This window comes from Peptoniphilus sp. GNH, from assembly GCA_021307325.1.
Classification (GTDB): Bacteria; Bacillota; Clostridia; order Tissierellales; family Peptoniphilaceae; genus KA00134.
The window spans coordinates 1,384,119-1,441,789 of sequence record CP089931.1 but is presented as its reverse complement, the minus strand read 5'-3'; the positions used below and the strand labels follow the sequence as shown (position 1 = coordinate 1,441,789).

The window sequence follows — 57,671 nt, the reverse complement described above, 5'->3', positions numbered from 1 at the left end:
TCTGAAAACAATTTTTGGACTTAAATTTTTCTTCTTTTCCATAAATTCCCCCTCTAGTCTTTATTATGATTATATCAAATTCAAAGTCTTCTTGCATTTAATTGAACTTGGCCCCCAAGTAAATTATAATCAATCTTGGTGATAGTTTTGGAAAATGTAAAAACACTTCCTACAAAAGTTTATATAAATCCTTCTGACGAACTGCAAATCACAAGGGCTGACCTTCTAGTGTCCAACCCCCTTTCGCTTTCTGTCGATGTGCTTAATATATCTGAGAAGAACTTTATAGATTTAGAGATTATATGTAAGTTTAAAAATGAAAAGGGCGATTATATATTAGGTGGCAATCCTATCGAATATAAGATAAATGATAGACTTATCACAGCCTCATCTATGACTTATTTGGATCCTTTTTCTTTGGATTTTCGTTTTCAGGATGCAAGAGAGGTTGAAATAAGAATCTCTAAGGCGATTGCAGAAGATGGCAAAACTCTTATCTTTAACAAGGAAAACCAATTTATATATTCTCTTCCCCTGATAGATTTAGATAAAAGAAGACAGATGGATGAATTTTTTAAAGATGATATCTATACTTTCGCCGACAACTTTTTGGACTCATGGCGCTGTGTATGTGGTTGCATAAATGACAAGGATTCTGAAACTTGTAAGTTTTGTTCGAGAAATAAGTATCTGGCTTTAAATAATCTCACCCAAGGGCTTATAGACTATAAGCTAGCAATGGCAAATGAAAATCCCGAAGACTTCAAGACTAAAAATATTCAAATTTTAAATACCATCAAGGCGCCAAAGCTAGAAGATAGAAAAGTTGTTGTAAGAAAAAACTCAAAAAAAAATCGTCTCAAAACTTTCTTTACAGTGGTAATAGCTATCTTAGCCCTTGTTTTTATCTTTTTGCTTCTAAAAAATCCCATAGAAAATTTCTATGTGACAAGTAGGATAACTAGAGCTGATCGACTTCTAGATAAGGGCGAGTTGGAGAAGGCATCTGATATCTTTAAACATCTAAAGACCAAGGACCCCAAAAAACAAGAAGATATTAAAAGGTTAAAGAGGCTCAAGGAGTCCAAGAGCAACTATTTAAAGGCCGAGGAACTTTTCGAAGAAAATAGTCTCAAGGGAGCCTTGATTCACTATAAAAAGGTAATAAAAGAAGACCCCGACCTTTATGAAAAGGCTCAAAGCCAAATCCAAGAGATTCAAAAAAAGTTTTTTGATAAGATAAAGGCGACTTATAATGCTGGACACAAAGCTGAAGCCATAAAAGAAGCTAAAGACCTTATAAAGTTTTCTCCAGAATATGCAGACATGATAATTTTGCTTGAGGACATGAAAAGAAATTCTCCCGAGGTCAAGGGGCCTCCTGTGAATTTTTCTGAGGACAAAAATAAATTAAATGAATTTAGCAATATAAGATACACCTTCCAGGTTTTGACAAAGGAAAATTCAAAGCTCTATGAAAGCCCTAGCTCTACTAGTCGGATATTAAAAGATTTGCCAAGTGGCACAGAGGTCTATATATACGAGACCATCATCAAGAATAAAAATATGTACTGGTTGAGAGTTGAGGCCAAAGAGCCAGAAAGCAAAGATGTCTTTACGGGATGGATTGGTGCCGATTCCTTGACTTCAAATGAATAATTATTATTTCAAACAAAAAGCCCGACTTTTTTATTTCAAAAGCGGGCTTTTAATTTTTTTATAATTTTTATTTTCTTTTTACTTCAATTTTTTCCTTGCCGCCCATGTAAGGTCTTAGAGCTTTTGGGATATTTATGCTGCCATCTTCTTGCAAATGGTTTTCCAAAAATGCAATCAACATCCTCGGCGGTGCCACAACAGTGTTATTTAAAGTATGGGCGAAGTAGTTTTCCTTTTCTCCTCTGATTCTTATATTAAGTCTTCTTGCCTGAGCATCTCCTAAATTTGAACATGAACCAACTTCAAAATACTTCTTTTGTCTAGGCGACCAAGCTTCCACATCTAGAGATTTTACTTTCAAATCTGCAAGATCTCCAGAGCAACATTCCAAAGTCCTCACTGGTATTTCAAGACTTCTAAAAAAGTCTACTGAATTTTTCCAGAGTTCATCATAATATTTTTCAGAATCTTCTGGCTCACATACTATTACCATCTCTTGTTTTTCAAATTGGTGGATTCTATAAACCCCTCTTTCTTCTATGCCATGGGCTCCTACTTCTTTTCTAAAGCAAGGGGAATATGAGGTCATCTTTTGAGGAAGGCTTTCTTTTTCGTTTATGCTGCCTATAAATTTGCCTATCATCGAGTGTTCAGATGTACCAATCAAGTAGAGGTCTTCTCCTTCGATTTTATACATCATATTTTCCATTTCTTCAAAACTCATGACTCCAGTTACCACATCAGAGCGGACCATAAAAGGTGGTATATAGTAGGTGTAACCTCTATCTATCATAAAATCTCTGGCATAAGAAAGGATAGATGAGTGTAGTCTTGCCACATCGCCTTTTAAATAATAAAATCCGTTGCCCGATGTTCTTCTAGCAGAGTCTAAGTCTATGCCATCAAGAGCTTCCATAATATCCACATGGTAGGGCACTTCAAAATCTGGCACCACCGGTTCTCCAAATCTTTCCAGCTCTACATTTTCAGAGTCATCCTTGCCTATTGGCACATCACTTGCAATTATTTGTGGAAGTCCCAGCATTATTTCTCTTATTCTCTTTGCTTTTTCTTCTTCTATTTTGTCAATTTCTTCAATTCTATCGTTGATTCTCTTTACTTCGAGCTTTACTTCTTCAGCTTCTGCTAGTTTTTTTTGCCCCATTAATTTGCCGATTTCCTTGGATGTGGCATTTCTCTTTCCACGCAGCTCGTCTCCTTCAGTTCTAAGACTTCTGTACTCTTCATCAAGTTTTATTACTTCATCTACCATGGGGATTTTAGAGTCTTGAAACTTTTTTTTCAGATTTTCCTTTACCAAATCGGGATTTGATCTCACAAATTTAATATCTAACATATTTCCTCCTAAATAAAAAAAGAAGCTCCACCCCAAGGGACGAAGTCTTCCGCGTTGCCACCCTAATTAATGCAAATTGCATTCACTTTAAAGTCTGGACTCAAAAACGGATTCAAAAGCTACCACCTAAGACTCTCACCAACCGTCTTCTCTCTGAAGGTTTTCACTTTTTACTACTTTTTATCATAGTCCTATCAAATTATCTGTATTATACCAAGTAGCCTTTAGTTTTTCAACTAGAGCAAGTGGTTTTTGACCCAAGGTATCTTTTTGAGAATCCAAACCGCAAGAGCCGATAGCAAAAATATTAAAGACGATGCAAGAAAAATTCTAATAAGAGGATGAGTTCCAGCAAAAAGTCTTATACTCCTTCCAAGAAAAAGATCGTGAATTAGAAAAATGCCCAAACTCAAATCAGCGAGTTTTTCTATTATTCTTTTTACAAAGTCTCTTTCTATTTTTAGGTTCTTTATAAATAAGAAGATAGCTGTTGAATATAGATATGCAAATATCCCCATCACATCATAAAAGCCATAAATTAGTCCTTTTCTATTTACATTCATTTTGTATTGGCCGTATATTGATACCAAGATTGCTATAAGACCCACAATGTAGATGGCATTTTTGTGTTTTATTTCTCTGCGACCCAAATAGGAGCCTAGGCTATAATAGATTGTAAATCCATAAGATAATCCAAAATAAAAATAAGAAAAATAAGATGCAATTAGGTTTGTCAGACTTCCATTTTTAAAAATTATGAAAAGGCTGGGGGTAATTATAGAAAATATTAGGCCCAAGATTAAAAAGTATTCTAAATTTTCAATTTTTTCAAAAGCTGCATCCAAAATTGGCGTGGCTAGATAAAGACCTATTGTCATATATAAAAACCACATATGGTAATGGCCTAGGACTAGCTCTTGTAAAATCTGGATAAGGGGCATGGAGCCTCCAGCAAGTAAATTTTTCAAAAGATAAACGATGGCCCAAAAAACAATTATTATATAAAGGCGCAAGGATTTGTCGATGGCTTTTTTTATAGTCATCTTCCTATTCAAGTTGAAATAACCACTTATCATTATAAAAATTGGCACTGCAAATCTAGACAACTGAGAATAAATGTTGTAGTAAAAAAATTCTGGATTTTGAGGATTTGAAACGCCACCAGATGATACATGTAAAATTATTACAAAAAATGCTGAGATTACTCTAAGTAAATCGAAATTTACTTTTCTTTTTTCCATTAATAATTACTCCTCAAGGCCCTTCTAATTCTCATGTCCGAATCTTTTTTTGCTAAGGCATCTCTTTTGTCGTAGAGTTTTTTACCTCTAGCAAGTCCAAGCTGCATCTTGACCCTGCCCCTTACTAGATAGAGCTTCAAAGGCACTAGAGTGTATCCCTTTTGTGTTATTTCTCTTTCTAGCTTTCTGATTTCTTTTTTGTGCAAAAGCAACTTCCTCTTTCTCAAGGGGTCCACATTGTATATGTTTCCCTGTTCAAAAGGAGATATGTGCATATTTTCTACAAAGACTTCTCCCTTTTGAATTGATGCATAAGAATCTTTTAAGTTGGCAGATCCCTTTCTTATGGATTTCACTTCCGTACCCTTTAAAGCTATGCCCACTTCTAAGGAGGACTCTATAAAATAATCGTGGTTGGCCTTTCTATTTGTCGCTAGAGCATCATTTTTATTTTTAGCCATTTTATCCCTCCTCTTTGGAGCTAAGCAGTTCAAAATCTATTTGAGCCTTGTCCAAATTTACATTGACAAGTCTTACTCTTATCTCATCTCCAAGTTTATAAATGATTCCACTATCTCTTGAAATGGCAGTGTATGTGCTATCATCATATTCTAAGTACTCATCAATTGATTGATAAGAAATTAGTCCTTCAACTGTATTTTCTAAGGCGGCGAAAATTCCAAAATTTGTTATTCCTGTAATCTTCGCATCATACACTTCTCCTATCTTGTCTTTCATATACTGAGCAATTTTTGCATCTTTTACAGCTCTTTCAGCCTCATCCTGAACAAGCTCCATCTCTGAAACTTTTTTGCAGATTCCTGGCAGGACTTTTTCATAATAGGCAAATCTCTTTTTAGAAAATTTGTTGTGGATATTTTCTTTTATTATCCTGTGTATTATAAGATCTGAATATCTCCTTATTGGAGATGTAAAGTGTGAATAGTATCTCGCTCCGAGACCAAAGTGTCCCCTCTCTTCTGTATCGTATCCAGCTTTTTGCATAGATCTTAGGATGATTGTAGATACAAACTCCTCATCATCTTGTCCCTTTATAGAATCTATGACCTCTTGAAAACTCCTGGGACTTATCTCTTTTAAATTCTTTATTTTTAGATTAAGAGGTCTTAGCATTTGGTTTAAACTCGCTATTTTTTCCAAACTTGGCTCATCATGGACTCTATAAACAAAAGGAATTTCTCTCCAAAAGTATTCTTCTGCCACTACTTCATTTGTAAGAATCATAAACTCTTCTATTATCCTATTGGCTATTCTTCTTTCATAGGGGTAGATTTTCACAGGCCTGTCTTTGGAGTCGAGATCTATCTTGGTCTCTTTGAAATTAAAATCTATCGAGCCTCTCAATAATCTTTTTTTATACAAGACTTTTTGTAAGTCTCCCATGATTTTAAGATCCTCATAGAGTCCTTCTAAGGAAGCATCCTCTTTGCCGTCTTCTAAAAAATCACTGACAGTATCATAGACTAGCCTTTTGCAAGACCTGATATAGCCCTCGCAAATTTCACTCTCGACCACTTTCCCCTTGGTGTCAATTTTCATAAGTACAGATAGGGTTAATCTATTTTGACCTTCATTTAAAGAGCAAATTCCGTTTGAAAGTTCTTCAGGTAGCATAGGGATGACCCTTGTCAAAAGATAGTAGGAGTTTCCTCTTTTTAAGGCTTCTTGGTCTAAGGCAGAGCCTGCTTCTACATAAAAAGCAACATCTGCTATATGGACTTTCAATTCATAGTACTTGCCATCAAAATTTATAGATACAGCATCGTCAAAATCCTTTGAATCTTTTCCATCTATTGTAAACACTCTGTCTTTTGTGAAGTCTCTCCTGTTTTTTAAGTCCCTTTCAAGCACTTTATCTGGAATTTTCTTAATCTCATCTAGGACTTCTTTGGGGAAATTCTGTGGCAAATTAAAATTTCTTGCTATGGTTAGGATATCTACTCCCCTGTCCTCTGGGTAGCCGAAAACTTCTAATATGTGACCCTCTGCAGAAGCTTTGCCGCTCTGCCATTTGTCTATTTTTACAAGTACCCTTTGGCCAGTCTTAGCTCCCAGATTTTTACCTCCTGGTATAAAGATATCAGTATCTATTCTGTCATTTAGTGGTACTACAAATCCAAACTTGCCCGAATCTTGGTAGGTGCCTACCAAGTCCTTGTTGGCTCTTTTTAAAATTTTGACTACCTTGCCTTCAAAGGATTGTTTCTCTTTACAAGCCTTGGTGATTTTTACAAGTACGCTATCTCCATCCATTGCACCGAGCTTATCTTCCCTAGCTATAAAGATATCCTTGCCCTCATCTCTTAAAAGAAAGGCAAAGCCCTTGCTGTTACCCTGGATTTGCCCTTTTATCAAGTTTTCTCCTTCTAGCTGATACTTGTCGTCTACGAAAAAAATCTCTCCATTTTTTTCCATTTCTCTCAAAAGTTCAGCAAAATCTTTTTTGTCTTTGTTGGAGATTTGCATATACTTTGCAAGTGTTTTAAATTTTACAGGACCTAAGTCTGATAAGATTTCCTTTAAGGCTTCTCTAATCATTATAACTTTCCACCATAAGATGTTTTTTCAAAGAGGTTGGAGTTTATTGAGTAGGAATTTTCAGACTTGTTTTTATAAACTGCCTTGGCTATATCTATGAGTTTAGTTATAAGCTCCTTGAAGCTGTATTTATGTTCCCAGAGATAAAAAGCACATGAACCTGGCAGAGTATTGATTTCATTTACATAGACCTTGTCTTTTTCAAGCATGAAGTCAATTCTTGAAACTCCGGCACAATCCACAGCCTTAAAAGCTTTCACTGCAAGTCTTCTTATTTCTTCTTCTACATCAGGAGAAATTTTTGCAGGTATATTTCTTGAAGCGGACGCCTTGCCCGATGACTTTGACCCAGACTTCGAATTCTTTTGCTTGTATTTTTCGTCATAAGTTAAAAAGTCTGACCAAGAAACAGGCTCTTCTGTCCTTGAGGTTTCAAGATAGCTTTCATAGCCCAAAACGCTCATATTAATCTCTCTTAAATTTTCTACGCAGCGTTCCAAAATGATTTTTTTGTCAAAATGCTTGGCTACTTCTATGGCAGCTTCTAGCTCTTGTCTGTTTTTTGCTTTCGAAATGCCGACACTTGAGCCTAGATTGGCTGGCTTTACAATTATAGGATATCCAAGCTCATCACCATAACCTAAAATCTCATCCTTTTTGTCTTCGTACTCAGATCTGTAAAAATACTTGTATTCCACAAGTGGTAGGCCATCTGCTTGGAAAACTTTCTTCATCAAAACCTTGTCCATGGAAGCGGCACTAGCAGCAACACCCCCACTTACATATGGGATTTGCATAAGCTCAAAGAGGCCTTGGATGCATCCATCTTCTCCAAAAGTCCCATGTAAAGCCGGGAATATAAGGTCAATCTTAGCATAGACTTTTTCGCTTTTTTGCTTGTTAAATAGGCCTGATTTATCTTCAAGTGTATAGAGATTGAAATTTTTGTATTCAGGCTTAAAGAAAACTTCTATACCTTCTTTTTTATAGGAGCCTTGCTTAAAACTTTTAAAAGATTTAAGACTTTCTCCAGTGTAAAATTTTCCATCCTTGTCCAAAAATATGGGTATTGGATTAAATTTTTCCTTATCCATGTTTTCAATTACTTGAAGCCCTGTAATAACCGAAACCTCATGTTCTACACTTCTTCCACCAAATAATACTGCTATATTTTCCATCTCATTCCTCCGAATAGCTGTCTGGCAAGTCATTTTCAAAAAGGACTACATCTCCCGGTCTTGTCAGATGACCGAGGATTTGTGTCGCCTCATTTAGACTTCCTGCTACAAATAAATTCTCTTCTTTAAAATTTTCTTCCCTTATACCTTCTTGAATAGGTAGAGTCCTCTTTTTGCCAACAAGTATTATAAAATCGCAAACCCTAGCTAGCTCTTTTCCGAAAATCTTATTTTCTTCTTCTTCCATATCTCCGAGTTCTACCATACCGGGAGTTATGACTATTTTTCTACCTTCCTTGAAATTTGAAAGTACATCTAGAGCAGCCCTCGCTCCAACCGGATTAGAATTAAAGGCATCATCTATTATAACTATCTGTGATTCATTTTCCACTAGGCTCAATCTGTGTTCTACTGGTTCTATCTTTTCGATTCCATTTTTTATTTCTTCAAGGCTCAAGCCCAAGTTCAAGGCACAGGATGCAGCCGCCAAAATGTTTGAAATATTGTGCTTACCCAAGACTTTGGTACTACAAGCCATCTCTTTATCCTTCCAAACTAACTTAAACTTTGAACCTCTTTCAAATACTTCTATATCTTTTGCGAAAAGAGCCAATTTCTCGTTATTTTCCAAGCCGTATCTGAAAACTCTGACATCTTCTCTGTCCGCTAAAGGCTTTACGTATTCGTTGTCATAGTTGAAAATTCCAAGTCCATTTTTAGGAAGAGCTTCTATTAACTCATACTTTGTCTTTTGTATATTCTCGATTGTCTTAAACATATGCATGTGAGTAGGTCCTATTGCAGTCAAAATACCTATTTCTGGTTGCACAAGATCTGCCACTTCTTTTATTTCTCCAATTTTTTTGGCTCCAAGTTCAGCTACAAACACCTCTATGTCGTCTGTCAAATCATTGTTTATCACCTTGGATAAGCCCATCGGCGTATTAAAAGACGATGGAGTTGTCATTGTCTTTAATTTCTCGCTTAAAATGGTTTGCAACATAAATTTTGTAGATGTCTTGCCATAAGAACCTGTGATGCCCACCACAACAAGACCTGATTTTTTTCTGGATTTTATTTTTTCAAGAGCCATATTATAAAAACCCATGTTGATTTTTTCTTCTCTAGGCTTGTTGATTTTATTTGCCAAGACCATGATGTAGGCCCTTAAATTGTAGGCTATAAAAAGTCCTATGAGGTAGGCTGCTGTTGCTATTTCATAGCCTATAATTTTAGAAAAAATTAAACTTGATATAGATAAAATTAAACCTATTACAAGTAGAATTGATGAGTGTACCCCAAAGAGTCTCTTCGCCCTATCAGTCCATACTAGGGGCGTCTTTTCTTGACTTAGCTTTTTGCCTAAAAGCGACCTGTTTTCCTTTAGCCATTTTAAGTAATCGGCGCTTTCATAGCCTTCTAGCTGTAGAATGTGCAAGCAGGGTTCTGAAGCCTTTTTGGTCACAAAATAAAACCCTGCCAAGGCCATGTAATCTATAAATTGAAATAAAATTATATAAATGTTTTCCATAATTCACCCTAAAAATGATTTGATGACAGCTCTAAAAGTGGCATAGTCATCGGCATAGGAATAGTGGCCCCCTCTCAAGACCACAAGACCTGAATTTTTAATTTCCCTTTCAAAAATTTTGCCCATATAAAGAGGCGTATCTTTATCTTCATCGCCCCATATCAATAAGGTTTCAGCCTCGATTTTTTTGAGAGCTCCTTGCATATCTTCGTTTACAACCTTTACAAAGACCTTTCTCATTATACCATCAGAATTCTTATAGTCGTCCGAGCCGAATTTTTTATAGAAAGATTTGAGACTTTCTTCCTTGTTCTTCCAAAATAAAATATTGGTGTAGAGATTTTTTAAAATTTTAAAAGAATATACTTTCAGATAGTAGGATAATTTCCTCTTTGGAATGATTCCACTGGCATCTATCATCACAAGTTTGCCTACAAGCTCGGGATATTTGCTAGCTAAAGCTATGAGAGTCTTGCCTCCAAATGAATGACCTATGAGATCCGGCTTTTCAAGAGACATTTTTTCTATGAACTCTTTCACGGCCTCAGCATAGTCATAAGTCCCATAGACATAATCAGGTGCATCGCTCATGCCAAAGCCCGCTCCGTCAATTGCATAGACCTTTCTTGTGTCTTTTAAAATGTTAACTATACTCATTACAGCTTCTATACTGGCTCCCCAGCCATGCAAGATTATAAGTGGCTTGCCCCTGCCTTCTTCTATATAGGAGGTTTTGACGTTTTTTAGTTCTATTGTCTTTCGCATCACTAACTCCCACAATAGGGGCATCTCTTCTCGTCGGCAGAATATATTTTCCCACAATTTGGACAAAAAACTTCGTCCGACTTGTCCTTGATGCTTTTAGGACTTGCATCCAGATTTTTATATTTGCCAAGGATTATTTCCAAATCTTTTTTCTTTTGATAGAGAAAATCTATCCTTTCCATGACAGTCTGTGCCGATATATCTGGAATCATATTCTTATTGTACTTGTAATATCTTATGCCAAGTTCCTTGTATAAATTGGAAATTTCCTTGTCCGTCTCGTATATTTTATATCTCAAATTTGCGACCCTCTTTAGCTCCATGGCATTTTCTTTTAAAATTTTGCCAGTCCTATTAAGAGTGTCTATAATAGAGCTGATATTCTTATTAAAATTATCCATATTCCACCTCTTTGTTTATTATATCAAAAATAGGGGAATAATAAATGTAGTAGATCAAGTGAATTACAAAGAAAGGACTAAGTTATGGAAAATTTAAAACTATTTGTGGGCACAGTTTGCCCTTTTTGCAAAAAGGTAGAAAGATTTATAGATGAAAATAAGATTTATGGTATTGAATTGAAAAATATAAATACTGATAAAGAGGCTCTCGACTACCTTGTTGAAAAGGGTGGCAAGAGACAAGTGCCTTGCTTATTCATAGATGAAAAACCCATGTATGAATCCGAAGATATAATAAAATATTTAAAAGAAAAGTTTTTATAAAAAACACCTGGAAGAGACCTCTTTAAAAGTTTCTCCAGGTGTATTTTTTAATATTCTTTTACGAAATTATAAATTGATTTTACGGGTATACCCGTAGCTCCTTTGCCAGTAAAAGAGTAGGCTGAATCTGAAAAAGCAGGGCCGGCTATGTCCAAGTGAACCCAAGGTTTGCCTTCTACAAAATTCTTTAAGAAAATGCCTGCTGTAATAGTGCCGGCACCACCCGTTGTAGAGTTTTTAAGATCGGCTATGTCACTTTTTACTTTTTCTTCCGAGTCCTCGAATATCGGAAGTTGCCAAACTTGTTCGCCCGATTTTTCAAAGGCCTTAGCCACTTCTTCATAGAGTTTTTCATCATTTGTGACTGATCCTGTTGTCCTCATGCCAAGAGCCATGATGCAGGCTCCAGTAAGAGTTGCCATATCTATTATGGCTTTTGAATCCACCTTGGTCGCTGCATAGTAAAGAGCATCGGCTAGGGTCAATCTTCCTTCTGCATCAGTATTTATTACTTCTATGTGAAGACCCTTCATCGAAGAAATTATATCTCCATTCTTGTAGGCCTCTCCTGAAATCATATTTTCACAAGTGGCAACAAGACCCACCACATTTTTCTTCACCTTATTTTTAGCAAGGGCATAGATGCTTCCTATAACGCTGGCAGAACCTGCCATGTCACTTTTCATATCTACCATGTTTGTAGCAGGAATCTTAAGAGCATATCCACCAGAGTCATAGGTCAGGCCTTTGCCTACAAGGGCTAGAGGCTTTTCTCCTTTTACCGGAAGATATTTCATAATTATAAATCTGGGCTCTCTAGCAGAGCCTTTTGAAACTGCCAAGAAGGCTTGCATGCCAAGTTTTTCTATGGCCTTTTTATCTAAAATTTCGACTTCCACTCCAAGATCTTGCAAATGTTCCTTGGCTTTTTGAGCCAAGACCTCTGGATACATATCGATAGAAGGTGTGTTTACCAAATCTTTAGTTAGAAAAACTCCCTCCATCAAATTTTCGATTTCTTTCAAAGCTTCTTCAAGCTCTTCTTTAGATAGATCAACCTCAAAATCAACACTCAAATCAAATTTTTCGGTCTTTTCTTTCTTATAAACATCAAAAGTATAGTCAGCTTGTAAAAGTCCTTCTGCAAAAGCTTGAACTCCAGTTTTGCAAAGTCCTCCACAAATTTTGAGTGAGGATATTTTATTTTCTTTTATAATATTAAAAATTCTATATGCTACTTCCCTTAGCTTGTTGAAATTAAAATCTTCTCTCTTGCCAAGACCTAACAAAATAATATTTTCGCTCTTGGGTCCCAAGTTTTGAAAAATTTGCTTATATTCCGCTTTGAAAATATCCTTTTTGCTTATATAATCATATAGTTCTTTAGAAACTCCATAATCTTCTTCTTGAAAACAAATGTTGACCCTTGTAAGGTCTTTTTCTAATCTGCCAAATTTTATCATTAAATCACCTCATGCATTCTATTATACCAAAATTTGATTTTACCACCTAATATTTAAAATAATAGTTTCCCAACCTTAAATTATTAAGTTCTCGTTTTGAGTAAAATTTTATCATACTGTCTATGTTTCTTTCTATTTTTCCATAAAAAAGGAAGTTTTTAAAATTCATTTTTTTCTTTCCTGTGATAGAATAATTTAAAATTATATAGTTGGAGGAATGAAAATATGCGAGCACCTCGAAGAAATAACGTCTATGATTTCCTTAAAGACAAAATTTTACATGATGAGTATAAGCCTAATGACAAGTTAATAGAATTACAAATTGCAAATGAACTTGGCGTAAGCAGAACTCCAGTTAGAGAAGCTTTAAAAAAGCTAGAAATAGAAGGCTTGGTTAAGGCAAACCCTAGAAGAAGCTATCAAGTTGCCAAAATATCTATTGATTTTTGTAAAGACCTCTACTTTGTGAAAAAAATTTTAGAACCAATGCTGGTCGAGCAAACTGCATATGCAGGTATAACAGAAGATTGTATAATTTTAAAAAGTTTAGCTCAAGAGATGAAAGAGGCAATGCTAAACGAAGATTTCTATCGTTTGAAAAACTTGCTTGTAGAGTGGAATTTGTCATTAATAAATTCTACTTCAAATCAATTTCTGAAAGATTTGCTCATGATTATAGACGCTAGATTGTATAGGATATCTAATTTTATATTAAATGACAACGAAAATTTACTTTTAATTTATGATAAGATTCAAAAGATTCAATCCGCTATTGAAAGTCGTGATTGTAAAAAAGCAAAAAATCTCTCAGCTGAATACATACAAGCCCTCTTTCCAATAATTGAAATGAAAAATGATTCCAGGATGTTTCAGGAATAAAATTATAATTTTAAGAGCCTTTAGGCTCTTATTTTTTTGACATAAATGACTTTATTTTATATACTTGCAGAATGTGATAAAGGAGAAGATATGACTAAGCTAATAAATTTTGATGATATCGGCGGACTTGTAAAAGACGAGGCCCGAGTAGCTGTATCAGGTTTTTTTGCTTCTGCAAGTCCCGAAGAAGTCTTGGAAGCTATTCGAGATTCTTTTTTAAAAAAAGGGTATCCAAAAAATCTAAAAATCATGCATGGGCCAGGCTCTGGCAACGCAGACGGCACAGGCATAGATAGGCTTGCCCTTCCAGGTCTTATTGATGAAATTATAATATCTCATCTTGCAACTTTAAAAGAGACATCGAAACTCATTGCAGACAATAAAATCAAATGCTATGACCTTCCTTATGGAACGATTTTACGTCTGTATGACTCGGCTATAAGGAGCGAAAATTTTATGCTCACAAAGCTTGGGCTTTCTACTTTCGTAGACCCTAGACTTGATGGCGGCAGGTTTAATACTCTTACAAAAGATGTCTTGGGAGAAATTGTAACCGTCTTGAAAGAAGAATTCATAGCCTATAAGACGCCAAAAATAGATTTGGGACTTATTAGAGGAACTAGAGCGGATATTTTTGGAAACATATCAATAGAAGATGAAATTGGACCTCTTGATCTCTTGCAAATTGCCATGGCTAGCAAAAATTCTGGTGGCAAAGTTATCTGCCAAGTAAAAGAAGTTGTAGATGAAAAATTGTCTCCTGATAAAATTTCTATCCCAGGAAATTTAGTCGACTATGTTTTCGTCACAAGCAAGGCTGAAAAATACCATAGGCAAACTTGGGACTACTTAAACGAAGACAGCTTGAGTGGCAAGATAAATATTGAGCTAAGCTCCAAAAATCCCCTGCCTTTAAATATGAAAAAAGTTATAGCCAGACGGGCTGCCCTTGAGATAAAGAAAGATAGCATAGTAAACATGGGTGTTGGGGTGCCCGAACTTGTAGCCGATATATGCGATGAAGAAGGTATAAAAGATAAAATCACCTTGACTCAAGATTCAGGAGTTCTAGGAGAACTTCCCTTGAAGGGAGGCTCTTTTGGCGCTGCTTTAAATTCAAAGGGTGCCATGCCTTCAAAAGATTTTCTTGATTTTACAGCGGGCGGAGGAATTGAAACTAGCTTTTTAGGTCTTGCCGAAGTAGATGGCTTTGGCAATCTAAATGTTTCTCGCTTTGAAAACTCCATGCCCGGATGCGGCGGCTTTATAGACATAGCTCAAGGCACAAAAAATTTGGTGTTTTGCGGAAGCCTTACGGCTGGTGGTCTGAAAGTGGAAATAAAAGACGGTGAACTTCAAATAGTTCAGGAAGGTAAAATCAAAAAATTTGTAAAATCAATTTTTCAAAGGACTTTTTCAGCTAAATCAGCTCTTGAAAATGGACAAAATGTCATCTATGTGACTGAAAGATGCGTATTTAGGCTAAGTCCTAAAGGTCTTATTTTGGAAGAAATTGCCCCCGGAGTTGATCTTGAAAGAGATATTTTAAAAAATATAGAATTCGAACCTCTAATCTCCGACCAATTAAAAATTATGGATAGTAGAATTTTTAGTCCAGAAAAAATGCATCTTTAATAAAGCTTTTAAAGTGTGCATAAAATTTTTATAAAAATTAACCACTGCTTAGTCAGTGGTTTTTTTAAGAAAAAAATCGGCTCGCATAGCATAATAATCATGCTTGAACCGATTTTTACTTTGTATACGGATTTTAATTTTTAAATTACAAGTCCCCCATTTGGGCTTATTATTTGTCCTTGTATATAATCGCACTTGCCTGAAATCATAAAAATTGCAAGATTTGCAATTTCATCTGGTCTTGCCAGTCTTCCGGCTGGGATTTCCTCGCACAAGTCCTTTAAAACTTCTGCTCCTAAATCTTCACACATCTGAGTCATGGTTGCCCCAGGTGCGATTGCATTTACTATTATCCCCGAGTATCCAACTTCCTTTGCCAAGGCCTTTGTAAGAGAATTTACTGCTCCTTTAGATGCCGAATAGGCGACTTCCATAGATGCTCCTACCAGCCCCCACATGGAGGATATATTTAAAATATAGCCCTCTTTTTTAGAAATCATGGCAGGAAGGACTGCCTTTATAGTGTTAAAGACCCCCGTCACATTCACATCCATGATTCTTTTAAAGCTTTCCAGCTCCATATCCTGAAACAAGGTCTTGTCGGCTATACCTGCATTGTTTATAAGCACATCGACTGGCCCCCAAGTATTTAAAATCTCATCGTAAACACGATCAACCTCTTCACAAAAGGCCACATCGCACTTTAACACCATGGCCCTGCGGCCATTTTTTTCAATTTGACTTTTCACTTCGAGTGCCGCTTCTTTATTTTCATTATAAGTTATGGCTATGTCATAGGCTTGTGCTTGCTCGCTTAGTTTTAAGGCGATAGCCCTTCCTATTCCCCTTGAGCCTCCTGTAATTAAAACTGTTTTTCTCATAATTTACCTCTATCTCATTATATGAAATTTTAAAAGACTTTAAAAGTCATCTGGTCTTTTTAAATTGAACTTGCTTTTTTTAGCCACATTGTATATAATCAAAGAAATTTATAAAAAGACTTTGAAGAGATGAGTAGCTTTGTCAGGCTTTTACAGAGAATCCCTTGTAGCTGAGATGGGATAAGAACCAACATCGTGAATAAAGACTCCAAGTCGCAGGTGGAAGGCTTTTGCTAGATGACCTGACGTAAACCCACGTTATAGGGTCGGGCTATTATTGTAGCCTCTAAGGCAAGGGATGCAAGTCTCTTGTAAATTTGGGTGGTACCACGAGATTTTCGTCCCTTTTGGATGAAGATCTCTTTTTTATTATTTTTTTGGAGGAAAGATATGAAAAAAACATTAAAAAATCTATTAGTTCTTGTCAGTTTATTGTCCGCCTTTAGTCTGGTCGGATGTGGCAAATCGAAAAGCGAAAATGTCCTAAGAGTCGGCATGGAATGTGGCTATGCCCCCTACAATTGGACTCAATCAGATGATTCAAATGGCGCTGTGCCAATCGAGGGCAGCAAAGAGTTTGCAAATGGCTACGATATAATGTTTGCAAAAAAAGTAGCTGAAGGACTTGGAAAGGAACTCTCGATTGTCAAGATAGACTGGGATGGACTAGCTCCAGCTGTCCAATCTGGAACAATTGATCTTGTCATGGCTGGCATGAGTCCGACCAAAGAAAGACAGGAAGTCATAGACTTCACATCTGCCTACTGGAAAAGTGACCTCATTATGGTAGTAAAAAAAGACTCTGCCTATGCAAATGCCACTTCCCTTTCAGATTTTAAAGGAGCTAAGGTGACTGGTCAATTAAACACAGTTCATTATAGCGTGATAGACCAAATACCCGGCGCTCAAAAAGTAGAAGCTATGCAAGACTTCAACTCTGAAAGAGTAGCTCTAAAATCTGGCATAATAGATGCCTATGTTGCAGAGCTGCCAGAAGGTCTATCTGTTGAAAAAGCTATACCCGAATTTACCTATATAAAATTCGAAGACGGCAAGGGATTTGTAGCTTCTGATGAAGATCTTGCTGTTGCAGCTGGTCTTTCTAAAGGATCCAAGCTAAAAGAAGACTTAAATAAAATAATAGACTCTGTAAGTGATGAAAAAAGACAAGAGATGATGAAGACAGCTCTTGAAACACAACCTATAAGCGAGGAATGAAATGCTAGAAAAAATGTTGGAAATATGGCAAAATAATTACCCTTTATTTATAAATGGTACCATTTTGACCCTGCAAATTTCTCTTATAGGAACTATCCTCGGTCTCTTGATAGGCTTGGGAATAGGCATAATAAGAACCCTTCCTAAAAAATCGGGTATGAGTGGACTTGTGCAAAAGCTAATAAACGCCATCCTCTCCTTCTACATCTTATTTTTTAGAGGCACTCCCATGATGGTTCAATCCATGGTAATTTATTTTGGAATTCCTCTATTTTTTGATGTGAGACTCCCCTTGGTGCCTGCGGCTTTCTTTATTGTTTCAATAAATACAGGTGCCTATATGTCTGAAGTTGTAAGAGGGGGCATCCTCTCGATAGATAAGGGCCAATTCGAAGCTGCTTACGCATCTGGCATGACCCATTTTCAAACAATGCTTTATGTCATCCTACCCCAAACTCTTAGAAACATCTTGCCCGCAACGGGAAATGAGTTTGTAATAAATGTAAAGGATACATCTGTTTTAAATGTCATAGGTGTCTCAGAGCTATTTTTTCAGAGTAGATCGATAGCCGGAGCGAACTTCAACTATTTTGGCACATTTTTTGTCACTTGTATAATCTATCTAATCTTAACTACCATAATCACAAATGTCCTTCGCTTTGCGGAAAAAAAGATGGATGGTCCAAAAGATTTCGAGCTCAAGTCTGGCAATCAAATGCAGGTTTAGGAGGCATTTATGGAAATACTAAAAATAGAAAATTTAGAAAAGTCCTTTGGCAGCAACAAGGTGCTTATAGATATAAATTTTACAGTAGACAAGGGTCAGGTCATATCTATTATAGGCTCATCCGGCTCGGGCAAATCTACCCTTCTTCGTTGCATAAATCAACTTGAAAAGCCAACTGGTGGCAAGATATTTTTTGAAGGAAAAAATCTTCTCGATTCTTCAACAGACCTAAGACTTCTTAGAACAAAAATGGCAATGGTTTTTCAAAACTTTAATCTCTACAACAATCTAAATGTCATAGACAACCTCACCCTAGGACCAATAAAGGTTTTAAAAAAATCCAAAATCGACGCTAAAAACATGGCTTTAAAGTATTTGGGACAAGTTGGCATGGCATCCTATGTAGATGCCAAACCATCTCAACTCTCTGGCGGGCAAAAGCAAAGGGTCGCCATAGCAAGATCTCTTTGCATGGAGCCAGAAATAATGCTTTTTGATGAACCCACATCTGCCCTAGACCCAGAGATGGTCGCAGATGTTTTGGAAGTCATGAAAGAATTGGCAAAAGAAGGTATGACAATGCTTGTAGTGACTCACGAAATGGATTTTGCCAGAGATGTTTCCAACAGAGTCTTGTTTATGGAAAAGGGCATCATCTTGGAGGATTCAAGTCCAGAAGAAATATTTTCAAATCCCAAGCAAGAAAGAACTAAGCAATTCCTGCAAAGATTCAAGCTTGTTTGAGAAAACAAAAAACACTCGAGAAAATTTCTCGAGTGTTTTTTAATTTTACATTACTATGGCTATTTCTAAGATTTCAATCATTTATTTTTGCTGAAATTGTAGATTATTTGTGCCAATTCGGCTCTTTTGAAGTTGCCCTTTGGATTGAATGTATTGTCATTGTTTCCATTTATGATGCCAAGATTTACAAGATCTTTTACTGCATCTTTTGCCCAATTTGGAATTGCATCGGCATCTTTAAAGTCTATATTCATGTTTTTTGTAGACTTATCTAGTTTTAGGACTTTTGCCATTCTGTGGATAATTGTTGCCATTTCAGCCCTACTTATTGTGGCATCTGGAGCAAATTTTCCATTTCCTCTTCCCAAGATAATTTTGTTTTCTTTTGCCCACGAAATAAATGGAGAATAATACTTGTCTGAACTTACGTCTTCGAATCCTGCTTTGTTAGTTTTATTATTTATTCCTGCATATCTTGCAAGAACTGTTATAAACTCTGCTCTCGTTGCTGCCTTTTCTGGATTGAAGTTTGACTTATCTACTATGTCTTTAAAGTATCCTTTTTCTAGGCACAAGTCTATGGCTTCTTTTGCCCAGTGATTTTCATAGTCCTTTTGTGGTTCTTCTTTCTTTTCTATTTCTTTTTTATTTTCGCTTTGTGAGCTTGATGAGCTTGATGAGCTTGAAATAATTCCAAAATAAACAGGAATGTTATCGTGTTTTTCTTCACCAGGCTTTACTTCTCCAGGGTTGATATCCTCATTAGGCACTTCCGGTTTTTTATATTTAGAAAGGGCGTTTTGAATAGCTTTGTGGATTATGCGTGAGCTTACTGTCGCTCCAGAAATGGAGTCTATGCCAAGTTTTTTGCCCAATTGATGGCCTAATACTTCTTCCACGCTCTTGCCTATATAAGATCTCATAATTGGTAGGGCTTGTTTAAAATATCCACCATTGTGCTCTTCATCTTCACTTGGATCATCATGCACAGTTTTATTATCTATTACATGAATTATTTTACCTTCTTTTACCCAAACCTTTACCTTTATAGTGTAGGGTTCTATATAATGAGTCCTTTTGACCTCCGCTTCTCCTTCAAGCTCTATGGCTCCCTCTAGAGGGTTTTCAACTCCGCTTAGATTCTTTAATGCCAAGTCTAGGTCGCTTATTAGTTGCTCAACTGCTTGATCGGAAATATTTATAACCATCAGTTTTTCTTTTGCTCTATTGTAGGATATTTCGACTTGTTGCCATTTTTCTTTGTCAAATTTTTGTGCCTTAGAGTCTAAAAGTTCCTTTTCGAACATCAAGGTATTTATTTCTGATCTCTTGTTTGCAAATTTCATTTCCTTAGTCGCACCAGCCACACTTGCTTTTGATGCTTTAGAATCTTCACTTATGCTTTTTGCTTCCTTTAACGCATTTTCAAAATATCCCTTAAATTCTTTTGTCAGCTTATTCTTGTCTACTTTTTCTGCCAAATCAATTTGATTTTTAAGCTCAGCCTTGTCAGCTTCTGTTGCTAAAACTTTAGGATTTACTATAAATGTCTTTCCTTCGTCATCATGAATGTTATTGTTGTCAATATTTATGACAACAGCCTTTGGATTTGCTTCGCTTGGATTGTTAGCAAATGCTTGGAAGCCTAAAACTTTAAGCGTAGAAGGCATATTAAGCTCTGTAAATTTGTTGTTTCCAAAAGCTTGATTTCCAATTACTTCAAGTCCTTCAGGCAATTTAATATCTTTCAAATTATTATCTGCAAATCCAAGATATTTTATTTCCTTTAATTTAGATCCTTCTTTAAATTTAACTTCATTCAAATTACTTTTTCTAAACGCTGCATCCATTATAGTATTTACACTTGCTGGAAGTTCTATGGAGCCTAGGTCAGTTTCATAGAAGCAGGCCTGATCAATGTATTCTAGCTTATCGTTAAATTCCACTTTCAAGTCAAAATTGCTCATGAAAACGCCCATTCCCAATGTCTTTAAATCTCTCGGGAGTTTCACCTTGCTTATTTCATTGAATTGCAAAGCATAGTCCTCAATTTTGACAACAGTATCTGGAATTTCAACAGATTTTATATCAAACCCTTGGTTTAGATTTCTAAAGGCATCTATGCCTATTACTTTTAAGTCTTGTCCATCAGGTGTTTTGGCAGGTATAACTAGATTTTTATTCTTTCTAATTTTTAATAGACCTTGATCCGAAAAGCCTTCAAGCTTGTCTTTCTTGTAGGTAAAGTCTTCTTGAGTCCATTTAGTGTAATCAAGAGATGGTCCTTGTCCCGGATTTTTAGGATCTATTATATAATTTTCTTTATTTTTTAAATTGTTAGGATTCTTGCCAGATTTTGTCCTTATAACTAATTTTCCTTTGTAGGCATCAGAACCTGTATTCGTTTCAAAGGCTTGCTTGCCTATTGTTTTTAAGCTATCAGGTACTATAATTTCTTCAAGATTATTTTCAGCAAAAGCTAAATCTGATATAGCTTCTATATCGCCCTTAAATTCAACCTTGTTGAGTTTATTGCCCCTCATAAGGACTGCTGGTATCTCAGTTATCCCCTTAGGCACAATCAAGCTTGTAATTTCATTTCTAAAAAATACAGATTCACCAAGACCCAATAAACTATCAGGTAGCTTTACCTCTCCGCTTATATTATTAAAAGCAAAGGCCATTTGACCGATATATTTGTAGCCTTCAGGTATTGACAGATCACCAGTGATTCCCTTTTTGCCATATGCACCCATGAAAGCTAAATCAGTTATAGCTTCAACTTTTTTGCCCTTGGTATCCTCACTTGGAAGCACAAGTTTTTTTAGAGTCTTGGATTTTTTTAATCCCGCTTCAGAAAATCCCGCAACTGCATTCAAGTTTACTGTGGTCTCTACATTGTTTTCTTCATATTTAATGGGCATTTCTTTATATTTGAAATCTTCGGCTGTCCATTCTGATTCGTGCTTATCCGGTTTTGAAGGTTCAGAGCTTGTATTCCTTACAATAACTTCCCAGAAATTACCACTATCTCCAATTGTTTCTTTGATTTTATCAGAGGAAACATAGCATTTTACTGTTATTTGTTCATAATTTAAAAACGCATTTCCCTCTATATAAAGCATAGAGTCTGGTAATTCGATTTCTGTTAAGCCAGAACTTGAAAATGCTTGTTCTCCTATAGTTTCATAGCCATTTGGTATTACAATTTTCTTTATTTGAGGATCTATATCACTAAAAGCATAATCAGCTACTCCTGTGACTTTCTTTCCCTTAGTGTCTACTTCCGGCAATTTTAAAGTAACATCTTCTCCCAGCTTCTTGTATTTCTTTAAGCCTTCTTTTGAAAAATCTGAAACCTTATCTTTTTCATAAGAAAAATCACTTGCTACAAACTCAACTGTTTGCTTCTCAGCTTGTTTAGGATCTACTATATAGTTGTTTCCTGCTTTTATATTGTTTGGATTATTCTTTTGAGGTGTCCAAAGGATTACCTTATTTTCGCCTTTTTTAAGTGGATTTTCCTTGCCAATGTTTCCATCGAAAGCATCTCTTTCTATACAGCCCTTCTTTAAGCTTAAAGGTATATTTACTTCCTTTATTTTGTTGTTTTTAAATGCCTCTGCCCAAATACGATCCGTTTTGTTTCCTAGCGTAAGGCTTGCTATTTGGTTGTCCATAAAAGAGCTTGGTCCTATGGATGTACAAGAATTAGGAAGTACAAGACTTGTCAGTTTATTTCCCTTAAAAGCTGATTTGGATGGATATTTGAATGTTTCTGGCAATGTTAAATTTGTCAGTTCATTATTTTCAAAGGCACTGTCTTGAACATAAAGAAGTCCATCGTGTAATTTAAGATTTTTTATGCCACAATTTTTAAAGGCCCTGCTTTGGATATGGGTGTAATTTCCAGGTATTTCTACACTTTCAATATTTTTGTCCTTGAAGGCATCTTCTTCTACCCATACCGGCTTATATCCATTTGGATCTTTCTCAGGTAAAACAAGGTTTTTGTTGTTTTCAAGTTTTTTTATCCCTTTTTCGGATAGACCTTTCAAACAATAATATGCTTGAGCATCCTCATTGTCTGGGTCTGGATCATAAGTGTAGTAGATGAAATCCTCTGCACACCATTTATCAAGTGAATATTTGTCCTTTAATTTTATCTCAATAGTCACATCTGCCGACGGCATAATAAAGCTGTTATCTTTGATAGGCAAGTTGAAATATTGTCCTTTTTTTACACTTACTTTCAATATTTCTTTTGTATCATCAGTAATCTTATAGGACAGGCTTACTTTTTCTCCTTCTTTTGCTTCATTAGCTGGGCTTGTAGATAGTGTGACTCCTTTGTCTAAATTGAAATTTATTTTGTATTTATCTACATTTTTCTTTGCATCTCTCAAATAGATAAATTTGACTAGTCCACCGCCCTCTTGGTCGTCAAAAGCCATGCTGTCTATGCTAACTTTGCCCTTTGTGTTATCTATTTCAACATTTTTAAGTTTATTATAAGCAAAAGAATGTAACCCTACTTTCTCTACTGAGTTTGGAATCCTAAGACTTTCTAACTTATTGAAGCAGAAAGAATTTTGTTCAATTACTTTAAGACTATCTGGAAAATCAATTTTAGATATTGAGTTTCCAGCAAAGGCGCCATCTTCTATCTTTTCTAGATATGATGGCAAAATAACTTCTTCAAAGGAAATTGAAGCATCATCTGTTGACCTATTGAAAAACGCTGACTTGCCGATGATTTTTACCTTTTTGCCATCTATGACTGATGGAATATTTAAAACGTGGCTAGTCTTTCTCTTTTCTTGGCCTTGGCTGCTAAGTCCAGTTATCACAAGACCTTCCTCTTCCCTAGCTCTTTCTCTTACAGTAAAATCTTCTTCTGTATATTTAGCAGATTTATCAGATGCCTTAGCTGTTATAGTGAAATCTTCTTTTTTACAATTTTGAAATTCTATCTTGTCTACTTGTGAAATATGTAAATTTGTGCTTTTGTCAAAGGCATCTTTAAAAATTTTTGTTACTGAATCTGGCACTACCACATCAGAAATATTGTTTTCTGCAAAAGAAGATGCGGCAATCTCTACAAGAGAGTCTGGCAAAGTCAAGCTCTTGATTTCATTCTTTTTAAATGCAGCAAATCCTATTTCTTTAATAGTGTTAGGTAAATTAAGCTCTTCTATATTGTTTCCATAAAAAGCTTGACCGCCTATTTCTGTTATTTGATCAGAAAAACCAACAGACTTTATTCCCAGATTTGTAAATCCGGATTGTTTAATCCCGCAAATAGGATTGCCATGGCTCGTCTTTAGGCTAGGAAAATACAAAACTCCATTGTTTGCCTTTAATTTAGCCTTGCCCTTTGCAGTTAGTTTTGAAAAGGATACTCCCTCAAAAAAGAAATCCTCCTCACTCCACTCTTTCGCATCAGCGCTTTCTCTTCTCGAGTCTACTTTTGTAGAAATTTCTTCTGCATTTATCATCCGTCCTGGAAAACAAGAAAATAAAATTACAAAAGCCAAAAGTAAACTAAGCGACTTTCTTACTTTCTTCATAAAATCCTCCTACTCTTTATTGATAACAGTTATCTTAAACTTCATGATACCATAGTCTTTGCCTTTGTCAATGAATTAATCGAATACAATTTAAAAAATATTAAAATTTTTGCAAATCAAATAATATTTGTATTAATTATCCTAAATTTAATCATTTTATAAAAAAAATACTTGAAATATATTTAACATTTGAGCCTGTGAATCGGTCTTTTTTGCTTGAAAAATACACTATTTCTTCAGCTATATCATTTGCTTTAGAAGGTCCATTTCTTGAACTTTTTAAAGCCCAGTAATATAATGAGGATGGATAAGGATGAGAAATCACAAATGGAGGAAAAAATGAAAACAGACAAAAGACAAGTCTTCAGGTATAATTTGAGGTCATTAAAAGACCAGGAAAAATACTATTCTATTTTTATAGAAAACTCTTATTTCGCTCCATTGTTCTACAAGGATGCAAAAAATGTTCAAGACCTTAAAAAAATACTCTTATTTGAAAATCCTAAGGACAAGAGGCAAATAAACGCATATTTTAATTCCCTTTCAAGGATTAATAAGGGTGATTTGATTTGGATTTGTGCAGGAGACAAGTATGCTCTTGGAGAAGTGAAATCAGATCCCTATCTATCACAAAAAGATTATGAAAAAACATCTTGCTATCTCCTTGTAGACGCCGATTTTAGAGAAATAAAAGATATGGATGAAATAACAGTGAAGTCATCTTTTAATGGCGGCACCGCCATATCAAAGATAAATAAAGACGAGGCACTTCTTTATTCGATTTCACTTTTGGCAAAAAAAGATTCTTTGAATAAAGAAGCATTAGATTCTAAAAAAGATGAGCTAGAAAACATTGAGACTTCCAAAAGGTCAGATGAACTTATGCTTTCTTCATATCAAGACTTGTATTCTGACTTCTTCAACTTCTATATAGAGCAAATTAAACTATTAGAAGTGATACAAAGACGAGTGCTTGAAAATTTGCTTGCGCAAAACTTAATGTTGAGCCAGCACTTCTTGGGACTTTGATTTATAGATTTAATTTTAAAGTTATTATGTAAACTTATTTATAATAAAAAAGGATCGACTTTTTGGTCGGTCCTTTTTATTTGCTCACCTCTTTTGAAGCTAATATCAGTTTATTTATTTTTGCTGAAATTGTAGATTATTTGTGCCAATTCAGCTCTTTTGAAGTTGCCCTTTGGATTGAATGTATTGTCATTGTTTCCATTTATGATGCCAAGATTTACAAGATCTTTTACCTGATCTATTGCCCAATCCGGAATTGCATCGGCATCTTTAAAGTCTATATTCATGTTTTTTGTAGACTTATCTAGTTTTAGGACTTTTGCCATTCTGTGGATAATTGTTGCCATTTCAGCCCTACTTATTGTGGCATCCGGAGCAAATTTTCCATTTCCTCTTCCTAAGATAATTTTGTTTTCTTTTGCCCACGAAATAAATGGAGAATAATACTTGTCTGAACTTACGTCTTCGAATCCTGCTTTGTTAGTTTTATTATTTATTCCTGCATATCTTGCAAGAACTGTTATAAACTCTGCTCTCGTTGCTGCCTTTTCCGGATTGAAGTTTGACTTATCTGCTATGTCTTTAAAGTATCCTTTTTCTAGACACAAGTCTATGGCTTCTTTTGCCCAGTGATTTTCATAGTCCTTTTGTTCTTCTTTCTTTTCTATTTCTTTTTTATTTTCGCTTTGTGAGCTTGATGAGCTTGAAATCATTCCAAAATAAATTGGAACAGTCTTTTCTTCTCTTTTACTTAAATACTCTGGTACTTCTGGCTTCAACGAATGATTTGTATTTGGGTTTATAGGCTTCGCATCTTTTTCTTTCCATGCTGCCAAAATTTCCATATCCCTTGATGGATATATTATATCTCCAGGTTGATATTCCTTTCCTTCAATTGTCCAACCAGCAAAAACTTTTCCTATTTCAGGTTCAAAATCAAGTTCTGGCAATTTGTATGCTGCCAAATCTTCGATTTCCTCTACTTTTTCCTGCCTATTTATATTGTTGGATTTAAAATAAAGCTTATGACCATTGGCCTTTTGCGGATTTATTTCTTTTCCTATGGCTCTAATCATATACATGCCTAGGGTAGATGATGGATTCCATGCCCCCTTATAAAGAACATAGGAGTTATCAAAAGGCTTATTACTATCAAGTCCTAATCCAAAGTATCCTTCATCTTTTTTATATGCTAAATAAAAGTCCCCTCTTACCTGAATTTTTGGTATCTTTATCTTGTTCCATCCGTCTTTTTCGCACTCTTTTTCTGTTGAATATAATATCTTTCCAGGCAATCCATCATCATTATTGCCCTCAAAGATATATACCTTATATTTTTGCCCTTTTATGTTATCTTGTTCCTTTGTTCTGGTAAGATATATCTCCAACTCATCAAGTTCTAATGTTTTTTCATTTTTAATTCCAAAAGCAAAAAGTCTATTAGCATCATCTTCGCATGTCAGGTTATCTGCAAGCTCCCCTTCATAGCCCCAAGATTTGTTTTGAAGATACTCGACCTTTTTAGTTCTTACTTGAATTTTTTGATCCGACTTCAAATCAATTTCCAACTCTCGTGTTTGTATGCCATCACCACTTACAAGCAACTTATATTTACCAATATTCAAATTAGAAAATTCAATTTTTGAGCCCTCTTTCGAATAAAGCTCTTTTATATCATCTTTCTTATAAATTTGAACTCTCGCAAATGTGGGTGAATCAAAATCATCTAGTATTTCAATTTCTAACTTATTGCCTAAATCTTTTTTTAAGTAAATATCTTCCAGGTGATTTTTTGCTCCAGCTTCAATTATTACATCTTTTTCTTGTGGCAAAAACCCCTCTTTTTCTACTAATAGCTTATAGTGCCCAGCCGGGTGCTTAATAAAATATCTGCCACTTCCCTCTTGTGACTTTACTTCAACACCAGTTTCCATTACTTTAATTTTGGCACTCAAAGGAATTTTTGAACCTTTTTCGTAATTTTCAACTGAATTTATATTTTCACTAGGTTCAACAATTATACTCTCTAAAGCTTGTCCTTCCCTTGCTATACTAATGTTATCTATATACCACCCTGCCGATTTTTTTCTAAGTGCAAGGCTTCCTTCTTCAAGTTTAAACATTATTGAAATTTTTTTGCCAAGATAATCGTTTAAACTTATATCTTCATGTTGCCAACCCTTAGATGATTTCTTAAATTGTTTTATAGGTATATAGGTAAGATCTTCTTCAGATTTTTCATCTCCTACTTCTGCTATTAAAATTTCCGCCGTATCGATATAGAAGTTTGCATACTTATCTCCACCCGTCAGATCATACCAATGGTCAAGCTTCAATCTAACATCTTCTCTTTCATCGCTCAAATCTACAAGTGGCATTATAATAGATGAGTTTCTTTTTATTTTTTGATATGTCCCATCCAAAACAGTTCCCAGAACTTTATTTCCACTTTTGTTTTCTGGACCATAAGTTGGCTCGCCCCATTGCCATAGATTTACATCCTTGTCAAACTTTAACTTATATCTACTTGTTGTAGGATCAGTCATTATAGCACTATCATTTATTTGATCGCATGAGCCATACTTAAAGCCACTAAAGTCGTTTTCAAAATCCTGTTTATATCCTGTTTTCAAGGCGTTTTTTATATAAAGATTTTTTTCATCAGCTCTAGTAATATTGCCATTTACATCTTCCGCTTCTATGAAATATTTTAGCTTTTTAGATTTTATTAAATTATGAGATATCCTTGCTCTGTAAATTCCATTTATATAATTTCCCTTTATAAGCGCCATATCATATATGTGATCATCTAAGTTTAGAGATACTCTCTTTACACCTGAATTGTCCTTGACTTTGGCTTCAAAAAAACTGTCGAAAGTATTTACAATAAAATTGTTGGCAATTCCACTTATCTCAGGCTTTATATCATCACTAGCACTTGTATAAACATTGCCTTCTAAAAAACCCATCTCTTTATCATCAATAGCTGTATCCTTTTTTTGTTTTTCAGCTAGCCTTACAGCATTATAAGCGTTGACTTTGCCATAGCCATATCCGTGATTTGGTGAACTTATAAAATTATCATCCGTTAAAGGCGTTGCCGTTTTATCCAAAATATCCTCAATTTGATTAGCATTTAAATTTGGATTTGCTTGAAGCATAAGAGCCACAACGCCCGTGACATGAGGCGCTGCCATAGATGTGCCAGAGTAAACACTGTATCTTTGTCCAGGTATAGATGACAAAATATTTACTCCAGGTGCACTGATATCAGGCTTCCACTTATCTGTATAGATTGATGGTCCCCTATAGGAAAAATCTATGAGCTCATCATTTAAGTCCAAGGCTCCGACTGTATATGCCTCTGGATAAGACCCTGGTATCCCTACCGATCCGTCACCGCCTTGCTTAGCTTGTCTTGCATTTCCTGCGGCATAAATTGGAATTATTCCTGCATCTCTCCACCTTTTAAGTATTCTTTTATAAAAATTATTATGGTCTTCCTTTCCGCCACCCCATGAATTATTTATTACTTTAGGTGCTAAATCCGGTCTTTTAATCCCATCTGATCCATACGGTGCCATAATCCATTCGCATGCCCTTATTATATAGTCGGTTGTGGTTTCTCCTCTTTCATTAAATATTTTTACCGCTATCCATTTTGCATCAGGAGCAACTCCCATGTAAGAATCTGTTTTTGTGTTTTTTCCAAGGATAGTTCCGCAAACATGGGTGCCATGACTTCCTGCATCATCTGGGAAAGTCTGATCTCCAAATTTATTTTTAGTGGCATCATACCAAGAGTATGCCCTCAATGTGGGATTGTTTCCCCTATAATTATCCCTTATAGCTGGATGATTATAATCAACACCCGAATCAATTATAGCAACAACTGCTCCCTCCTTTTCTTTGACGTAATCTTGGGCTTCTATTGCATTTATAGCTTTTAAATTCCATGGTATATGTTTTTGAACACTTCTGGTAGAAAATGCCCTTAGCTCTTGTTTCTTTACCGGCTCTTCCTTTTTCTCTTTTATAGTTTTATTTTCAATAATTTCGTAGACTTCATCAAATTTTGCAACTTTTTCTATAAATTCTTTTTTTGCAACCAAATGAATGGAATTTATAATATAGTATGATTTGAAATTTTTTACTTCTCCTAGTCTTTTACCGTCTTCTATCGTTTCTAGAACATCTTCTTGGCTAGATTTTGCGTTTTGCTCAAGATTTTTTACTATCTCTTTTCTGATAATTTTAGTTTTTGTTTCATCATCACAGACGAGTTTGTTTTCTTCTTTTGTTTTTATTGCACTCGTGTCCGTCTGATCTTTTAAATTTATAATTACATCAAGATATTCACCAGTTTTGGCTTTTCTAACGTAATCCGGAAGCTTATTTATAATCGGCTCTTTTTTCAATTCTCCAGCATATGAAAAATTTGAAATAAAGAGTATGAGAGACATTACACATACAAATATTCTTTTGATTTTTTTCATTTGAACTCCTAGTTAAGTTTCTTCCATATCGCATAGACGGTCTTATTTTCCCTAATGTTTTTTAAAACATTTTCATTTACACTTCCAACATTGCTATCAGACCACCCCAAAAACTTATGGCCGTCTCTTTTAGGAATTGGAGGATTCACAGCATCTTCTCCATATTTAACTTTTATTAACTTCATCCTTATTACATCGTCATCTTCATTTTCGCTTTCATAATAGCCTCCGTTTGCATTAAATATTACATTTTTGAAGACTTCTTTTTGGGGATTCTTTATTTCTTCCCATACTGCGTATACGGTCTTGCTTGTTTGTATGTTTTTTAAGATGTCCTTGTCTACTTTGCTTCCTACCATTGAAGAACTCCAACCCATGAATTTGTATCCTTCTTTTTTCGGTGCTTCTATGTTATCCATGTTTGAGCCTTTGTTTACTCTTATTATCTTGTTGCCTATTGTGCCATTAAATCTTCCACCATTTGGGTTTAGGGTTATCATGAGTTGAACTGGGGCTTCTTTTATTTCTTCCCATACTGCGTATACGGTCTTGCTTGTTTGTATGTTTTTTAAGATGTCATTGTCTACTTTGTTTCCTACCATTGAAGAACTCCAACCCTTGAATTTGTATCCTTCTTTTTTCGGTGCTTCTATGTTATCCATGTTTGAGCCTTTGTTTACTCTTATTATCTTGTTGCCTATTGTGTCACTAAATCTTCCGCCATTTGGGTTTAGGGTTATCATGAGTTGAACTGGGGCTTCTTTTATTTCTTCCCATACTGCGTATACGGTCTTGCTTGTTTGTATGTTTTTTAAGATGTCCTTGTCTACTTTGTTTCCTACCATTGAAGAACTCCAACCCTTGAATTTGTATCCTTCTTTTTTCGGTGCTTCTATGTTATCCATGTTTGAGCCTTTGTTTACTCTTATTATCTTGTTGCCTATTGTGTCACTAAATCTTCCGCCATTTGGGTTTAGGGTTATCATGAGTTGAACTGGGGCTTCTTTTATTTCTTCCCATACTGCGTATACGGTCTTGCTTGTTTGTATGTTTTTTAAGATGTCCTTGTCTACTTTGTTTCCTACCATTGAAGAACTCCAACCCTTGAATTTGTATCCTTCTTTTTTCGGTGCTTCTATGTTATCCATGTTTGAGCCTTTGTTTACTCTTATTATCTTGTTGCCTATTGTGTCACTAAATCTTCCGCCATTTGGGTTTAGGGTTATCATGAGTTGAACTGGGGCTTCTTTTATTTCTTCCCATACTGCGTATACGGTCTTGCTTGTTTGTATGTTTTTTAAGATGTCATTGTCTACTTGTCCGTCTTTTTTCAAAGACCACCCAATTAATTTAAATCCAGCCCTTGTAGGCTTATTTGAATTATGCGCATTTTGTCCTTTGACAACATCCTCTTCGTAAATTTCACTTTCTTTAAACTTTCCGCCATTTGCATTATATATAACCTTAACCATATCTGGTTTTTTTAGCTCCATCCAAACAGCATAAACAGTCTTGTCGGATTGTATGTTGTTTATTAAATCAAGCTCAACATTTCCGTCTGCTTTTGACGACCATCCTAAAAATACATATCCTTCTCGCTTTGGCTCAGGATATGTAAAGAAAAGACTTCTACCTTGGACAGTTTTAATATCTTTTTCTTTCGAATTATCATCAAACTTTCCTTTACTTGCATCGAATTTCACACAATATTCATTCTTTAATTTGTCATCAGCAGATTTTTCTTTTATGGCTATTTTTAAATATGTCTTATTGTCTTCATTATCATCAAGACAAATTTCAATAAACTTTCCTATATTTTTATTTAATTTTAGTTCACTTACAGCTATCCCTTTAATTCTCTCATTAACAGGATTTTTAAAAGTTCCACTATCATGTTCAAGTTCTATTGAGCCAAGCTTTGCAATTATGTCTTCAGCTTTATCTTTAAATAAAATTTGAATGTCTTCATTTCTATCAGCATAAACAAAAGGAATATCGCCATCGTAGCCATCTTGATTTAGAATTATACACTCCATATCCCATATTGCATAAATTCTTTTGCTAGCCTTTATATTATCAAGTAAAGAATTATCTATATCTCCATTCGGTCTTTCAGACCAACCTTTAAAAACGTAGCCCGTTCTAGTTGGAACAGGAGGGTTGCAAGATTTTCCTTCTTTAACATTTATTTTTGTCTTACTTGTCTTTTCAAATTGTCCTCCATTAGCGTCAAAAGATATCTCATAACTTTTTTCCTGTATATCTTCTTTTATCTTATCCCATACCGCAAATACGGTCTTGTTTTCCTGAATATTTTTTAGAATATTACCATCAACTGCACCATCTGCAACCAAGGACCAACCCATGAATTTAAACCCTTCTTTGATAGGCTTCTCAGTTTGATTTAAATCTTGTCCCATTTCAAGTTTAACAGTTTTATTAAGCTCACCATTTTCAAACTTTCCACCATTTGCATCAAGTACTACCGTCAATTCATGTCTAGTTTCTTTGCCAATATTAGGTGTTTCCACTTTTTCATTATGTAATTTATAAAAATTCCATGAGCGACTATAGTCGGATGATGAGGAAACACTTGAATAAGAATGATCTTTGTTTTCATTTTTTGTAGCATTCTTCTCATTCTTCTCATTCTTATACTCTCTTGCATTTTCAAGACATATAAAAGCATTTCTTCTTAAAGCTAATTCATTTCCTTTTTCAATTTCTGTTTCCTCTAAAAATCCAGCTTCCTTGGCAAACTTAACAATACTTTTAGACCAATTCCCTTCACTTAAAAACTTTTGATTAAAATCTTTGTGATAAGCCTTCAATAAAAGATTCAAAACTTCAGCATTTCTAATTTTTTCATCTGGTTTAAAAGTCCCATCCGGATACCCATTTATCAAAAAATTTCCATTTTTCAATCTAACTTTCTTTGAAAAAGCAATTATATTTCTAGCCCAATGATTTTCGGGTACGTCTTTAAAAGATTCCAAATCGGTATAACTTTTAATATCATTTTCATACCCTAGACTATAAGCTATTATTTTCAAAGTCTCTGCTCTTGTGATATATCCATCCAGATCTAAGTCTCCATTTTCTCTTCCCTCTATTATTTTGTCAGTCTTTAATCTTTCAATTTTATCCATGCTCATTGCATTAGAGTTTGAGCACAGAATCATTATAAATGACATAAAAAATAAAATGTATTTCCTTCTCATTTATCTTTTATCCTCCCTACATTAGAATTTATTGTCGACAAATTAGACATATTAAAATATATTTAATAATTTGTCAAAAAAAGTAACGTTACAGAACAAGTATAATTGATTGTTTTTATCATTTCAATGAAATAATTTATTTTTTTATTTATTTCGATAGAATAATTTATTTTTTTATTCGCTGATCTATGATTTTATGCTCTTATAATTTTATATATTTTTTTATTCAATCTTCTAGAACAATTAAGTTAATAGTAGCTAATCATAATTTTATTAAATACTCATAAAATGACATTTCACATATTAACTAATCGATCTAAGCGCCTTCTTATATATTGCTTACCTTATAATTCTTTAATTTGAATTAAAAAACTGACCTCCTTTAGTTGGTTTTAAGTCCAACTTTTGGTGGCCAGTTCAAATCTCCAAAGCTTTTTCTTTAGTCTATGCTATTACATTTTTTAATTTTATCACACAATATAAAAATTCATATTTTTTAAAGATTAATATTTTTATTTTTCAAAATATTTTAATTAAAATTTTTACAATGCACATTTTTTAATTTATTCTATAAACAAAAAATTTTGCATTTGTACTAGTAATTTCTTTATTTTTAGTTAGTCTATAATTTGTGAATACTTTATATATTTAAAATTCCGACTTAATTTTAAATATATAAAAAAATAAAGAGCCGATGTTTTACATACAGCTCTTTATCTTTAAATTCTTTTATAAGAATCAAACCGGCGATTTCCTACTCTCCCAGGCCGTCACCAGCCAAGTACCATCGGCATCTCAAGGCTTAACTTCTGTGTTCGGTATGAGTACAGGTGGTTCCCTTGCATTATTGTCACCGGATTCTTGTTACTACAAAACTACTCACTTCTTTGGTCAAGTCCTCGGCCTATTAGTACTCTCTAGCTTAAAGTATCTCTACTCTTCTACCTTGAGCCTATCTACCTTGTTTTCTTCAAGGGGCCTTACTTGTTGGGAAATCTCATCTTGAGGGGGGCTTCGTGCTTAGATGCTTTCAGCTCTTATCCCTTCCAAACTTAGCTGCTCAGCTATGCACTTGGCAGTACAACTGATGCACCAGAGGTTTGTCCATCCCGGTCCTCTCGTACTAAGGACAGCTCCTCTCAAATTTCCTGCGCCCACGACGGATAGGGACCGAACTGTCTCACGACGTTCTGAACCCAGCTCGCGTGCCTCTTTAATGGGCGAACAGCCCAACCCTTGGGACCTACTACAGCCCCAGGATGAGACGAGCCGACATCGAGGTGCCAAACCTCCCCGTCGATGTGGACTCTTGGGGGAGATAAGCCTGTTATCCCCGGGGTAGCTTTTATCCGTTGAGCGATGGCCCTTCCACGCGGTACCACCGGATCACTAAGTCCGACTTTCGTCTCTGCTCGACTTGTTGGTCTTGCAGTTAAGCTCCCTTTTGCCTTTGTACTCTTTGCACGATTTCCGTCCGTGCTGAGGGAACCTTTGAACGCCTCCGTTACTCTTTTGGAGGCGACCGCCCCAGTCAAACTGCCCAACTGACAGTGTCCTTCTACCTGATTCAAGGTAGGAAGTTAGAACTTTAAGTTTAAAAGAGTGGTATCCCAAAGGTGACTCCACATATACTGGCGTACATGCTTCTTTGTCTCCCACCTATTCTGTACATTTAAACTCAAAATCCAATGTCAGCTTGCAGTAAAGCTCCACGGGGTCTTTCCGTCCTGTCGTGGGTAAGCGGCATCTTTACCGCTACTACAATTTCACCGGATCCTTTGTTGAGACAGTGCCCAAATCGTTACACCTTTCGTGCGGGTCGGAACTTACCCGACAAGGAATTTCGCTACCTTAGGACCGTTATAGTTACGGCCGCCGTTTACTGGGGCTTCAGTTCTAAGCTTCGCTTGCGCTAACTTTTTCCCTTAACCTTCCAGCACCGGGCAGGTGTCAGCTCCTATACTTCGTCTTTCGACTTCGCAGAAACTTATGTTTTTGGTAAACAGTCGCTTGGGCCTTTTTACTGCGGCCTTCCATTTCTGGTTAGGCTCCCCTTCTCCCGAAGTTACGGGGTCATTTTGCCGAGTTCCTTAACAAAGGTTCTTCCGCTCATCTTAGGATTCTCTCCTCACCTACCTGTGTCGGTTTACGGTACGGGCGATTTGTTTCTTGATAGTGGCTTTTCTTGGCAGCTTGGATACGGGCAATTCTCTACTTGTTTTCGATCTGCTTCGCACTTCATCTTTTCTGAGAAACGGATTTGCCTATTCCTCGGACTTTGTGCTTGCACGGTTCACCAACTGACCGCTGCTTTTTTCCTTCTGCGTCCCCACTTACTTTTTTACGATTCAAATCGGTACAGGAATTTCCACCTGTTGTCCATCGACTACGCCTTTCGGCCTTGCCTTAGGTCCCGACTTACCCTGAGTGGACGAGCCTTCCTCAGGATTCCTTGGGTTTTCGATGGGGAGGATTCTCACCTCCCTTGCGCTACTTATGCCAGCATTCTCTCTTGTATATTATCCACAGGGGCTTGCGCCTTCTGCTTCGCCTTTTATACATTGCTCCTCTACCATCTTGCGATCCACGGCTTCGGTATTTGGTTTAGCCCCGGTTATCTTCGGTGCAAAATCACTTGACTAGTGAGCTATTACGCACTCTTTAAATGTATGGCTGCTTCTAAGCCAACATCCTAGTTGTCTCGGTAATTTCACCCCCTTTTCCACTTAACCATTATTTTGGGACCTTAGCCGGTGGTCTGGGTTGTTTCCCTTTTGACAATGAAGCTCATCCCACATTGTCTGACTCCTAACGTTCTAATTTGGTATTCGGAGTTTGATAGGCCTTGGTAATGCTATGCACCCCTTGGCTATTCAGTGCTCTACCCCCAAATTATTTTTTCGTTAAGGCTAGCCCTAAAGCTATTTCGAGGAGAACCAGCTATCTCCGTGTTCGATTGGCTTTTCACCCCTATCCACAGGTCATCCGATAGCTTTTAAACGCTACCCGGTTCGAGCCTCCATTAAATTTTACTTTAACTTCACTCTGCCCATGGATAGATCACACGGTTTCGGGTCTATGGCAACAAACTTTCGCCCTTTTAAGACTCGGTTTCCCTTCGACTTCACCTCTGTAAGGTTTAATCTTGCTTGTTACCATAACTCGCTGGCCCGTTCTACAAAAAGTACACGATTGTGGTGCAGGACCACTTTCGCTGCTTGTTAACATCAGGTTTCAGATTCTTTTTCACTCCCCTCCCGGGGTTCTTTTCACCTTTCCCTCACGGTACTTGTTCGCTATCGGTCACCAAGGAGTGTTTAGCCTTAGGGGGTGGTCCCCCTGTGTTCACACAAAGTTTCTCGTGCTCCGTGCTACTCTTTTGTACTGCTTCTCTTTGCTTTTGTCTACGAGACTGTTACTTTCTTTGGTTCATCTTCCCAGATGATTCGACTAGCTCGGATCTTGCGTTTGTACGGTTGGGCTTCTTCCTGTTCGCTCGCCGCTACTTAGGATATCGAGTTTTCTTTCTTTTCCTCGGGCTACTTAGATGTTTCAGTTCGCCCGGTTCGCTTCCCTATCTTATGTGTTCTGATAGGGATATACAGAGTTTGTCTGTATGGGTTTTCCCATTCGGAGATCTCCGGGTTGTTGGATGTTTGCTCCTTCCCGAAGCTTTTCGCAGCTTACCACGTCCTTCATCGCCTCTTGGTGCCTAGGCATTCGCCTGATGCTTTGATTAACTTGACCTTTGTTTTTACAATAGTTTTTCTATTGTTTCCAGTGAATTGTCATAATCTTTTTTGAAATTTGATTTGACTTTTCTTTTTGTTTTCGTTTTGTAGTTTTCAAGGTTCTTTTGTCGGTTGTGTCCGACTCCTAACACAAGTCTTTGCTTGTGTTAGGTTACATAATACTTGGTATTATGTGGTGGAGATGAGGAGAGTCGAACTCCTGACCTCCTGCTTGCAAGGCAGGCGCTCTCCCAACTGAGCTACACCCCCATGGGTTTTGGTCTTTTTTTGTTTTTGTTTTTGTTCTTTTGCTTTTTGCTTTTTTGTTCCCATTAAAAATTTAAATAGTGTAAGGTGTTTTCCTTAGAAAGGAGGTGATCCAGCCGCACCTTCCGATACGGCTACCTTGTTACGACTTCACCCCAGTCATTGATCCTACCTTCGACGGCTGTCTCCTTGCGGTTGACTCACCGGCTTCGGGTATTACCAACTCCCATGGTGTGACGGGCGGTGTGTACAAGACCCGGGAACGCATTCACCGCAGCATTCTGATCTGCGATTACTAGCAACTCCGGCTTCATGTTCTCGAGTTGCAGAGAACAATCCGAACTGGGATCGGCTTTTTGAGATTTGCTTGATATTACTATTTCGCGGCTCTCTGTACCGACCATTGTAGCACGTGTGTAGCCCAGGACATATAGGGCATGATGATTTGACGTCATCCCCACCTTCCTCCGATTTATCATCGGCAGTCCCTTTAGAGTTCCCATCTTTACATGCTGGCAACTAAAGGTAAGGGTTGCGCTCGTTGCGGGACTTAACCCAACATCTCACGACACGAGCTGACGACAACCATGCACCACCTGTATATAGACTACCGAGGTAGACTAAACTATCTCTAGTTTATTCCTATATATGTCAAGTCCTGGTAAGGTTCTTCGCGTTGCTTCGAATTAAACCACATGCTCCGCTGCTTGTGCGGGTCCCCGTCAATTCCTTTGAGTTTCATGCTTGCGCACGTACTCCCCAGGCGGAGTGCTTAGTGTGTTAACTGCGGCACCGAGATCTCTCCCGACACCTAGCACTCATCGTTTACGGCGTGGACTACCAGGGTATCTAATCCTGTTTGCTCCCCACGCTTTCGTTCCTCAGCGTCAGTTTGTGTCCAGCAAGTCGCCTTCGCCACCGGTATTCTTCCTAATATCTACGCATTTCACCGCTACACTAGGAATTCCACTTGCCTCTCCACTACTCAAGCTATGCAGTTTCTTGTGCTTACAAGGGTTGAGCCCTTGCCTTTCACACGAGACTTGCATTGCCGCCTGCGAACCCTTTACGCCCAGTGATTCCGGACAACGCTTGCTCCCTACGTATTACCGCGGCTGCTGGCACGTAGTTAGCCGGAGCTTCCTCCTATGGTACCGTCATTATCTTCCCATAGGACAGAGCTTTACGATACGAATACCTTCTTCGCTCACGCGGCGTCGCTGCATCAGGGTTTCCCCCATTGTGCAATATTCCCCACTGCTGCCTCCCGTAGGAGTTTGGACCGTGTCTCAGTTCCAATGTGGCCGTTCACCCTCTCAGGCCGGCTACTGATCGTCGCCTTGGTGGGCTGTTATCTCACCAACTAGCTAATCAGTCGCGAGTCCATCTTTGACCGAAGTTCTTTGATTACTTCCTCATGCGAGATTGTAATGTCATCTGGTATTAATCCCGGTTTCCCGAGGCTATCCCTGTGTCAAAGGCAGGTTACTCACGTGTTACTCACCCGTCCGCCGCTAATCTTATCTGATGTCCCTCCGAAAAGTTCTATCTGATCGTCATCGCTCGACTTGCATGTGTTAGGCGCGCCGCCAGCGTTCGTCCTGAGCCAGGATCAAACTCTCGATTAAAATTTCTTTTTTTCGAAAATTTCTAGCTCAACTTTTTCGTTTCACTGACTTTTTCCGCTTTTTTGCTTTCATGTGCTTCTTGTGAAGCTGACTTCTTTGAAGTCTTTTTTCCTTACACTATTTAATTTTCATGGTCTGCTGTTTTAGAACAGCTTATTCATTATAAGACGTCACGGATTTAATGTCAAGTCTTTTTTTAAATTTTTTAAAATTTATTTTTCTTGCCATTCTTCTCTGACGACTGTTATTAAGTTTAATGGCATTTATTATTTTTGTCAAATGGTTTTTTAGTTTTTTTTCGTAATGTTTGAAGATTCGACTTTTTTCTTTTATTTTCTTGGTTTTGGTGCTTTTTGCGACAAAAAATTCTAAAAAAGCTTATATTTAAGTGAGTTTTTTGAGATGTTTTATCGGATAAAAATTTCAGATAAAAAATAGATGCACTTATTTTTGGTGCATCTATTTTTGGGTTTTGAATTTTGCCTTGTTTTATAGGTTTGTTTTTATGGGTTTTCTTATTTATTTAAATATTTCTCGAACTCTTCTGGTATTGGCTTGGTTATATATCCAACTGCCATCACGCTTTCTCCTGTGTGGGCGCCTATGCCACATCCTATGTCTCTTCTTATTATCTCTAGGCTATCTTCTTCTTTTCTTAGCGCTTTTTCAAAGACTTCCACGTCTTCAAGTGTGCTTCCATGGCCTGTTATTATTCTTTCGTCTTTGGTGAAGCTGCCACCTTTTTCTTCTTTCATTATTTCTATCATTTTTTTGATGGTTGCCTTGTTGCCTTTTACCACAGTCTTTGGGACTAGAGCTCCACTTCTTTCAAAGTGAATTATAGGTTTCATGTTTAGTAATTTGCCTACTGTAAAGGAAACTTTTGAGACTCTTCCCCCGTTGTAGAGATGGGTCATGTCAAAGACACTTGCCATGGCTCTTACATTTTCTGTTAGGAAGTCTGCAAATTCACAGACTTTTTCGAAGGGCATGCCGTTTTTTATGGCTTCGTTTAAGTATAAAACGAAAAGAGCATTGCCTACCGAGGCGCTTTTGGTGTCTACTATTTTGTATCTCACACCTTTTTTATCTAAGTTTTCTATCGCCATGCTTGCGGCGCTCCACTCTCCCGTTATGCCGCTTGATAGGGCGATGTAGACTATGTCTTTTCCCTCTTCTATGCATTTTTTGAAGCTTTCTTCTTGGGACTTTAGACTGGGTTGAGATGTTTTAAAGATTATTCCCTCTCTTTGTTTTTCAAATAGGGTTTTTGCATCTATGTCTATCCTGTCCTTATACTCTTTTTCGCCCTCTATTACTGTTATGGGTATCCAAATTATATTATTTTCTTCTAAGAACTCTATTCCTAAGTCACAACCCGTTCCTGTTATAAGTTGCGTTGCCATTATATATTTCTCCTTACTTTTTTCTTGTATGAGTATTTTCCTATATTTTATTCTTTTTGGCAAGGCTTACGGAACAATTAGTTTTTAATATTACTAATTTTAGTTTTTGAAATAGTTTTGTAAACTTTTAATCGTCTAGACTTAAATCAAAACCTTGAGAAACTATACTTCTAACTACTAAATCTCTTTTTCCTACTATATTTAAAGATTTTTTTACAACTTGATCGGAGAAGCAGTCACTTCTTCTGCCTTGGTCTCTGGTGTCGTAGTAGGTTTGCATTTCTTGGTCATAGTCTTTTATTTTTTCTAGATAATTTGTTTCTATTTTGTATTCGTCTTCAAAAAATTTGAGATCCATCTTCATTCTCGGTTTTATTTGCGGTTTTTGGTTGGGGTATCCAAATCCCAAACCAACTATCGGAAATGTCCCCTTGGGTAAATTTAGAACTTCTATCGTCTTTTCATAGTCATTTAAGATGCAGCCGAAGAATACAGTTCCAAGCCCCAGGCTTTCGGCAGCTGTGACAACTTGCTGAGCTTGGATTACTCCATCTGTGAAGCCTTGGAAAAATTTGTCCATGTCAATTTTATCGAGGCTACTTTTTGTCTTTTCTTTTAGGATTTGATTATTCCTGAAAGTGTCAACTATAAATATCCATAGCTCTGGTACTCTTGCCAAGTACTCTTGGCCACCTATTTTTGCCAGAGCCTTTCTTTTTTCCTGGTCCTTTACCCTTATTATTGAAGATTGTTGCATGCCTGTTGAGCTTGCAGCCCGATTTGCAGCCTGCTTTAAAACTTCTATTATTTCTTTTGATACAACATCTTTTGTGAACTCTCTAATCGTTGTGTGATTTAACATTTTTTCGAAACTCATAATGCAACTCCTTTTAATTTCTACTTATATTATATCATTAGTTTTGTTATGCCTTTTAAAAGCTTTTAAAATGATCTCGCTATTGTTCTAGATTTGATTTGCTGCCAACCTTATATTTTAAAATAAAAAGCTATGAGCGAAAACTCATAGCTTTTATAGTTTTATTGTTTTTTGATTGGCTTTTGAGGCTAATTTTATGATTTTATTTGCACATATTGCGAATAGATAACCTAAAAGTAGTCCGACTGCTACGTCTGTTGGGTAGTGGACATAGGCATAGAGCCTTGAAAATCCCATTATGAGGGCTAGGATAAAGAATATTTTCCCGGCTTTTTTGTATTCATAATAAATTGATTTTGCAAAGGCCATGGCTGCATAGGAATGTCCTGATGGGAAGGAGTAGTCTTTTAAGCTTGCGACTATCATTTTTACATCTTTGAAGTTATAGGGTCTTGGTCTTGCTATGATTGGTTTTAGGATGAAGTTTCCAACTATTAGGCAAAGTATCAGAGATATTATAACTCTTATGCCTATTTTTCTGCTTTTCCTTTTTATAAGTAGGACAAGGCCCATCAAAATGAAGATAAGTCCCCCATCCCCCAAGCTGGTATAGATGGCAAATATTTTATCTAAGACTGGATTTCTGAGCTGATATATTAAATCTAAGATTTTAAATTCCACTTTTTATCCTTTGGTATTCTTTTAAGCCTGCCTTTAGTATCTTTACAGATTTTTTGATGTCTTGCTCATTTATTACAAACGCCAATCTTAGTTTGGTCTTTCCTTTTTCGGGATCTCTGTAAAATCCTTGTCCCGGGGCTACCATTACGGTTTCTCCACCTAGCTCAAAGTCTGTCAAAAGCCACTTGGCAAAATCTAGTGTGTCTTCTACTGGAAATTCCGGGAATATGTAGAAGGCTCCCTTGGTTTTTTCGACTTTTACTCCAGGTATGTCAATAAGACCTTGATAAATGATATCTCTTCTTTTTTGATATTGCTTGTTGACTTCTTGGAAGTAGGATTTATCTGTGTTGTAAAGTTCTGCTGCCCCATATTGATCTAGGGTCGATACAGAAAGCCTACCATTGCAAAGCTTGTTTACGCATTCTAGCACTTTCTTGTTTTTGCATGCCAAAGATCCTATTCTCGCCCCACAAGCTGAAAATCTTTTAGATATGGAATCCAAGAGGACGAGTCTATCTTCTATTTCTTTTACATTGGCAAAAGAATAAAAGACCTCGCCATCATATACAAATTCTCTATAAACTTCATCGGCTATTATGAACATATCCCTTTCGATGGCAATTTCTGCAATCATTTGGATTTCTTCTTTTGTATAAACTGCTCCTGTAGGATTGCCCGGATTGGAGAGCAAAAATGCCCTTGATCTGGGTCTTAAAATTTTCTCTATGTCCTTTTTGGCTGGCAGTCTGTAACCGTCTTCCACTTTGGTTTCAAAGGTTCGACATACTGCTCCGGTAAGATCTAAATAGGTTTGATAGTTGGAATAGTAGGGGTCACAAGTTATGATTTCATCGCCCACATCTATACAGGTTGTAAGGGCGAAGTCCAAAGCCTCAGATGCTCCCTGGGTTATATAAATCTCGTCCATATCAAAATCTATACCTATGCTCTTGTAGTAATTTGATGTGGCTTTTCTCAAGGCTTCAAACCCCTTTGAAGGGGCATATGCCAAGGTCTTTTCTTCAAAATTTCTCACCGCATCGAAAAATGCTTGTGGCGTTTCCACATCGGGTGCGCCAATGTTTAGATGGTAAACTTTTTTACCTTGTCTTACTGCTTGATCTGCATAGGGGGTGAGCATTCTTATTGCTGAAAATTCTATTCCCTGTCCACGTTTTGAAATATTCATCTTAAATCCTCAATTCTGTTTTCTTTCAAAAGATTATAGCAGTAAAGTCCTAATATTTAAAGGCTTCTTCACAAAATTGTCCTTAAATCTTTTCCAAAAAATTTAAGGGCAGTAAATTTTTGATAAACTCTTGAAAAGACCCTGTCAGTGTATGTATTTGACAAATCCTTGATGTCCAGGTTTGTAGATATTAAATTTTTCTTGCCTCTTAAGAGTCTGGAGTTTATGAGGTTAAAAATCTCAGAGTTGGTAAAGCTTGTGGAAAGCTCTACTCCCAAATCGTCAACTATCAAAAGGTCGCATCCGTATAAGAGGTCGTATTTGTACTTGGCATCCTCGCTAACATTCTTTGAAAATTTGACATCTTCCATGAGTTTTACCATGGAAAAAGCTGTCATGTAGATTACTTGCTTATTTTTTTCCATGAGATACTTGGCTATGCAGTTTGAAATGAAAGTCTTGCCTAGTCCGGGCTTGCCGTAAAACAGGAGGTTCATATCATTTTTTTTGTCAAAAGTTTTTATGAAAAGTTCGACAACTTTCATGATATCTCTTATGTTTTGTCTGGGGCTCATCCCTTCTTTGGCATCAATTTGATCGGAAAAGGCTTCATAGTTGAAGCTTTTGAAGTTTTCTCTTTCTAAGACGTGGGATATGCCTGATTGGTCAAAGAGCTTTAAAGTCAGCCTCTTGTTAAAGCACTTGCATCTTTTTTGGTCTATAAATCCTTGGTCTTTGCAGATTTTACAAGAGTATCTCATATCCAAATAGTCCTTCTTGTAGCCAGCTTTTATAAGAAGTTCTTCCTTGTCTTTTTCTAATCTTTCAAGTTCTGATGTCAGTTTTTTGACTGTGTTTTTGTCCGGATTTTTTATTTGCAAGAGGGCTGTTTCGATGACTTTTTGCTTGATCTCATTTTCCAACTCAGAAAATCCCTTGACCTTCTCTTCCACTTCCAGATATCTGTTTTTCTGCTCTATTAAATTTTTGTTGCGCAAGTTTTCATAGTCTCTTATGATTTGCTTGTAAATATTATTATTCATTGCCTTCCTCTATCTGTTTTAAAAGTAGGTCTCTCTTCTTTTTGACCATCTCTTCCATTTCATTTCTGGAAAGGTCTTTTGTATGACCTTCAAAATTGTGAAATTTGGTCTTTCTAAAGTTTTCCTTTTCTTGAGCTTCCTTTTTGTCAAACAGCTCTATTTCTTCTGGCCTTGTGATGCCCTTTTTATGCCAAGAAGATAGGATTGAGTCAAAGTAGTTGAGGTTGGGCTTGTCTATATTTACCACTCTTTTTAGGGCTTCCTTTACCAAGTCCATATCAAAAAGGAAAAGGTCAAACCACTTGTTTACCAGCTCAAAATCCGCATCTGTAAAGGGTTTTGAGCCAAGTCCTATGGTCTTCATGACTTCGTTGTATCTGTAATATTTTTCATCATGGGCTCTGAAAGCTTCCTCCACAGCTTCCATGCTTCTTATGTTCTTCTCAGACCAAGTTCTTATAATTTTTTCTACATACTTGATTTTGTAAACATTTTGCCTTTCGCAGGCGTACTTGAAAGCCTCCAAAATAATTTGCGGGGGCATATTATAAATTTCAATCCAAGATGCCAAGTCCTGCTTGTCCATGGGCGAGATTGTCCTTCTCATCAGAAATTCAACTTTTGAGAGCATATCAGCTATTATGGGATTGGTCATAGTTTCGACCAAGTCCTTTTTTTCTTCAGTCTTGGCAAAATATACATTTTCTACGAAAAGTTTCTTTAGATTTAAAAATACAATCGAATCATCTTCTCTTTTTATGATTCCCATTTCTTCCCAGTAATCCCAGGCTCTTACTATGTCGTTTTCGATGACTCCCAAGAGGTCTGCCAATATCTTGTTATTTACTTCTTCGTCCTCTCTTGCTCTTCTCAGGCCGAGAAGGTATATCTTTACAAAATTTCCGTCTGCCCAAGGCATGAAAGAGTCGATAAAAATATTTTCCACGCTGGTGGAACCCAAATTCATCTTCAAATCTTTTTCTATTTTAATCTTCATCTTATCTCCTCAATCTCATTTTATAGTAGTAAAAAAAGTCTAAAAACAAGAACTTAAAAAAATATTTCTTGAGTCTTAAATTTTCTTCTTTTGTAAAATCAATCGGATCAGCCTTATATGGAGCAAGTCCCTTGTAGACAGTTTCAAATCCCAAAGACCTATAACAAGATATCGCCCTTTTATTAAAGCATGCCACTCTTAAATTAAATTCCACTAGTCCGAGATTTTTATGAGCCTCGTCCATTATTAGCTCCAGGGCCTGATGGCCGATTTTCCTATTTACCTTATTTGGATCTAAGACTATTCCAAGCTCGCAAGAAGCCATAACTTCATTTATATTTTTTATAGCTACATATCCACAAGGAGAACCGTCCTCTAGTATGGCAAAATAATAGGCCTTGGGGCTTTCAATCTTCCACCTGTACCATTCCATGATTTCATTTTCCCCTCTTGCCAAAAAATTATAATCTGACAAGTAGGCTTCCTCGTGGACTCCCCAATATTCAAAACTCAAAGCATCCTCATAAGTTAGAGGCCTAAGTGTAACATTCATATCTATACCTCTGTTTATATATTATACAAGAAAAACTCAAGTCCGTCCTTTTATCTTTTTAGCTAAGAATTTAAGGTAATTTAAAACCCCGGCTTTTGCCAGGGTCTATTTTACTTTTTATCTTCAGCTTTTGTGTTTTCATTAGTGCTTTTATTTGTGGTTTGAGAGCCTTCTTCTTTTTGTGTTGTCTTTACTTCTTCAGGTAAAATTGTAACTGGATCTTCTGGGTCCAAAACGCTTACCCAAGTCCTGCCCCTCTTTAGAGTTATTTCATTACCATTTAAATCTTTAAAGATAGTCTTGGCATGCACATCACTTTTTTCCCAAATGATCTCCTCTACCTTTCCTCTTGAGACAAAAAGACCCTTGCCTGAGCCTATATGATCTATTGTAAGTGTTCCAAGAGGGCCTGTTACTCTTGAAGATGCAAACTCTACAATCAAGTTGTCAGCTGTGACAAATCCCTCATTTGTAGAAGAGGCTATAAATTTTTCATCTATCAAGGGGGTGCCATTTCTTATAATCTTATAAGCATCCAAATCCTTGTCATAGATATACTTCATCTCATGAGTGGGGTTAAAGCTAAGAGTAATCTCATCGCAGGCTCTAGTTGCCTTCTCCATGACTTCATCATCCCCAAATTTGAAGGGCCTAAAGCTTCCAGTCTTAGAAATCTTTCTCTTATCCATTTGCGCCAAGATTAACTCATCAGTTGTATAGCCATTGTGGGGTTTTTTCTTCTTTACTTCCTTATTTCTAAAAAAGCTTATGCCTTCCAAGGCTATGCCATCCAAATCATCAAGGCCAGCAGCAGCTATTTCGTTGTAGCCAGCTTCTGAACCTCCCCAATGTATGTAAAGAGCTTGGTACTCAGCCGCTGTATCTACAAAATAAGGTCTTGCAGATCTGATTGGCCCTACAATCTTTGGATAGTCCTTTTGGTAAAGAGCCAAATATCTTGTAAATTCCCCCTCAGCCTTAAACTCATAAATCACTTCTGCATCTAAAAGACCGGATTGAGGTTGTGCATCAGGGTGGTTGTCAATCATGATCCCTATTACTCTCTTATCGTCAATTATTGAGTCTACTTGACTGCCTCCCAGAGGTGAAAATATCCTCTCATCCTTTACTTCCTCTTCTTTTACTTCCTTCTCCTTTTCTGCAACATTCTTGTCCTTGCAAGCAAAAAGTAAAAGGCTTGATATAAGTAAAAGTAAAAATATTAATTTTTTCTTCATTACTGCCTCCTTATTTTCTTATTATTACATACTATCTTATGATTTTCTATTATAATGTTTAGAGGGGGTTGTATGGAAAAGAAAATTTCTCTAGCAAAATTATTTTTTACTTTTTTTAAAGTAAATGCCATCACCTTTGGCGGTGGCTATACTATCGTACCTGTTTTAAAAGACATCTTCGTAAATGACTACAAGCTTATCAAGGAAGATGAGATGCTTGATATAGTCGCCCTTGCCCAATCAGGTCCGGGCGCCATGGCAATTTCTACATCTCTTTTAACAGGCTATAAACTCAGAGGTCCCTTGGGAGCTATCACCTGCCTTGTGGCATCTGTCCTTCCCTGTCTTATAATACTTGGCATAATATCCAATTATTACAAGGCTTTTAAGGCCAACTTTTATATAAATGCCGCCTTAAAGGGCATAGGCGGGATTGTGTCAGCAGTCCTTTTTGTAACTGTCTTTAATATGGGAAAGACTGCCTATAAAAAAAATCCGATTTTTTCAAGTTTTGTGATGCTTCTTGTATTTATAATAGGATATTTCACATCTGTAAACACTGCCCTATTGATTCTTTTATCTGCCCTTTTTGGCCTTTCTTACTTCTGCATTGACAAGATGAGGAGGAGAAAGGATGTTTGATTTGTTTTTTGTCTTTTTAAAGATCGGAGCCTTGGCATTTGGAGGCGGCTATGCAGTTTTAAGTCTTATAATCTATTATGTCATTGATGTAAAGGCTTGGCTTATGACAAGCGAGCTTATGGATTTAGTGAGCATTTCGCAAATGACACCTGGGCCAATAGCTATAAATTCAGCCACCTTTGTCGGTCAAAAAGTAGACGGATTTATCGGATCTATTTTGGCAACTCTTGGAGTGACCCTGCCCCAATTTATACTTATGATGATTCTTGGCTACTTTCTCTTTTCCAAGGGCAAAAAATTTAAAATTTTGGATTGGATTTTGATGGGCATCAAATCAGGAGTGGTTTCTCTTATACTTATTTCTGCCATCTCCCTTTTTAAAAGCTCTGTATTTGATGGCGATATTTGCCTGCAAAATATAAGTCCAGTTGCTGCTTCTTGTTTTATTCTGGGACTTGTCCTCTATATAAAAAAGATAAGTCTTTTTAAGCTTATTGCCCTGGGGGCAGTTTTGGGTATTTTATTGTCAACTTTTTTAAAATAAGATATTCTAAGAGAGATAAAAACAAATTTTAAACTATAATTTTGCAAATACTTGAAGATTTCTTCAAATCTATAAATTTAATTTGGCTCAAATTTAAAAATAGAGGTCAAGACTTTTATATCCTGACCTCTTTTTATATATACTATTTTAGAATCGCTAAGTATGTGTTTTGCCATTTTATATTTTTTAGCTTTCAACCCCTATATACTATGGCTCCATCTACAAGGGTGTATTTAATTTTTCCTAAAAGGCTTTGCCCCCTAAAGGGTGTGTTTGAAGATTTTGACTTGAAGTCTTTATAGCTTGTTTTTTCTTTTGTCGAGAACAAGACCAAATCTGCTGCTTTTCCTTCTTGAACTTTTCCTGCATCAAATTTATAAATCTTGGCTGGATTTAAGCTCATTTTTTCAATAACTTGAGAAAGGCTAAGATGACCTGGCTCTACAAGATATTTTAAGGCAAGAGAAAAGGCCGTTTCCAAACCTATCATACCGCTCGGGCATTTCTCAAAGGCTCTCGCTTTTTCATCTAAGGTGTGGGGAGCGTGGTCTGTTGCTATCATATCAATGGTGCCATCTTTTAGACCACAAATAATTGCAAGTCTGTCCTCTTCTTCTCTTAGAGGAGGATTTACCTTTGCCAAACTTCCAAACTCTACAATAGCTTGGTCTGTTAGAGAAAAATGATGGGCAGTCGCCTCGGCATAGACCTTTACTCCTTCTTTTTTAGCTTGGCGAACCAAATCCACACTTTCTTTAGCGCTTATGTGCTGGATGTTTATCTGGGCTCCAGTTTTTTTGGCTATGGCTATATCTCTTTTTACCATGCTTATCTCACTTTGTCTGGGTGCTCCCTTCATATTTAACATTTTTGAAATTTTGCCTTCGTTTATGCCGGCAAGACCTATCATCTTTCTGTCCTCTTCATGCAAGCTGAGAATAAAGTCATATTTTACAGCTTCCTTGCAGGCCCTTTCCATGGTTTCCTCTTTCAAAATTGCTATCCCATCATCGCTTAGGCAAATGGCTCCCGCTTCTTTTAGCCTTTTGAAGTCTGTGAGTTCCTCGCCCCTAAAACCCTTGCTGATTGCCGCCACAGAGTGAATATGAATTTTTTGTCTTCTCATTTTTTCCTGAATTTTTTCTAACTCTTCAGGCGAGTCGATTATGGGTTTAGTATTTGCCATGGCAACTAGTCTTGTAAAGCCTCCGGCAGCTCCAGCAGCTGCTCCACTTTCTATGGTTTCCTTGTGAGTTTGACCCGGTTCTCTCAAGTGAACATGACCATCTATAAATCCAGGAGCACAAACCAACCCCTCTGCATCTAAAACTTCTTCGCAGGCTTCGATTTTTGGGGCAATCTTTGCAATTTTTCCGTCTTTAATGAGTAGGTCGACCCTAGCATCAAAATTAGATGCCGGGTCAATGAGGCGGGTGTTTTTTATTAACATATCTTATCCTACTTTTTCATATTTCGGCTGCCCGGTTTTACTATTGGCTTATTTTGCTTGCAAAGAGGGCAGTCCTTTTCTTCGAAAGAGTCCACATCTAAACTGATTACTGAGTATATGGGATACTTGTCTAGAGTTTTTTTGCTGGAGCGGTTGATAATACAACTTATACCAAGCACCTCTGCTCCTAGAGCTTCTATTGCCCTTATGGCTTCAAGAGACGATTTTCCAGTTGTGACTACATCTTCAGAAACCAAAACTCTTTGACCCGGCTTTATTTGAAAACCTCGGCGCAACTTGACAACCCCTTCTTCACGTTCAGTAAACATGGATATGACTTTTAATTGCCTTGCAAGCTCATAGGCTGGCAAGACTCCTCCTATGGCTGGGCCGACTATTACATCCAAGTTTAGATCCTCAACTTGCTTTTTAATTTCTTCCATGACTTCTTCCGCCTTTTTAGGATCTTGTAAGACCTTGGCACATTGGATGTAGGTGTCTGCATGACGACCAGATGATAGAAGAAAGTGTCCCTTCATTATTGCTCCCGTTTCTTTTAAAATATCCATTATTTTTTCCATATTAACTCCTATATTATTCCTCTTATTTCATCTAAACTTTTGATTTTTTCGGTCTTCATAAAAGCTTCCATGCCCTCTATAATTTCTATCATAGCTGTGGGATTAATAAGATTCATAGTTCCCACTTGAATAGCTCTTGCTCCCGCCATTATAAACTCTATGGCATCTTCAAAATTTCTAATACCTCCCATGCCTACGACAGGAATTTTAACAGCCCTGCTCACATCCCTCACCATTCTAAGGGCTATGGGTTTGATGGCAGGCCCTGAAAGTCCAGCTGTGATATTTTCAAATATGGGTTTTTTCTTATAAATATCAATCGCCAAAGCATTAAAGGTATTTACAAGAGAGAGGGCATCTGCTCCAGCAGCTTCGCAATATTTTGCCACTTCTACTAAATTATCGGCATTGGGACTGAGTTTTACCATGAGTTTTTTGTCTGTTACCTTTCGAACTTCAGATACAACCTTATAGGCCGATTCACATTTCATGCCAAAAGCCATGCCTCCAGCTTTTACATTGGGGCAGGAAATATTTAATTCGATAATATCAAAGCCCGGCCTTGAAAGAAGTCTCGCTCCCTCCACATACTCTTTGAGATTGTTGCCTCCAAGATTTACTATGATCTCAGTTCCATAGCCTTGCATGTGGCTAAGCTCATCCTTTATAAATTTTTCAATAGAAGGATTTTGGAGTCCTATGCTATTCATAAGGCCCGAGGCTGTTTCATGGATGCGGCGACCTCTATTGCCACTTTTTTCATGAAGGGTCAGCCCCTTGCTGGAAATCCCACCTAGTCTTGAGAGGTCTAGGCGATTTTCAAACTCCCTTCCAAATCCAAAGGTGCCAGAAGCGGCAATCACTGGATTTTTTAAAATTTTTCCACAAAGTTCTGTCTTAAGCAATAATATCTCCTCCTGAAAAGACTGGACCATGCTGGCAAACTCTTTTTTCTCCGGATCTCGTTTCGATATTGCATCCCAGACAAGCCCCAAAACCACAAGCCATGTGAGCTTCTAGCGATACCTGAGTCTTTTTTGGATCTACTAACTTCAAAAGGCTATAAAGCATTGAATTGGGCCCACAGCTATATATTTGTTCATAGTCCTCTATTTTTTTACTTTTCAAAAGCTCGACCACATTTCCATGAAATCCCTCCAAGCCCTTGTCGCTTGAGATATAAATTTTTTCAACAAGGGGTTTGAAGTCTTCCAAGGCATAGGATTCTTCTTGAAAACCTGCGTAAAAATCCACTTTTATTTTTCTTTTCTTGAGTTCTTTTGCAAGATATAAAAAGGGCGCCAGACCAACAGCACCAGAAACCATGGCAACTTTTTTATAGTTTCCTATCTCAAATCCATGCCCCAAGGGTCCCAAGACCTTAATCTCATCATTTTCTTTCAAGCTGGTTAAGATTTTGCTGCCCTTTCCTCTTTCTTGATACAAGAAGGAAAATTCTTCCTCCTTACAATCATGTAGGCTCAAGGGACGAGATAAAAGAGGGTAGTCTTGCCAAGCTCTAAGCATGTAAAACTGACCAGGCCTTGCATTTTCTCTGCCTTCAAGGGTGAGTTTATAAATTCCCCTTGCCATCTTTTCTCTTTTTTTAATCTTGTAGCTTTTGTAATTATTCTCCATAAATATCTCGTTTCATAGCTAGAACAGCCTCTCTTGCATAGTGGCCTATCTTGTCCTCTCCATCTTCATATTTTTTGAAGTTTGTAATTATTGCTCTAGACGAGTTGATGACTCCCATATTTAAATCCTCATCCAGATATTTTTTGACGACATCCGCCCTTCCTCCTTGGGCTCCATAACCCGGTATGAGGAAAAACATATCTTTAAATCTTTGCCTTATGTTTTTGGCCTCTTCTTCGTGAGTCGCACCCACTACAAGGCCGAGCGGACTTATATTTTTATCATTTTTTATACTTTCACTTATTTTTTTTAGGCCATCTCCTACCGTCATAAAAAGAGCCTCGCCCTTGTGATCTAACATTTCTATATCCTTGGCTCCAGGATTTGATGTCCTCAAAAGAACAAAAGCGCCTTTTTGACCGGACTCAAAATATGGAAGATATGGCTTTAGACTGTCAAAGCCCATGTAGGGGTTTAGGGTTATGATGTCAGCTTCAAAATCTCCTTCGAAGTGGGCCTTGGCATACATCTGACCTGTTGATGCTATGTCTGAGCGTTTTATATCTCCTATGCTTATGAGATTTTTGCTTTTTAAATATTTTAAAGTTTCTTTGTAGGCCATGAGCCCTTCTATGCCACAAGCTTCATAGTAAGCTATTTGCGGCTTAAAGCAAGAAACTAAATCAGAAGTCGCATCAATGATTCTCTTGTTGAAGTTAAATAGCTGGTCTTTAACGCTTAAATGACGGTCTGATTTTGGAATGTATTCAAGTTTTGTATCCAAGCCCACACATATATTAGATTTTTCCTTTACTCTGTTGTATAGGCTCTGCATTATACTAGTCATTCTTACTTACCTCGAGTAGATGGTCGCAATAGCGGCACTTGTAAATTTTATTTTTCGCATCAATAAGATCAAAAACATGTGGTATATCCCTTTCTACCGAGCTTATACATCTGGGGTTCTTGCATTTGAATACGCCGGTGAAGGATTTAGGAGTTTCAATTTCAATTTTTTCTGCAATTTTTTCGTCTTCTATGATGTTAATTGTCAATTGGTCATCTAAAACTCCCAGCACGTTAAGGTCCAAGTCGATGACATTTTGAATTTTAATCATGTCCTTTTTGCCGTATTTTTTAGAGTCTGCATTCATAATAAGGGCCACGGTATAGTCTGCAGTGTCTAGTTTTAGTAGCTTAAAAATTTCATATCCCTTGCCCGGTTTTATGTGATCTATCACAATTCCTCTTCTTATACTTGTAATACTAAGCATGGTTTTCAACTCCTAACATATGCATAATAAGCGACATTCTAACATACATTCCATTTTGAACTTGCTCGAAATATTTTGCCCTTTTGTCCTTGTCCACTTCGACTGCAATCTCATTTACACGAGGCAGGGGATGGAGGATGATGAGATCTTTTTTGGCATCTTCAATTTTTTCAGAATTTAGGATATAGGTGTCCTTCAAACGAACATAATCTTCTTCGTTGAAAAATCTTTCCTTTTGAACCCTTGTCATGTAAAGAATATCCAAATCTTTGATGTTTTCCTTCAAGTTGCTCACTTCTTCGTAATTTTTCTTGTCCTTGAAATTCATCATCTTTACATATTCTGGCAACTTCAGCTCCTCTGGTGAGATTAGCTTGAAGTGATTTCCCTCATACTTGCTAAGAGCAGAAATAAGCGAATGGACTGTTCGTCCGAATTTTAAGTCGCCACAAAATCCTATATTCAAGTGGTCGAAATGACCTAGGGTCTTATAGATTGTAAGTAAATCTGTCAGGGTTTGGGTCGGGTGAAAGTGTCCACCATCTCCTGCATTTATTATCGGCACTTTGGATACTTGGGCTGCTATTTGTGCAGAGCCTTCCTTGGGATGGCGCATGGCTATAATATCTGTATAACAAGATACTGTTCTTATTGTATCTGCCAAGGATTCTCCCTTTGATGTTGAGCTTGAGCTTGCTTCAGAAAATCCTATTACCCTGCCGCCCAGGCGGTTCATTGCTGCCTCAAAGCTGAGTCTAGTTCTTGTGGATGGCTCAAAAAAAAGAGCCCCTAGCAATTTTCCAATACAAACATTGGAATATTTCTCAGGACTCTCACTAATTGAAACACCAAGCGATAAAATAGAATTCAGTTGTTCTTCCGATAAATCATTATGGGAGATTAGATGTTTGATTTTTTCCATTTGCTTTTTCCTTTCTAAATTTCAGGTAAATACTCGCCTACAAATTTTCACTGGGAGTGATTCTAGCATAGTTTGCCCTCTGGGGCAAGCATAATTTTATTTTTTATGAAACTTTATAAGACCATAATTTTTAAAGTAAAAAATCTTTACTCTCTTGAAGTCCTCCTGCATTTTCCTAGAAGACACCCTTCCTTTTACTCTATCATTTTTAATTTTTTAAGAAGCTTTTAATTTTAAATTATGTAAAATCTCTTTCCACAATCAAAAACCCTTATATATAAATTATCCCCAACCTTATCCACATTATCCACAATCTCCTTGCCCTCTTGCTAATAAATTTTTTAAAACCTACAAATCTTGTAAATATCAGCTTTTTCCCTTTTAAATAAAGTTTTAGATTTTTAAAGTTTTTGCTGTCTGTGGAAAACTTGTGAAAATCAATAAATCTTTTTAAAGTTCTAAATTTACACAAGTTGGTCTTTTTTGTGAAAATGATAAAACCTTTTTTAAACTTTTAAATTTATTAAGTGGCATATCTAAAAATTTTCTAAAAGGCTTTTTGTATTCCGATACAAAAAAGGGAGGAATGAATCCTCCCTAAATGCTTATACTAATTTTTTAGCTTCTTCTATTGCCTTGTCAAAGTTTACTTCGTGAGTCACTTCAGGCACATATTCAACATACCTAACCTTGCCATCTCTATCTGCTACTACAATTCCTCTTGCTAGAAGCATCAATCCGTCAATCAAAAATCCGAATTTTTTGCCAAAGTCATTAGTCTTGTAATCAGATGCTATATCAGCGTTTTCTATGCCTTCTGCTGCACAAAATCTAGCTTGAGCGAAGGGAAGGTCTTCCGAAACAGTCAAAATCAAAACATCATCTGAAAGTTCGCTTGCTCTTTCGTTGAAAGTTCTAGTTTGAAGTGAGCAAACTCCTGTATCGATTGAAGGAACTATTGAATATATTACAATCTTACCTTTTAAATCTTTATTTGTAAGTGGACTAAGATCTCTCTTAGTAAGTTCGAAGTCTGGCACATTTGCGCCTACTTTAATTTCTTCGCCTATTAATTTTACTGGGTTTCCCCCGAATGTTACTTGCATTGTATTACCTCCTAATAAGATATATTTTATATACCCATCTTATCTAGTATTTTACACTCAAAATTTTTACTATTTTGAAAATTTTTCAAAAGTCTTGTCAAATTGACTTGAGCCACTCTGACCTATATCATAAGTTTTTCCATTTATTTTTAGATAGATACCCGATTTTGCCAATTCCCACTTCTTATTGGTGGTGTCATAGATATTTATAAAGGTCACTCCCAAGTCATTTTCCCTATCTTCTTCTATTTCTTTTCCTCTTATGAGTTTCAAATTTCTCAAAATTTTACGAACCTCTCCAGGGTCTTTTACCGTCTTCATATTGCCTTCTTGGAATTTTATAAATTCAACATAGGCGACATCTTTTCTATTAATTTTCAAAATACCCCTAGATAGGTTGATCTTATCTATTAGAAAAATAAAGAAGATTACCAAAACACAAAATATTAAGAGATTTCTCCTTCTAATTTTCTGCTTTTTTTTGTATTGTCTAACTTGCCTTGGTGTCATCTTGGTCATTGAATATTTAGCACCCCATTTAAAAATACATAGGCCCTTCCACCGACCTTAATTCTGCCAATTATACCGTCATCCGGGCAAAATTTAGCCGACAAATTGCTCTCTCTACCAGCCTCTAGTCCCTGAATGTGAGTCGATAGATTGGTCTTGTTTATTTTCTCTTTTACCAGATAATAAAGTGTGGCTCCTGTGCTGGTTCCAGATGCCATTTCCTCATCTATTCCTATTGCTGGAGAAAAAGTTCTTTGAAAAATTTCCTCTCCATCCTCACTTGTAAATACTTGGATTGATACGACTTCCAAATCCTTGGATAGCTTTTCCGCCAAAGCCCTATCAAGCTTTATATTTTCAAGGATCTCTTTTGTCTTTACAGGTACAACAAGACTAGATGAACCACATCTCACATATTTTGGCTCTACGTCATAGTTTGAAAGACCTATGTCGGACTCTTTTATACCAAGAGCCTTTGCTAAATCACTTTTAACATCAGTCTTTTCAAATGCCAAGTCTGTCATATACATATAGACTGACTCGACCTTTCCATCTTTATATATTATCTCTACATTTATTTTTCCAGAATCTGTGTGTTGTATTATGGTCTTTGTTCCAGATTCTTCAGCTGTAATATAGCCTTGTTCGGCAAGAGAGTAAAAAGTCGCAATCGTAGCATGGCCGCAGAGTTTAAGCTCTCTTTTTGGAGTGAAAAATCTGGTCTTATATCTCTCCCTGTCGAGCTTTTCCACAAAGACAGTCTCTGTTTGATTGAGATCTCTTGCTATATTTTGCATCTCACCCGTAGACAAGTCATCTGCAATTACAACTCCTGTGGTGTTACCCCTAAATGACCTGCTTGCAAAGGCATTTACAAGAAGCATATTAAATTGCCTTTTCAATAATCCTCACCTCCTAAAATCATCTCACTTATGCGTGAGAAATCTTCATCTCCGTAGCACTCAATTTTAAGAATTTGACTCTTTTTTCCCTTTTCCAAATAGACCTTGGTGCCAAGCTTGTCGGAAAGTTTTTCTAAAATATCCTCCAAAAAAATATCCCTATCTTTCTTGGTTTTTAAATTGTTTTTGTCTTTATCTTCTTTTGTATCATCTATCAGGATAAGAGTCTCCTTGACAGAAGAGCCTGATTTTATAATTCTAAGAGCATTTTTGTATTGCTGATCCTTATCCTCCACAGACAAGAGCAAAATCGCATGACCCTTGCTTATAAGACCTTCTTTTAAAAATTCCTGAACCCTTTCATCCAGCTTCAAAAGTCTCAAAGCATTGGATATATAAGGTCTGGATTTTCCGATGGTCTCTGCCAACTCCTGAATTGATATGTCATAAGAAGTCAAAATATCATCATAGCCCTTGGCCTCTTCAAGAGGACTTAGGTCCACCCTTTGTATGTTTTCAATTAGAGAAATTTTGTCGGCATCTTCTTGGGCCAAATCCTTTACTATAACTGGGAGTTTTTTTAAGCCAGCTAGTTTACTTGCTCTATACCTTCTTTCTCCCGCTATGATTATATACTTATCATCTTCTTTTTTAACTAGCAAGGGAGAAAGTAGACCGTATTGCAGAATTGAATCCCTTAAATTTTCCAGTTCTATTTGAGAAAAAACTTTTCTAGCTTGATTCGGGTTTGGATATATAGAATCTATGTTTACTTCTACTAAACTTTTGGGGTCCTTATCATCTCCTATCAGTTCTTCTACTTTTTCCTTGTCTTTTATAAAATTTTGTATTCCTCTACCCAGTCCTCTTTTTTTACTAGTCACGTTTCTTCTCCTTTCTTAAAAATTCCTTAGCCAAATTTTTATAGGCCTTGGCCCCCTTGCTGGGGCTATCATATCTCAAGACACTCATGCCAAAAGAAGGTGCCTCTGCCAATCTGACATTTCTCGGTATGAGCGTTTGATAAACTTTTTTGTCGAAAAATTTCTCAACTTCAGCTCTGACATCTAAGGCCAAATTATTTCTGCCATCAAACATGCACAAAAGCACTCCCTCTATTTCAAGGTCCTTGTTAAAGTTGTTTTTAATTAAATTTATAGTAGACATGAGTTGGCCCACACCTTCTAGGGCATAGTATTCGCATTGCACAGGAATTATTATTGAATCAGAAGCGCTAAGAGCAATTATGGAAAGCACTCCCAAAGACGGCGGACAATCTATAAAGATATAATCAAACTCATCTTTTATGGTCTCCAAATTGTCTTTTAAAAGAAATTGCCACTTATCCATTTGTGCAAGTTCTATCTCTATACCAGCCAATTCTAAACCAGAAGGCAGTATCCAAACATTTTTTTCTTCACTTTTTACTGTCACATTTTTCTTATCTATTAAAAAATCATAGATGTTGTCTTCCCTATGTCTTTCAATTCCAAGACCCGATGTCGCATTTGCTTGGGGATCCATATCTATTATTAAAATCTTTTTTCTTCTCAAGCCCAAAGCACAAGCTAGATTTATAGTGCTTGTGGTCTTTCCAACGCCGCCTTTTTG

The 57,671-nt window shown here is 36.6% G+C and carries 44 protein-coding genes, 1 tRNA gene, 3 rRNA genes and 2 other annotated features (2 of these 50 cut by a window edge); of the genes, 10 read left to right on the top strand and 38 right to left on the bottom strand.

What is annotated here, in order from left to right:
* Window positions 1-42: the start of a hypothetical protein gene (locus LV469_07030; GenBank protein ID UHR02392.1), read on the bottom strand. The gene continues 465 nt to the left of window position 1, outside the view; the window shows 42 of its 507 coding nt (coding positions 1-42); it begins with the start codon at window positions 40-42; its stop codon lies beyond the left edge, outside the window.
* 105 nt (window positions 43-147) lie between these two features.
* Between LV469_07030 and LV469_07025 the strand changes: the two genes are divergently transcribed.
* Window positions 148-1,659 carry a hypothetical protein gene (locus LV469_07025; GenBank protein ID UHR02391.1) on the top strand — a complete coding sequence of 504 codons (1,512 nt, stop codon included), beginning with the start codon at window positions 148-150 and terminating at the stop codon, window positions 1,657-1,659.
* 67 nt (window positions 1,660-1,726) lie between these two features.
* Here the strand turns inward: LV469_07025 and serS are convergent, their stop codons facing one another.
* The 8 genes from serS to LV469_06985 all read right to left on the bottom strand — a co-directional run bounded on the left by serS (window position 1,727) and on the right by LV469_06985 (window position 10,691).
* A complete protein-coding gene (gene serS / locus LV469_07020; GenBank protein ID UHR02390.1) occupies window positions 1,727-3,016 on the bottom strand; it encodes a serine--tRNA ligase in 1,290 nt (429 codons plus the stop codon).
* Window positions 3,017-3,048: 32 nt separating this feature from the next.
* Window positions 3,049-3,212 (bottom strand) — a binding site (T-box leader).
* Window positions 3,213-3,252: 40 nt separating this feature from the next.
* Window positions 3,253-4,257 (bottom strand): acyltransferase family protein, encoded by a 1,005-nt coding sequence (locus LV469_07015; protein UHR02389.1) that lies wholly within the window; start codon window positions 4,255-4,257, stop codon window positions 3,253-3,255.
* The gene (gene smpB, locus LV469_07010; protein UHR02388.1) at window positions 4,257-4,718 is read right to left on the bottom strand and encodes an SsrA-binding protein SmpB; all 462 of its coding nucleotides are present in this window, start codon (window positions 4,716-4,718) and stop codon (window positions 4,257-4,259) included. Before smpB ends, LV469_07015 begins: the two co-directional genes overlap by 1 nt.
* 1 nt (window position 4,719) lies before the next feature.
* Entirely contained in the window at window positions 4,720-6,816 is a 2,097-nt protein-coding gene (gene rnr, locus LV469_07005; protein UHR02387.1) for a ribonuclease R, read from the bottom strand.
* The gene (locus tag LV469_07000) at window positions 6,816-7,994 is read right to left on the bottom strand and encodes a D-alanine--D-alanine ligase (GenBank protein UHR02386.1); all 1,179 of its coding nucleotides are present in this window, start codon (window positions 7,992-7,994) and stop codon (window positions 6,816-6,818) included. The genes rnr and LV469_07000 overlap by 1 nt, the downstream gene beginning before the upstream one ends.
* 1 nt (window position 7,995) lies before the next feature.
* A complete protein-coding gene (locus LV469_06995) occupies window positions 7,996-9,525 on the bottom strand; it encodes a UDP-N-acetylmuramoyl-tripeptide--D-alanyl-D-alanine ligase (protein UHR02385.1) in 1,530 nt (509 codons plus the stop codon).
* A gap of 3 nt (window positions 9,526-9,528) precedes the next feature.
* The gene (locus tag LV469_06990; protein UHR02384.1) at window positions 9,529-10,290 is read right to left on the bottom strand and encodes an alpha/beta hydrolase; all 762 of its coding nucleotides are present in this window, start codon (window positions 10,288-10,290) and stop codon (window positions 9,529-9,531) included.
* Between the two features lie 2 nt (window positions 10,291-10,292).
* The gene (locus LV469_06985; protein UHR02383.1) at window positions 10,293-10,691 is read right to left on the bottom strand and encodes a zinc ribbon domain-containing protein; all 399 of its coding nucleotides are present in this window, start codon (window positions 10,689-10,691) and stop codon (window positions 10,293-10,295) included.
* Between the two features lie 84 nt (window positions 10,692-10,775).
* Here LV469_06985 and LV469_06980 point away from each other — a divergent pair, with 84 nt between their 5' ends.
* Window positions 10,776-11,015, top strand: coding sequence for a glutaredoxin (locus tag LV469_06980; protein UHR02382.1), 240 nt, complete (start codon window positions 10,776-10,778; stop codon window positions 11,013-11,015).
* A gap of 47 nt (window positions 11,016-11,062) precedes the next feature.
* On the opposite strand, the gene LV469_06975 is transcribed toward LV469_06980, so the two are convergent.
* On the bottom strand, window positions 11,063-12,478 hold the full coding sequence (locus LV469_06975; protein UHR02381.1) for a leucyl aminopeptidase: 1,416 nt from the start codon (window positions 12,476-12,478) through the stop codon (window positions 11,063-11,065).
* Window positions 12,479-12,703: 225 nt separating this feature from the next.
* Here LV469_06975 and LV469_06970 point away from each other — a divergent pair, with 225 nt between their 5' ends.
* Window positions 12,704-13,357, top strand: coding sequence for a GntR family transcriptional regulator (locus tag LV469_06970; protein ID UHR02380.1), 654 nt, complete (start codon window positions 12,704-12,706; stop codon window positions 13,355-13,357).
* Between the two features lie 90 nt (window positions 13,358-13,447).
* Window positions 13,448-14,992 (top strand): hypothetical protein, encoded by a 1,545-nt coding sequence (locus LV469_06965; GenBank protein UHR02379.1) that lies wholly within the window; start codon window positions 13,448-13,450, stop codon window positions 14,990-14,992.
* 140 nt (window positions 14,993-15,132) lie between these two features.
* Here LV469_06965 and fabG read toward each other — a convergent pair whose 3' ends face one another.
* Window positions 15,133-15,873: a 3-oxoacyl-ACP reductase FabG gene (gene fabG, locus LV469_06960; GenBank protein ID UHR02378.1), complete on the bottom strand. Its 741-nt coding sequence runs from the start codon at window positions 15,871-15,873 to the stop codon at window positions 15,133-15,135.
* A 112-nt stretch (window positions 15,874-15,985) separates the two neighbouring features.
* Window positions 15,986-16,222, top strand: a binding site (T-box leader).
* A 41-nt stretch (window positions 16,223-16,263) separates the two neighbouring features.
* Here fabG and LV469_06955 point away from each other — a divergent pair.
* From LV469_06955 to LV469_06945, 3 genes are read left to right on the top strand one after another with little or no spacing between them, the layout of a single operon-like run.
* The gene (locus LV469_06955) at window positions 16,264-17,091 is read left to right on the top strand and encodes a transporter substrate-binding domain-containing protein (protein UHR02377.1); all 828 of its coding nucleotides are present in this window, start codon (window positions 16,264-16,266) and stop codon (window positions 17,089-17,091) included.
* Between the two features lies 1 nt (window position 17,092).
* The gene (locus LV469_06950) at window positions 17,093-17,818 is read left to right on the top strand and encodes an amino acid ABC transporter permease (protein ID UHR02376.1); all 726 of its coding nucleotides are present in this window, start codon (window positions 17,093-17,095) and stop codon (window positions 17,816-17,818) included.
* Window positions 17,819-17,827: 9 nt separating this feature from the next.
* Entirely contained in the window at window positions 17,828-18,562 is a 735-nt protein-coding gene (locus tag LV469_06945) for an amino acid ABC transporter ATP-binding protein (protein ID UHR02375.1), read from the top strand.
* A 77-nt stretch (window positions 18,563-18,639) separates the two neighbouring features.
* Here the strand turns inward: LV469_06945 and LV469_06940 are convergent, their stop codons facing one another.
* Entirely contained in the window at window positions 18,640-24,132 is a 5,493-nt protein-coding gene (locus LV469_06940; protein UHR02374.1) for a leucine-rich repeat protein, read from the bottom strand.
* Between the two features lie 339 nt (window positions 24,133-24,471).
* On the opposite strand from LV469_06940, the gene LV469_06935 reads away from it, so the two are divergent.
* On the top strand, window positions 24,472-25,161 hold the full coding sequence (locus LV469_06935; GenBank protein ID UHR02373.1) for a hypothetical protein: 690 nt from the start codon (window positions 24,472-24,474) through the stop codon (window positions 25,159-25,161).
* A 110-nt stretch (window positions 25,162-25,271) separates the two neighbouring features.
* On the opposite strand, the gene LV469_06930 is transcribed toward LV469_06935, so the two are convergent.
* The 14 genes from LV469_06930 to LV469_06865 all read right to left on the bottom strand — a co-directional run bounded on the left by LV469_06930 (window position 25,272) and on the right by LV469_06865 (window position 46,491).
* Window positions 25,272-29,657, bottom strand: coding sequence for a S8 family serine peptidase (locus tag LV469_06930; GenBank protein UHR02372.1), 4,386 nt, complete (start codon window positions 29,655-29,657; stop codon window positions 25,272-25,274).
* Between the two features lie 8 nt (window positions 29,658-29,665).
* On the bottom strand, window positions 29,666-32,878 hold the full coding sequence (locus LV469_06925) for an InlB B-repeat-containing protein (protein UHR02371.1): 3,213 nt from the start codon (window positions 32,876-32,878) through the stop codon (window positions 29,666-29,668).
* A 741-nt stretch (window positions 32,879-33,619) separates the two neighbouring features.
* Window positions 33,620-33,736 (bottom strand): 5S ribosomal RNA (gene rrf / locus LV469_06920).
* A gap of 29 nt (window positions 33,737-33,765) precedes the next feature.
* A 23S ribosomal RNA gene (locus LV469_06915) occupies window positions 33,766-36,625 on the bottom strand.
* A 178-nt stretch (window positions 36,626-36,803) separates the two neighbouring features.
* Window positions 36,804-36,879, bottom strand: a tRNA-Ala gene (locus LV469_06910).
* Window positions 36,880-36,976: 97 nt separating this feature from the next.
* Window positions 36,977-38,504 (bottom strand): 16S ribosomal RNA (locus LV469_06905).
* The 16S, 23S and 5S rRNA genes sit together here with 1 tRNA gene alongside, the layout of an rRNA operon.
* Window positions 38,505-39,019: 515 nt before the next feature.
* Window positions 39,020-39,910 (bottom strand): DegV family protein, encoded by an 891-nt coding sequence (locus LV469_06900; protein UHR02370.1) that lies wholly within the window; start codon window positions 39,908-39,910, stop codon window positions 39,020-39,022.
* 127 nt (window positions 39,911-40,037) lie between these two features.
* Complete coding sequence (locus LV469_06895; GenBank protein ID UHR02369.1) at window positions 40,038-40,787, bottom strand: nitroreductase family protein; 750 nt, start codon at window positions 40,785-40,787, stop codon at window positions 40,038-40,040.
* A gap of 153 nt (window positions 40,788-40,940) precedes the next feature.
* The gene (locus tag LV469_06890) at window positions 40,941-41,468 is read right to left on the bottom strand and encodes a phosphatase PAP2 family protein (protein ID UHR02368.1); all 528 of its coding nucleotides are present in this window, start codon (window positions 41,466-41,468) and stop codon (window positions 40,941-40,943) included.
* Entirely contained in the window at window positions 41,458-42,660 is a 1,203-nt protein-coding gene (locus LV469_06885; GenBank protein ID UHR02367.1) for a pyridoxal phosphate-dependent aminotransferase, read from the bottom strand. The genes LV469_06890 and LV469_06885 overlap by 11 nt, the downstream gene beginning before the upstream one ends.
* A 68-nt stretch (window positions 42,661-42,728) precedes the next feature.
* Window positions 42,729-43,703 (bottom strand): ATP-binding protein, encoded by a 975-nt coding sequence (locus LV469_06880; protein UHR02366.1) that lies wholly within the window; start codon window positions 43,701-43,703, stop codon window positions 42,729-42,731.
* Entirely contained in the window at window positions 43,696-44,700 is a 1,005-nt protein-coding gene (locus LV469_06875) for a DnaD domain protein (GenBank protein UHR02365.1), read from the bottom strand. Before LV469_06875 ends, LV469_06880 begins: the two co-directional genes overlap by 8 nt.
* 1 nt (window position 44,701) lies before the next feature.
* A complete protein-coding gene (locus LV469_06870; protein UHR02364.1) occupies window positions 44,702-45,253 on the bottom strand; it encodes a GNAT family N-acetyltransferase in 552 nt (183 codons plus the stop codon).
* Between the two features lie 110 nt (window positions 45,254-45,363).
* Window positions 45,364-46,491, bottom strand: coding sequence for a DUF3048 domain-containing protein (locus tag LV469_06865; protein ID UHR02363.1), 1,128 nt, complete (start codon window positions 46,489-46,491; stop codon window positions 45,364-45,366).
* Window positions 46,492-46,563: 72 nt separating this feature from the next.
* On the opposite strand from LV469_06865, the gene LV469_06860 reads away from it, so the two are divergent.
* Both LV469_06860 and LV469_06855 read left to right on the top strand, forming a co-directional pair.
* Complete coding sequence (locus LV469_06860) at window positions 46,564-47,133, top strand: chromate transporter (protein UHR02362.1); 570 nt, start codon at window positions 46,564-46,566, stop codon at window positions 47,131-47,133.
* Entirely contained in the window at window positions 47,126-47,677 is a 552-nt protein-coding gene (locus LV469_06855; protein ID UHR02361.1) for a chromate transporter, read from the top strand. Before LV469_06860 ends, LV469_06855 begins: the two co-directional genes overlap by 8 nt.
* 193 nt (window positions 47,678-47,870) lie before the next feature.
* Here the strand turns inward: LV469_06855 and LV469_06850 are convergent, their stop codons facing one another.
* The 12 genes from LV469_06850 to LV469_06795 all read right to left on the bottom strand — a co-directional run.
* Window positions 47,871-49,127, bottom strand: a complete 1,257-nt coding sequence (locus LV469_06850) for a dihydroorotase (protein ID UHR02360.1) — start codon at window positions 49,125-49,127, stop codon at window positions 47,871-47,873.
* 8 nt (window positions 49,128-49,135) lie between these two features.
* Complete coding sequence (pyrE, locus tag LV469_06845; protein UHR02359.1) at window positions 49,136-49,708, bottom strand: orotate phosphoribosyltransferase; 573 nt, start codon at window positions 49,706-49,708, stop codon at window positions 49,136-49,138.
* Window positions 49,709-49,716: 8 nt separating this feature from the next.
* Window positions 49,717-50,613: a dihydroorotate dehydrogenase gene (locus LV469_06840; GenBank protein ID UHR02358.1), complete on the bottom strand. Its 897-nt coding sequence runs from the start codon at window positions 50,611-50,613 to the stop codon at window positions 49,717-49,719.
* Entirely contained in the window at window positions 50,606-51,346 is a 741-nt protein-coding gene (locus tag LV469_06835; GenBank protein UHR02357.1) for a dihydroorotate dehydrogenase electron transfer subunit, read from the bottom strand. The genes LV469_06840 and LV469_06835 overlap by 8 nt, the downstream gene beginning before the upstream one ends.
* Window positions 51,336-52,193, bottom strand: a complete 858-nt coding sequence (gene pyrF, locus LV469_06830; GenBank protein ID UHR02356.1) for an orotidine-5'-phosphate decarboxylase — start codon at window positions 52,191-52,193, stop codon at window positions 51,336-51,338. The genes LV469_06835 and pyrF overlap by 11 nt, the downstream gene beginning before the upstream one ends.
* Window positions 52,186-52,620, bottom strand: a complete 435-nt coding sequence (locus LV469_06825; protein UHR02355.1) for an aspartate carbamoyltransferase regulatory subunit — start codon at window positions 52,618-52,620, stop codon at window positions 52,186-52,188. The genes pyrF and LV469_06825 overlap by 8 nt, the downstream gene beginning before the upstream one ends.
* Window positions 52,613-53,542: an aspartate carbamoyltransferase gene (gene pyrB, locus LV469_06820; protein UHR02354.1), complete on the bottom strand. Its 930-nt coding sequence runs from the start codon at window positions 53,540-53,542 to the stop codon at window positions 52,613-52,615. The genes LV469_06825 and pyrB overlap by 8 nt, the downstream gene beginning before the upstream one ends.
* A gap of 605 nt (window positions 53,543-54,147) precedes the next feature.
* Window positions 54,148-54,648 (bottom strand): thiol peroxidase, encoded by a 501-nt coding sequence (tpx, locus tag LV469_06815; GenBank protein UHR02353.1) that lies wholly within the window; start codon window positions 54,646-54,648, stop codon window positions 54,148-54,150.
* A gap of 69 nt (window positions 54,649-54,717) precedes the next feature.
* The gene (locus tag LV469_06810) at window positions 54,718-55,029 is read right to left on the bottom strand and encodes a hypothetical protein (protein ID UHR02352.1); all 312 of its coding nucleotides are present in this window, start codon (window positions 55,027-55,029) and stop codon (window positions 54,718-54,720) included.
* Window positions 55,030-55,163: 134 nt separating this feature from the next.
* Window positions 55,164-56,060, bottom strand: coding sequence for a PhzF family phenazine biosynthesis protein (locus LV469_06805; GenBank protein ID UHR02351.1), 897 nt, complete (start codon window positions 56,058-56,060; stop codon window positions 55,164-55,166).
* Entirely contained in the window at window positions 56,057-56,944 is an 888-nt protein-coding gene (locus LV469_06800) for a ParB/RepB/Spo0J family partition protein (GenBank protein UHR02350.1), read from the bottom strand. Before LV469_06800 ends, LV469_06805 begins: the two co-directional genes overlap by 4 nt.
* Window positions 56,937-57,671, bottom strand: partial view of a ParA family protein gene (locus LV469_06795; GenBank protein ID UHR02349.1) — the 3' portion only. It continues 27 nt past the right edge of the window; 735 of the gene's 762 nt are visible here — the last part of the coding sequence; the start codon falls outside the window, past its right edge; the stop codon is at window positions 56,937-56,939. Before LV469_06795 ends, LV469_06800 begins: the two co-directional genes overlap by 8 nt.

Bases quoted from the DNA above. Each gene is read 5' to 3' on its own strand.
- serS (UHR02390.1), bottom strand. From the start codon at position 3,016: ATGTTAGATATTAAATTTGTGAGATCAAATCCCGATTTGGTAAAGGAA.
- LV469_06990 (UHR02384.1), bottom strand. From the start codon at position 10,290: ATGCGAAAGACAATAGAACTAAAAAACGTCAAAACCTCCTATATAGAA.
- LV469_06875 (UHR02365.1), bottom strand. From the start codon at position 44,700: ATGAAGATTAAAATAGAAAAAGATTTGAAGATGAATTTGGGTTCCACC.
- LV469_06835 (UHR02357.1), bottom strand. From the start codon at position 51,346: ATGGAGAATAATTACAAAAGCTACAAGATTAAAAAAAGAGAAAAGATG.
- fabG (UHR02378.1), bottom strand. From the start codon at position 15,873: ATGAGAAAAACAGTTTTAATTACAGGAGGCTCAAGGGGAATAGGAAGG.
- pyrE (UHR02359.1), bottom strand. From the start codon at position 49,708: ATGGAAAAAATAATGGATATTTTAAAAGAAACGGGAGCAATAATGAAG.
- LV469_06895 (UHR02369.1), bottom strand. From the start codon at position 40,787: ATGAGTTTCGAAAAAATGTTAAATCACACAACGATTAGAGAGTTCACA.
- LV469_06885 (UHR02367.1), bottom strand. From the start codon at position 42,660: ATGAATATTTCAAAACGTGGACAGGGAATAGAATTTTCAGCAATAAGA.
- tpx (UHR02353.1), bottom strand. From the start codon at position 54,648: ATGCAAGTAACATTCGGGGGAAACCCAGTAAAATTAATAGGCGAAGAA.
- LV469_06945 (UHR02375.1), top strand. From the start codon at position 17,828: ATGGAAATACTAAAAATAGAAAATTTAGAAAAGTCCTTTGGCAGCAAC.
- LV469_06950 (UHR02376.1), top strand. From the start codon at position 17,093: ATGCTAGAAAAAATGTTGGAAATATGGCAAAATAATTACCCTTTATTT.
- LV469_06925 (UHR02371.1), bottom strand. From the start codon at position 32,878: ATGAGAAGGAAATACATTTTATTTTTTATGTCATTTATAATGATTCTG.
- LV469_06975 (UHR02381.1), bottom strand. From the start codon at position 12,478: ATGATAAAATTTGGCAGATTAGAAAAAGACCTTACAAGGGTCAACATT.
- LV469_06825 (UHR02355.1), bottom strand. From the start codon at position 52,620: ATGCTTAGTATTACAAGTATAAGAAGAGGAATTGTGATAGATCACATA.
- LV469_06965 (UHR02379.1), top strand. From the start codon at position 13,448: ATGACTAAGCTAATAAATTTTGATGATATCGGCGGACTTGTAAAAGAC.
- rnr (UHR02387.1), bottom strand. From the start codon at position 6,816: ATGATTAGAGAAGCCTTAAAGGAAATCTTATCAGACTTAGGTCCTGTA.
- LV469_06935 (UHR02373.1), top strand. From the start codon at position 24,472: ATGAAAACAGACAAAAGACAAGTCTTCAGGTATAATTTGAGGTCATTA.
- LV469_06930 (UHR02372.1), bottom strand. From the start codon at position 29,657: ATGAAAAAAATCAAAAGAATATTTGTATGTGTAATGTCTCTCATACTC.
- LV469_06985 (UHR02383.1), bottom strand. From the start codon at position 10,691: ATGGATAATTTTAATAAGAATATCAGCTCTATTATAGACACTCTTAAT.
- LV469_06970 (UHR02380.1), top strand. From the start codon at position 12,704: ATGCGAGCACCTCGAAGAAATAACGTCTATGATTTCCTTAAAGACAAA.
- pyrF (UHR02356.1), bottom strand. From the start codon at position 52,193: ATGACTAGTATAATGCAGAGCCTATACAACAGAGTAAAGGAAAAATCT.
- LV469_06865 (UHR02363.1), bottom strand. From the start codon at position 46,491: ATGAAGAAAAAATTAATATTTTTACTTTTACTTATATCAAGCCTTTTA.
- LV469_06860 (UHR02362.1), top strand. From the start codon at position 46,564: ATGGAAAAGAAAATTTCTCTAGCAAAATTATTTTTTACTTTTTTTAAA.
- LV469_06870 (UHR02364.1), bottom strand. From the start codon at position 45,253: ATGAATGTTACACTTAGGCCTCTAACTTATGAGGATGCTTTGAGTTTT.
- LV469_06880 (UHR02366.1), bottom strand. From the start codon at position 43,703: ATGAATAATAATATTTACAAGCAAATCATAAGAGACTATGAAAACTTG.
- LV469_06995 (UHR02385.1), bottom strand. From the start codon at position 9,525: ATGGAAAACATTTATATAATTTTATTTCAATTTATAGATTACATGGCC.
- LV469_07000 (UHR02386.1), bottom strand. From the start codon at position 7,994: ATGGAAAATATAGCAGTATTATTTGGTGGAAGAAGTGTAGAACATGAG.
- LV469_06900 (UHR02370.1), bottom strand. From the start codon at position 39,910: ATGGCAACGCAACTTATAACAGGAACGGGTTGTGACTTAGGAATAGAG.
- LV469_06940 (UHR02374.1), bottom strand. From the start codon at position 24,132: ATGAAGAAAGTAAGAAAGTCGCTTAGTTTACTTTTGGCTTTTGTAATT.
- smpB (UHR02388.1), bottom strand. From the start codon at position 4,718: ATGGCTAAAAATAAAAATGATGCTCTAGCGACAAATAGAAAGGCCAAC.
- LV469_06855 (UHR02361.1), top strand. From the start codon at position 47,126: ATGTTTGATTTGTTTTTTGTCTTTTTAAAGATCGGAGCCTTGGCATTT.
- LV469_06850 (UHR02360.1), bottom strand. From the start codon at position 49,127: ATGTTAATAAAAAACACCCGCCTCATTGACCCGGCATCTAATTTTGAT.
- LV469_07015 (UHR02389.1), bottom strand. From the start codon at position 4,257: ATGGAAAAAAGAAAAGTAAATTTCGATTTACTTAGAGTAATCTCAGCA.
- pyrB (UHR02354.1), bottom strand. From the start codon at position 53,542: ATGGAAAAAATCAAACATCTAATCTCCCATAATGATTTATCGGAAGAA.
- LV469_06955 (UHR02377.1), top strand. From the start codon at position 16,264: ATGAAAAAAACATTAAAAAATCTATTAGTTCTTGTCAGTTTATTGTCC.
- LV469_06980 (UHR02382.1), top strand. From the start codon at position 10,776: ATGGAAAATTTAAAACTATTTGTGGGCACAGTTTGCCCTTTTTGCAAA.